At 65.5% G+C, this 54679-nt stretch carries 61 protein-coding genes and 4 tRNA genes (2 of these 65 cut by a window edge); 36 read left to right on the top strand and 29 right to left on the bottom strand.

What is annotated here, in order from left to right:
• The 3 genes from ACX3PH_RS02035 to ACX3PH_RS02025 all read left to right on the top strand — a co-directional run.
• On the top strand, window positions 1–604 hold the 3' portion of the coding sequence (locus tag ACX3PH_RS02035) for a sigma-70 family RNA polymerase sigma factor (RefSeq protein WP_459088857.1). Its footprint begins 389 nt before the window's first position; only the last 604 of its 993 coding nucleotides appear in the window; its start codon lies off the left edge, out of view; the stop codon is at window positions 602–604.
• Window positions 605–688: 84 nt separating this feature from the next.
• Entirely contained in the window at window positions 689–1237 is a 549-nt protein-coding gene (locus ACX3PH_RS02030; protein ID WP_459088855.1) for a dihydrofolate reductase family protein, read from the top strand.
• Between the two features lie 30 nt (window positions 1238–1267).
• The gene (locus tag ACX3PH_RS02025; RefSeq protein ID WP_459088853.1) at window positions 1268–1570 is read left to right on the top strand and encodes a DUF4287 domain-containing protein; all 303 of its coding nucleotides are present in this window, start codon (window positions 1268–1270) and stop codon (window positions 1568–1570) included.
• A 381-nt stretch (window positions 1571–1951) separates the two neighbouring features.
• Here ACX3PH_RS02025 and ACX3PH_RS02020 read toward each other — a convergent pair whose 3' ends face one another.
• Window positions 1952–2371 carry an rRNA adenine N-6-methyltransferase family protein gene (locus tag ACX3PH_RS02020; protein ID WP_459088851.1) on the bottom strand — a complete coding sequence of 140 codons (420 nt, stop codon included), beginning with the start codon at window positions 2369–2371 and terminating at the stop codon, window positions 1952–1954.
• Between the two features lie 137 nt (window positions 2372–2508).
• Here ACX3PH_RS02020 and ACX3PH_RS02015 point away from each other — a divergent pair, with 137 nt between their 5' ends.
• On the top strand, window positions 2509–2745 hold the full coding sequence (locus ACX3PH_RS02015) for a hypothetical protein (RefSeq protein WP_459088849.1): 237 nt from the start codon (window positions 2509–2511) through the stop codon (window positions 2743–2745).
• 88 nt (window positions 2746–2833) lie between these two features.
• On the opposite strand, the gene ACX3PH_RS02010 is transcribed toward ACX3PH_RS02015, so the two are convergent.
• From ACX3PH_RS02010 to ACX3PH_RS02000, 3 genes are all read right to left on the bottom strand, one after another.
• A tRNA-Phe gene (locus ACX3PH_RS02010) sits at window positions 2834–2906 on the bottom strand.
• 75 nt (window positions 2907–2981) lie between these two features.
• Window positions 2982–3055: transfer RNA gene (locus ACX3PH_RS02005), tRNA-Asp, on the bottom strand.
• Window positions 3056–3108: 53 nt separating this feature from the next.
• Window positions 3109–3181 (bottom strand) — tRNA-Glu (locus ACX3PH_RS02000).
• 184 nt (window positions 3182–3365) lie between these two features.
• Here ACX3PH_RS02000 and ACX3PH_RS01995 point away from each other — a divergent pair.
• Window positions 3366–4562, top strand: a complete 1197-nt coding sequence (locus ACX3PH_RS01995; protein ID WP_459088847.1) for a peptidoglycan DD-metalloendopeptidase family protein — start codon at window positions 3366–3368, stop codon at window positions 4560–4562.
• A 140-nt stretch (window positions 4563–4702) separates the two neighbouring features.
• Entirely contained in the window at window positions 4703–5989 is a 1287-nt protein-coding gene (locus ACX3PH_RS01990; RefSeq protein WP_459088845.1) for a peptidoglycan DD-metalloendopeptidase family protein, read from the top strand.
• A 203-nt stretch (window positions 5990–6192) separates the two neighbouring features.
• On the opposite strand, the gene ppa is transcribed toward ACX3PH_RS01990, so the two are convergent.
• A complete protein-coding gene (gene ppa, locus ACX3PH_RS01985; protein ID WP_459088843.1) occupies window positions 6193–6684 on the bottom strand; it encodes an inorganic diphosphatase in 492 nt (163 codons plus the stop codon).
• A gap of 46 nt (window positions 6685–6730) precedes the next feature.
• Here ppa and tilS point away from each other — a divergent pair, with 46 nt between their 5' ends.
• A complete protein-coding gene (gene tilS, locus ACX3PH_RS01980) occupies window positions 6731–7876 on the top strand; it encodes a tRNA lysidine(34) synthetase TilS (RefSeq protein WP_459088841.1) in 1146 nt (381 codons plus the stop codon).
• 2 nt (window positions 7877–7878) lie between these two features.
• Window positions 7879–8430 (top strand): hypoxanthine phosphoribosyltransferase, encoded by a 552-nt coding sequence (gene hpt / locus ACX3PH_RS01975; protein ID WP_459088839.1) that lies wholly within the window; start codon window positions 7879–7881, stop codon window positions 8428–8430.
• Window positions 8431–8556: 126 nt separating this feature from the next.
• Here the strand turns inward: hpt and ACX3PH_RS01970 are convergent, their stop codons facing one another.
• Complete coding sequence (locus ACX3PH_RS01970; protein ID WP_459088837.1) at window positions 8557–8874, bottom strand: GIY-YIG nuclease family protein; 318 nt, start codon at window positions 8872–8874, stop codon at window positions 8557–8559.
• A 278-nt stretch (window positions 8875–9152) separates the two neighbouring features.
• Between ACX3PH_RS01970 and ftsH the strand changes: the two genes are divergently transcribed.
• The 12 genes from ftsH to ACX3PH_RS01910 all read left to right on the top strand — a co-directional run bounded on the left by ftsH (window position 9153) and on the right by ACX3PH_RS01910 (window position 19675).
• Window positions 9153–11150, top strand: a complete 1998-nt coding sequence (gene ftsH, locus ACX3PH_RS01965; RefSeq protein ID WP_459088835.1) for an ATP-dependent zinc metalloprotease FtsH — start codon at window positions 9153–9155, stop codon at window positions 11148–11150.
• Window positions 11151–11158: 8 nt separating this feature from the next.
• Window positions 11159–11779 carry a GTP cyclohydrolase I FolE gene (gene folE, locus ACX3PH_RS01960; RefSeq protein ID WP_459088833.1) on the top strand — a complete coding sequence of 207 codons (621 nt, stop codon included), beginning with the start codon at window positions 11159–11161 and terminating at the stop codon, window positions 11777–11779.
• Complete coding sequence (folP, locus tag ACX3PH_RS01955; protein ID WP_459088831.1) at window positions 11772–12593, top strand: dihydropteroate synthase; 822 nt, start codon at window positions 11772–11774, stop codon at window positions 12591–12593. The genes folE and folP overlap by 8 nt, the downstream gene beginning before the upstream one ends.
• Window positions 12583–12948, top strand: coding sequence for a dihydroneopterin aldolase (gene folB / locus ACX3PH_RS01950; RefSeq protein WP_459088829.1), 366 nt, complete (start codon window positions 12583–12585; stop codon window positions 12946–12948). The genes folP and folB overlap by 11 nt, the downstream gene beginning before the upstream one ends.
• A complete protein-coding gene (folK, locus tag ACX3PH_RS01945) occupies window positions 12945–13487 on the top strand; it encodes a 2-amino-4-hydroxy-6-hydroxymethyldihydropteridine diphosphokinase (RefSeq protein WP_459088827.1) in 543 nt (180 codons plus the stop codon). The genes folB and folK overlap by 4 nt, the downstream gene beginning before the upstream one ends.
• Window positions 13484–13957, top strand: a complete 474-nt coding sequence (locus ACX3PH_RS01940) for a DUF3180 domain-containing protein (RefSeq protein WP_459088825.1) — start codon at window positions 13484–13486, stop codon at window positions 13955–13957. Before folK ends, ACX3PH_RS01940 begins: the two co-directional genes overlap by 4 nt.
• 21 nt (window positions 13958–13978) lie before the next feature.
• A complete protein-coding gene (locus ACX3PH_RS01935; protein ID WP_459088823.1) occupies window positions 13979–14461 on the top strand; it encodes a PH domain-containing protein in 483 nt (160 codons plus the stop codon).
• Window positions 14458–16056: a PH domain-containing protein gene (locus ACX3PH_RS01930; protein ID WP_459088820.1), complete on the top strand. Its 1599-nt coding sequence runs from the start codon at window positions 14458–14460 to the stop codon at window positions 16054–16056. The genes ACX3PH_RS01935 and ACX3PH_RS01930 overlap by 4 nt, the downstream gene beginning before the upstream one ends.
• Complete coding sequence (locus ACX3PH_RS01925) at window positions 16053–16787, top strand: Rossmann-like and DUF2520 domain-containing protein (RefSeq protein ID WP_459088818.1); 735 nt, start codon at window positions 16053–16055, stop codon at window positions 16785–16787. Before ACX3PH_RS01930 ends, ACX3PH_RS01925 begins: the two co-directional genes overlap by 4 nt.
• Window positions 16788–16890: 103 nt before the next feature.
• Window positions 16891–17733 carry a pantoate--beta-alanine ligase gene (panC, locus tag ACX3PH_RS01920; protein ID WP_459088817.1) on the top strand — a complete coding sequence of 281 codons (843 nt, stop codon included), beginning with the start codon at window positions 16891–16893 and terminating at the stop codon, window positions 17731–17733.
• Between the two features lie 176 nt (window positions 17734–17909).
• Window positions 17910–19409: a lysine--tRNA ligase gene (gene lysS, locus ACX3PH_RS01915; RefSeq protein WP_459088815.1), complete on the top strand. Its 1500-nt coding sequence runs from the start codon at window positions 17910–17912 to the stop codon at window positions 19407–19409.
• A gap of 92 nt (window positions 19410–19501) precedes the next feature.
• Window positions 19502–19675 (top strand): hypothetical protein, encoded by a 174-nt coding sequence (locus ACX3PH_RS01910; protein ID WP_459088813.1) that lies wholly within the window; start codon window positions 19502–19504, stop codon window positions 19673–19675.
• Window positions 19676–19693: 18 nt separating this feature from the next.
• On the opposite strand, the gene ACX3PH_RS01905 is transcribed toward ACX3PH_RS01910, so the two are convergent.
• Window positions 19694–20614, bottom strand: coding sequence for a LysR family transcriptional regulator (locus ACX3PH_RS01905; RefSeq protein WP_459088811.1), 921 nt, complete (start codon window positions 20612–20614; stop codon window positions 19694–19696).
• A gap of 121 nt (window positions 20615–20735) precedes the next feature.
• Between ACX3PH_RS01905 and ACX3PH_RS01900 the strand changes: the two genes are divergently transcribed.
• Genes ACX3PH_RS01900 through ACX3PH_RS01880 form a run of 5 tightly spaced genes read left to right on the top strand, consistent with a single transcriptional unit; the run spans window position 20736 to window position 25880 of the window.
• Window positions 20736–22406 (top strand): thiamine pyrophosphate-binding protein, encoded by a 1671-nt coding sequence (locus ACX3PH_RS01900; RefSeq protein WP_459088809.1) that lies wholly within the window; start codon window positions 20736–20738, stop codon window positions 22404–22406.
• Between the two features lie 48 nt (window positions 22407–22454).
• The gene (locus ACX3PH_RS01895) at window positions 22455–23504 is read left to right on the top strand and encodes an ABC transporter substrate-binding protein (RefSeq protein WP_459088807.1); all 1050 of its coding nucleotides are present in this window, start codon (window positions 22455–22457) and stop codon (window positions 23502–23504) included.
• Window positions 23505–23524: 20 nt separating this feature from the next.
• Window positions 23525–24310, top strand: a complete 786-nt coding sequence (locus ACX3PH_RS01890; protein ID WP_459088805.1) for an ABC transporter ATP-binding protein — start codon at window positions 23525–23527, stop codon at window positions 24308–24310.
• Complete coding sequence (locus tag ACX3PH_RS01885; protein WP_459088803.1) at window positions 24307–25086, top strand: ABC transporter permease; 780 nt, start codon at window positions 24307–24309, stop codon at window positions 25084–25086. The genes ACX3PH_RS01890 and ACX3PH_RS01885 overlap by 4 nt, the downstream gene beginning before the upstream one ends.
• Complete coding sequence (locus ACX3PH_RS01880) at window positions 25083–25880, top strand: ABC transporter permease (RefSeq protein WP_459088801.1); 798 nt, start codon at window positions 25083–25085, stop codon at window positions 25878–25880. Before ACX3PH_RS01885 ends, ACX3PH_RS01880 begins: the two co-directional genes overlap by 4 nt.
• 11 nt (window positions 25881–25891) lie before the next feature.
• Here ACX3PH_RS01880 and ACX3PH_RS01875 read toward each other — a convergent pair whose 3' ends face one another.
• The 4 genes from ACX3PH_RS01875 to ACX3PH_RS01860 are packed head-to-tail and all read right to left on the bottom strand — an operon-like array spanning window position 25892 to window position 28279.
• A complete protein-coding gene (locus ACX3PH_RS01875) occupies window positions 25892–26860 on the bottom strand; it encodes a pirin family protein (protein ID WP_459088799.1) in 969 nt (322 codons plus the stop codon).
• 2 nt (window positions 26861–26862) lie between these two features.
• Window positions 26863–27426 (bottom strand): hypothetical protein, encoded by a 564-nt coding sequence (locus tag ACX3PH_RS01870; RefSeq protein WP_459088797.1) that lies wholly within the window; start codon window positions 27424–27426, stop codon window positions 26863–26865.
• A gap of 29 nt (window positions 27427–27455) precedes the next feature.
• Window positions 27456–27680 (bottom strand): helix-turn-helix domain-containing protein, encoded by a 225-nt coding sequence (locus ACX3PH_RS01865; protein ID WP_459088795.1) that lies wholly within the window; start codon window positions 27678–27680, stop codon window positions 27456–27458.
• Window positions 27680–28279: a hypothetical protein gene (locus ACX3PH_RS01860; protein ID WP_459088793.1), complete on the bottom strand. Its 600-nt coding sequence runs from the start codon at window positions 28277–28279 to the stop codon at window positions 27680–27682. The genes ACX3PH_RS01865 and ACX3PH_RS01860 overlap by 1 nt, the downstream gene beginning before the upstream one ends.
• 287 nt (window positions 28280–28566) lie before the next feature.
• Between ACX3PH_RS01860 and ACX3PH_RS01855 the strand changes: the two genes are divergently transcribed.
• The 4 genes from ACX3PH_RS01855 (at window position 28567) to ACX3PH_RS01840 (ending at window position 32884) form a co-directional block, all read left to right on the top strand.
• Window positions 28567–31053, top strand: a complete 2487-nt coding sequence (locus ACX3PH_RS01855; RefSeq protein WP_459088791.1) for an ATP-dependent Clp protease ATP-binding subunit — start codon at window positions 28567–28569, stop codon at window positions 31051–31053.
• Between the two features lie 204 nt (window positions 31054–31257).
• Window positions 31258–31701: a hypothetical protein gene (locus tag ACX3PH_RS01850; RefSeq protein ID WP_459088789.1), complete on the top strand. Its 444-nt coding sequence runs from the start codon at window positions 31258–31260 to the stop codon at window positions 31699–31701.
• A gap of 54 nt (window positions 31702–31755) precedes the next feature.
• The gene (locus tag ACX3PH_RS01845) at window positions 31756–32256 is read left to right on the top strand and encodes an amino-acid N-acetyltransferase (protein WP_459088787.1); all 501 of its coding nucleotides are present in this window, start codon (window positions 31756–31758) and stop codon (window positions 32254–32256) included.
• Window positions 32257–32269: 13 nt separating this feature from the next.
• Window positions 32270–32884: a hypothetical protein gene (locus tag ACX3PH_RS01840; RefSeq protein ID WP_459088785.1), complete on the top strand. Its 615-nt coding sequence runs from the start codon at window positions 32270–32272 to the stop codon at window positions 32882–32884.
• 147 nt (window positions 32885–33031) lie between these two features.
• Here the strand turns inward: ACX3PH_RS01840 and radA are convergent, their stop codons facing one another.
• Together radA and ACX3PH_RS01830 are read right to left on the bottom strand one after the other, a co-directional pair.
• Window positions 33032–34399 carry a DNA repair protein RadA gene (gene radA / locus ACX3PH_RS01835; protein ID WP_459088783.1) on the bottom strand — a complete coding sequence of 456 codons (1368 nt, stop codon included), beginning with the start codon at window positions 34397–34399 and terminating at the stop codon, window positions 33032–33034.
• Between the two features lie 42 nt (window positions 34400–34441).
• Window positions 34442–35188: an SGNH/GDSL hydrolase family protein gene (locus ACX3PH_RS01830; RefSeq protein ID WP_459088781.1), complete on the bottom strand. Its 747-nt coding sequence runs from the start codon at window positions 35186–35188 to the stop codon at window positions 34442–34444.
• 74 nt (window positions 35189–35262) lie between these two features.
• On the opposite strand from ACX3PH_RS01830, the gene ACX3PH_RS01825 reads away from it, so the two are divergent.
• Window positions 35263–35350 (top strand) — tRNA-Ser (locus ACX3PH_RS01825).
• Between the two features lie 45 nt (window positions 35351–35395).
• Here ACX3PH_RS01825 and ACX3PH_RS01820 read toward each other — a convergent pair.
• Entirely contained in the window at window positions 35396–36064 is a 669-nt protein-coding gene (locus ACX3PH_RS01820; protein ID WP_459088779.1) for an integrase core domain-containing protein, read from the bottom strand.
• A 259-nt stretch (window positions 36065–36323) separates the two neighbouring features.
• The gene (locus ACX3PH_RS01815) at window positions 36324–37070 is read right to left on the bottom strand and encodes a glucose 1-dehydrogenase (protein ID WP_459088777.1); all 747 of its coding nucleotides are present in this window, start codon (window positions 37068–37070) and stop codon (window positions 36324–36326) included.
• A gap of 207 nt (window positions 37071–37277) precedes the next feature.
• Here ACX3PH_RS01815 and ACX3PH_RS01810 point away from each other — a divergent pair, with 207 nt between their 5' ends.
• Together ACX3PH_RS01810 and ACX3PH_RS01805 are read left to right on the top strand one after the other, a co-directional pair.
• The gene (locus tag ACX3PH_RS01810) at window positions 37278–37892 is read left to right on the top strand and encodes a TetR family transcriptional regulator (RefSeq protein ID WP_459088775.1); all 615 of its coding nucleotides are present in this window, start codon (window positions 37278–37280) and stop codon (window positions 37890–37892) included.
• A gap of 113 nt (window positions 37893–38005) precedes the next feature.
• Complete coding sequence (locus ACX3PH_RS01805) at window positions 38006–39613, top strand: GMC family oxidoreductase (RefSeq protein WP_459088773.1); 1608 nt, start codon at window positions 38006–38008, stop codon at window positions 39611–39613.
• A gap of 311 nt (window positions 39614–39924) precedes the next feature.
• On the opposite strand, the gene ACX3PH_RS01800 is transcribed toward ACX3PH_RS01805, so the two are convergent.
• Window positions 39925–40389, bottom strand: a complete 465-nt coding sequence (locus tag ACX3PH_RS01800; protein ID WP_459088771.1) for an SRPBCC family protein — start codon at window positions 40387–40389, stop codon at window positions 39925–39927.
• Entirely contained in the window at window positions 40386–40562 is a 177-nt protein-coding gene (locus ACX3PH_RS01795; RefSeq protein ID WP_459088769.1) for a hypothetical protein, read from the bottom strand. The genes ACX3PH_RS01800 and ACX3PH_RS01795 overlap by 4 nt, the downstream gene beginning before the upstream one ends.
• A gap of 54 nt (window positions 40563–40616) precedes the next feature.
• Between ACX3PH_RS01795 and ACX3PH_RS01790 the strand changes: the two genes are divergently transcribed.
• Genes ACX3PH_RS01790 through ACX3PH_RS01780 form a run of 3 tightly spaced genes read left to right on the top strand, consistent with a single transcriptional unit; the run spans window position 40617 to window position 42632 of the window.
• The gene (locus tag ACX3PH_RS01790) at window positions 40617–41168 is read left to right on the top strand and encodes a TetR/AcrR family transcriptional regulator (protein ID WP_459088767.1); all 552 of its coding nucleotides are present in this window, start codon (window positions 40617–40619) and stop codon (window positions 41166–41168) included.
• Window positions 41161–41883 carry an ABC transporter ATP-binding protein gene (locus tag ACX3PH_RS01785; protein WP_459088765.1) on the top strand — a complete coding sequence of 241 codons (723 nt, stop codon included), beginning with the start codon at window positions 41161–41163 and terminating at the stop codon, window positions 41881–41883. Before ACX3PH_RS01790 ends, ACX3PH_RS01785 begins: the two co-directional genes overlap by 8 nt.
• Window positions 41880–42632, top strand: a complete 753-nt coding sequence (locus tag ACX3PH_RS01780) for an ABC transporter permease (protein ID WP_459088764.1) — start codon at window positions 41880–41882, stop codon at window positions 42630–42632. The genes ACX3PH_RS01785 and ACX3PH_RS01780 overlap by 4 nt, the downstream gene beginning before the upstream one ends.
• Window positions 42633–42644: 12 nt before the next feature.
• Here the strand turns inward: ACX3PH_RS01780 and ACX3PH_RS01775 are convergent, their stop codons facing one another.
• The 9 genes from ACX3PH_RS01775 to ACX3PH_RS01735 all read right to left on the bottom strand — a co-directional run bounded on the left by ACX3PH_RS01775 (window position 42645) and on the right by ACX3PH_RS01735 (window position 51946).
• Window positions 42645–43283 (bottom strand): 3-oxoacid CoA-transferase subunit B, encoded by a 639-nt coding sequence (locus tag ACX3PH_RS01775; RefSeq protein WP_459088763.1) that lies wholly within the window; start codon window positions 43281–43283, stop codon window positions 42645–42647.
• Window positions 43283–43975, bottom strand: coding sequence for a 3-oxoacid CoA-transferase subunit A (locus ACX3PH_RS01770; protein ID WP_459088762.1), 693 nt, complete (start codon window positions 43973–43975; stop codon window positions 43283–43285). Before ACX3PH_RS01770 ends, ACX3PH_RS01775 begins: the two co-directional genes overlap by 1 nt.
• 20 nt (window positions 43976–43995) lie before the next feature.
• Entirely contained in the window at window positions 43996–45456 is a 1461-nt protein-coding gene (locus ACX3PH_RS01765) for a benzaldehyde dehydrogenase (RefSeq protein ID WP_459088760.1), read from the bottom strand.
• Window positions 45457–45590: 134 nt separating this feature from the next.
• Window positions 45591–47228, bottom strand: coding sequence for a thiamine pyrophosphate-binding protein (locus ACX3PH_RS01760; protein ID WP_459088758.1), 1638 nt, complete (start codon window positions 47226–47228; stop codon window positions 45591–45593).
• Window positions 47229–47239: 11 nt separating this feature from the next.
• Complete coding sequence (locus tag ACX3PH_RS01755; RefSeq protein WP_459088756.1) at window positions 47240–48061, bottom strand: ABC transporter ATP-binding protein; 822 nt, start codon at window positions 48059–48061, stop codon at window positions 47240–47242.
• Between the two features lie 16 nt (window positions 48062–48077).
• A complete protein-coding gene (locus tag ACX3PH_RS01750; RefSeq protein WP_459088754.1) occupies window positions 48078–48851 on the bottom strand; it encodes an ABC transporter permease in 774 nt (257 codons plus the stop codon).
• Window positions 48848–49630 (bottom strand): ABC transporter permease, encoded by a 783-nt coding sequence (locus ACX3PH_RS01745; RefSeq protein WP_459088752.1) that lies wholly within the window; start codon window positions 49628–49630, stop codon window positions 48848–48850. The genes ACX3PH_RS01750 and ACX3PH_RS01745 overlap by 4 nt, the downstream gene beginning before the upstream one ends.
• 58 nt (window positions 49631–49688) lie before the next feature.
• Window positions 49689–50648 carry an ABC transporter substrate-binding protein gene (locus ACX3PH_RS01740; protein WP_459088748.1) on the bottom strand — a complete coding sequence of 320 codons (960 nt, stop codon included), beginning with the start codon at window positions 50646–50648 and terminating at the stop codon, window positions 49689–49691.
• 92 nt (window positions 50649–50740) lie between these two features.
• Window positions 50741–51946 (bottom strand): FAD-dependent monooxygenase, encoded by a 1206-nt coding sequence (locus ACX3PH_RS01735; RefSeq protein WP_459088746.1) that lies wholly within the window; start codon window positions 51944–51946, stop codon window positions 50741–50743.
• A gap of 123 nt (window positions 51947–52069) precedes the next feature.
• On the opposite strand from ACX3PH_RS01735, the gene ACX3PH_RS01730 reads away from it, so the two are divergent.
• Window positions 52070–52852 carry an IclR family transcriptional regulator gene (locus ACX3PH_RS01730; protein WP_459088744.1) on the top strand — a complete coding sequence of 261 codons (783 nt, stop codon included), beginning with the start codon at window positions 52070–52072 and terminating at the stop codon, window positions 52850–52852.
• Window positions 52853–53032: 180 nt separating this feature from the next.
• On the opposite strand, the gene ACX3PH_RS01725 is transcribed toward ACX3PH_RS01730, so the two are convergent.
• The 3 genes in view from ACX3PH_RS01725 to ACX3PH_RS01715 are tightly spaced (at most 4 nt apart) and all read right to left on the bottom strand, a layout consistent with a single transcriptional unit that may run on beyond the window.
• Entirely contained in the window at window positions 53033–53467 is a 435-nt protein-coding gene (locus ACX3PH_RS01725; protein WP_459088742.1) for a MarR family winged helix-turn-helix transcriptional regulator, read from the bottom strand.
• Window positions 53458–54210, bottom strand: coding sequence for a maleylpyruvate isomerase family mycothiol-dependent enzyme (locus tag ACX3PH_RS01720; RefSeq protein WP_459088740.1), 753 nt, complete (start codon window positions 54208–54210; stop codon window positions 53458–53460). Before ACX3PH_RS01720 ends, ACX3PH_RS01725 begins: the two co-directional genes overlap by 10 nt.
• A gap of 4 nt (window positions 54211–54214) precedes the next feature.
• On the bottom strand, window positions 54215–54679 hold the 3' portion of the coding sequence (locus ACX3PH_RS01715; protein ID WP_459088738.1) for a fumarylacetoacetate hydrolase family protein. It continues 369 nt past the right edge of the window; 465 of the gene's 834 nt are visible here — the last part of the coding sequence; its start codon lies beyond the right edge, outside the window; it ends in the stop codon at window positions 54215–54217.

Raw genomic sequence — 54679 nt, 5'->3', positions numbered from 1 at the left:
GATGCGGGAGTCCATTCGCCTTGCGTTCGTCGCGACACTTCAGCTGCTTCCGCCTCGCCAGCGGGTCATCCTCATCCTGCGTGATGTGCTCGCGTGGTCTTCCCAGGAATGCGCCGACTTGTTGGAGGCCAGTGTTGCCGCGGTCAACTCGGCACTGGCCCGAGCCCGCGCGACGATGGTAAAGCGCGACCATGAGACGCACACGACACAGTTCGAGTATGACGAGCAGTTGCTCATGAACTACGTGGATGCGTTTGAGTCTTACGATGTGGATCGCCTGGTTGCGCTGCTTGCCGAGGATGCCGTGTTCACCATGCCTCCGTTCGAGCTGTGGCTGCGGGGTGCCGCCGAGATCGAGCGGTGGTGGCAGGGGCCAGGAGAGATCTGCCGTAACTCACGTACCATCCCCACCCGCGCCAACGGGCAACCGGCCGTAGCCGTCTATCACGACAGGGGCGGCGGCGTGTGGGAACCGTTTGCGATCCACCTAGTGGATTTCGTGGACGGCCGGATCGCGAGCATCACCCATTTCATGGGTCCAGCAGTCTTCGACGAGTTCGGTCTGCCATCTCACGTCACAGACGCGGTGGAGCTCGTGGCCTAATACTTTTCTGCCGCAGCGATCAGTTTGAGGCCCAGCCGTCGTCTACCCGATAAGAGCATTTCACTATCGAGGAGAGGCACCGCAATGAGCCGCAAGATCACCGCCCACCTGTTTCACTCTGTCAACGGGGTCGTGGAAAGCCCCAATCTCTGGCAGTTCGATGCATTCGGACCAGAGGAGGGGCAACTGATGGCAGAAGTGGTGACGCCGGTCACCGATGTCGTCATCGGTCGCAAGCTGTGGCAGGAATGGTACGAGTTTTGGCCACAGGCCGACGACCCCTTCGGGCAGTGGATAAATCCAGTACGCAAGCACGTCATTTCACAGACGCTGCCAGGCGACCTTCCCTGGAACAGCACCCGCATCACCGAGAGTCCAGTCGAGTACGTTCAGAACCTTCGCCAGCAGGACGGCGGCGACATCTCTATCGTCGGCGGCATCGACACCATCCGTTCGCTGTTCCTGGAAGGCCTCATCGACGAACTGACGTTGACCACGCACCCGGTAGTCACCAACGAGGGCAGGCGACTGTTCGACGACAGTGTCCCGTTGACGAGGCTGCGCCTCCTTCACGCCAATCAGACCGGTTCAGGAAACGCAATCCTGACCTACGGCCTGCGCCCCGCCGAATGATGATCATCCGCTAACAGGAAGGAACCCCACATGTCATTTCAGGCGTACCTCGACACGATCGAAGACAAGACCGGACTCACCCCGCGCGAGCTCCTCGATATCGCCAAGAGCCGTGGATTCGACGACCCGTCGATCAAGGCCGGCACCATTCTGGAGTGGCTCAAAGCCGATTATGGGCTCGGGCGTGGACACGGGATGGCGCTTGTTCACGTGATCAAGAAGGGTCCCCAGATCGACGCGAAGTTCGTTGGCACGACGGGAACCCACCGTGACGATTCCGACACGCTGTGGCTCGACGGCAAAGCGAGCAAAATGACGGAAGCACTCGCATAGTTGGGATGCCCGAAGTGCTGACGCCCTGACCGAGTGCACCTCCGTGATCCCGCGGAATGCTCTACCCCACGCCAAGACATGCCAAGGTGCTCCCATCGTTTGCGGAGGCACCTCGGCATGTGGGTTACTGAAGTGCGAGCACTACCGCAATCTCCTTCCATAGGGCAGCCCACTGGAGCGGAGCGACATCCCGCGGGAGGCACCTGGGGGCGACCTTCGCACGCGCCAGTGTCCCGGTCAGCGAGTCTACGGGGAGGCCAGTGGCGTGGCGAAGGATGTGCGTGAATGTTGCGCCGCGGCCGATGAAGACTCGCCGTACGAACGCTTCGTAAGGGCGGTGCTCAGCGTGCGGAACAAGGGGAGTGTCGCGACGGGTGATCTCTAATCACCGTCAACCGACGGGCGCGGGGTGAAGAAGTGCGCGGGCACCCGTTTCTTGAGTTCGACCTCGAACCACGGTGCTGCCTGCGCGGTCATCATCGTCCCGCCGCCCACTCCGGCGCGCTTGCGTGCGACTTCCCACTGCGTAAGAAGGACCGCCGATCGCCACGTGCCTGCCTGCAACAACCGCCGCAGTATCGGAGTGGTTATGTGGAACGGGATGTTTCCGACCACAATGGGTCGATCCAAGGGATAGCGAAGAGCATCTCCATGCTCGTCACGCACTGACGGCAGTGCGTGACGTAGGCGGCGGGCTCGGTGTTCGTCGAGTTCGATCGCTGTCACTTCGCGCCCAGGCGGGCCAGCGTGTGGGTGCTTTCGCGATCCTGACCCGGCTATGTGGTCGTTGTCCGTCTTCATGATCGCTCTGGGCGTTGGGTCAGCTGTGGTGGAGACGGCGGCTGCCGAGCAGCGTCGCGAGGCCGAGGGCGAGAAGTGCAGCAGCGATGCCGATCATTCCGCTGGTATCGGCTCCGGACACAGGGAGGGTCCCGCCGATGACGTCGGGCGTCTCAGGTGTTGCCGCGGTGTTCACTGTCCGCACCGAGGTGATCGGTCTGTCACACCGTCCAGCAGCAACGACCCTCGACAAAGCGGGGCTGTCGGCCACTGAGATCGCCGATTATCTCGGTCACGAAAACCCATCTATGACCCAAGACGTCTACATGAACACCATCAAGGGATCAAAGCGGGCTGCTGAAGTGATGGAGCAGCGGCTCAGCGGTCTGTTTTGAATGTGCGGGGTTTTTGCGGAGTCGCTGACTGAAAACTATTGCGGGAATGAAGAAACCCCCGCAAGTAGAAGCCTTACGAGGGTTTCAGTGGCTCCGACCGGCGTCGATCCGGTGACCTTTCGATTTTCAGTCGAACGCTCTACCAACTGAGCTACAGAGCCGTGGCGAGCTGCACACAGCAGTGCATCCGTCACTAGGAAAAATAACCCACCCTTTCGGATGGGTTACTCACCTTGCGACCCTGACCGGACTTGAACCGGCGACCTCCGCCGTGACAGGGCGGCGCGCTAACCAACTGCGCTACAGGGCCAAGCTATGAAGTTGAAAACAGTACTGCATGAAACATGTGGAACAGATGTTTCGTGACCCCAACGGGATTCGAACCCGTGCTGCCGCCGTGAAAGGGCGGTGTCCTAGGCCACTAAACGATGGGGCCGTGAAGTCAACAACCTTCGTAGCTACCGAAAGAAAAGCATACGGGTGAGATGCCGATTCACCAAACCGGCGAACGACGGATATCCACCACACCGGTCCCAGCGCTTTCGGCGGATGGCGCATCCGGTTAGCCTTCAAGGTGCAGTTGAATGTAGAAGTCACAGATTCGGGGAACTATGACGCACGTGCCACATCGCCTGGGTCGCGTCTGGGCTCTCCTTGCGATCGTCGCGCTTGCGGTGACAGGCACCATTCTGGGGCCGACCCAGCCCGCGTCGGCCGCCGACTACCCGAGCTGGAGCGAAGTCCAGAACGCGCGCAACAACGAGGCCGCCAAGAAGGCGCAGGTCGCGCAGTTGGAGGCCCTGCTCAGGCAACTGGAGGTCAAGGTCGCCGAGACTGAGGCGGTCGCCATGGAGAAGGGGCAGATCTACTACGACGCCCAACTCGCTTACGACACCGCGGCGTACAAGGCGGGGCAGCTGCAGGCGCAGGCCGATGAGGCGCAGGTCGTCGCCGACGAGTCCATCCGCAAGGCAGGCCAGATGGTCGCCCGCGCCCAGCGTGCCGGTGGGCAGGACATCTCCGTTCAGCTGTTCTTCGATGAAGCCGGCAATAAGGATCTGCTCTCCCAACTGGGGATGGCGTCGAAGGTCAGCCAGCAGTCATCCGGAATCTTCATCAGGGCCAAGCGCGACCAGAACACCGCGCAGTCGCTGACCGACCAGGCGAACGTCGCCAAAGAGGCGCTCCAGGTGCTGGCCGACGCGGCTCAGGCCGCCATGGCTGAGGCGCAGGCGGCAGCGGATGCCGCGGCAGCGGCCCTGCAGGAACAAGAGGAACACCAGGTCACCCTGAAGATGCAGCTGGCGCTGCTGGTGGAGAACAGGATCGCGACCGAGGCTGAGTATAAGAAGGGTGTCGAGGTCAGGTGGGGTGCCGGTGCTGGTGCCGCCGGCCCGATCAGCGACTCCGGCTGGACTCGCCCGGCATCCGGTAGCGCGCCAGCGAACTCGTTCGGCCCACGCGTGCCGCCGGTCCCCGGCGCGTCGTCGCAGCACGCCGGCGTTGACATCGGCGCTGCCTGCAACGCCGGGATCTACGCCGCGCATGCCGGCACCGTGACCTACGCGGGATACAACGGCGGCTACGGCTACTTCATCGAGATCAACCACGGCAACGGGATCACCTCCAGGTACGGGCACATCGTGGCCGGCGGGCTCCGCGTGCACAACGGCCAGTCGGTCGGGCCGGGCATGCTGATCGCCCTGGTGGGTTCGACCGGAACCTCGAGCGGATGCCACCTGCACTTCGAGATCCGCCTCGGCGGCGACCCGGTCAACCCCGTCTACTACCTGCGCAACCAGGGCGTGAATATCTGACCCATCGCACGGGTTGCCGGCATTTTGTCCCCCGTTAAGGGGGAAAGACTGGCTATTTTCGTCCCCCTGTTGTTAGTGTGACGTTTGTTAACAGTGTTACGAACGTGACTTAGAGGGTCACAACACAGGGGGAAGCACGCGTGGGGGAGAAGATGGCGCAAGGTCGTGGCCGGTCGAGGGGGGTCCTCGCGGCGCTAGCGATCATCGCCATGGTGTTCGGCGGAGCCGTCGTCGGGCAGTCGTCGGACGCCGCCTGGGCAGCCAACTATCCCAGCTGGAACGATGTGCAGAACGCCCGTGCCAGCGAGTCCGCCAAGAAGGCACAGATCGCCCAGCTCATGGCGCTGTTGCAACAACTTGAAGCGAATGTTGCCGCCACTCAGGCCGAGTCGGAACGCAAGGGCCAGGAGTACTACGACGCCCAGGCCGCCTTCGACAAGGCGGCATACAAGGCCGAACTCCTGCAGCAGCAGGCCGACGAGGCCCAGGCAACTGCCGACGAGTCCATCCGCCAGGCAGGCCAGATCGCAGCGCGTGTGCAGCGGGCCAGCGGGCAGGACCTCTCAGTTCAACTCTTCTTCGGGGACGACAGCGAGTCCGACCTGCTCTCCAACCTCGGGATGGCCAGCAAGGTCAACGAGCAGTCGAGCGGCATCTACGCCAAGGCCAAGCGTGACCAGAACTCCGCCCAGTCGCTGACCGACGAGGCGAACGTCGCCAAGGAAGCCCTCAAGGAGCTGGCCGCGGCGGCCGAAGCTGCCATGATCGAGGCCCAGAAGGCGGCGGATGCCGCTGCCGCAGCCCTCGAGGAGCAGGCCGGCAACCAGGAGCGACTTGAGGCACAGCTGGCGTCGCTGGTGGAGAACCGCGTCGTCACCGAGCAGCAGTACGCCGTCGGCGCCGAGATCAGGCGGCAGGCCGAGATTGCGCGGCTCGCCGAAATCGCGCGACTGGCCGAGATCGAACGCAAGAAGCAGGAAGCGGCAGCCGGCAACGGTGGCGGGGGCGGCACAAGCTCCAGCGGCTGGGCCAGGCCGTCCTGGGGCTATGCGTCCAGCTCCTACGGACCGCGCGTCCCCCCGACCAGCGGCGCCTCGTCGTACCACTACGGCACCGACTTCGGCGCCGGCTGCGGCAGCGCGATCATGGCAGCATCCGCCGGACGGGTGATCTACGCGGGCTCCAACGGCGGCTTCGGCAACTTCGTGAAGATCGACCACGGCGGCGGTCTCACCACCAGCTACGCGCACATCCAGAACGGCGGAATCCGGGTCGGCCACGGCCAGCACGTGTCGGCCGGTCAGGTCATCGCACTGACCGGTTCAACCGGAATCTCCACCGGATGCCACCTGCACTTCGAGGTGCGGCAGTGGGGTACGGCCACCAACCCGGTCGACTTCCTGCGGGCCAGGGGCGTCGGCATCTAGCCCACCCGGCTCGTTCACTTCAGACTTGTCGCCAGCCCGGTTGGCCGCATCACCCATCACTCCGGCGCGCAGCAATCGGTGGGACGCTGGCGCATGTGCATGGGCGTTCCACCGATCCGTGAGCGCTGGATTCTGCGAGCTGCGGATTCGCACGCGCGGCTCCGAATGCTCCGCGCAACTGGAACCGTCGAGGCGACTTCTGCCTAGTGCCCTTCGGCCTTCAGCTTTTCGACCCCGGCGACAACGATCGCCTCAGCTTCTGCCGCGTCTCCCCAGCCTTCGGTCTTGACCCACTTGCCTGGCTCGAGGTCCTTGTAGTGCTCGAAGAAGTGCTCGATCTCCTTGCGGGTGTACTCCGGGATGTCTCCCAGGTCCTGGATGTGCTCCCAGCGAGGGTCCTTGGCCGGCACCGCGATGATCTTCGAGTCGATGCCCGCGTCATCCGTCATGTTGAACACGCCGACCGGGCGAACGCTCACGCCGACCCCTGGGAACAGTGGGTACTCGAGCAGCACCAGCACGTCGACGGGGTCGCCGTCGAGCCCCAGCGTGTTCTCGATGTAGCCGTAGTCGGTCGGGTAGACGAACCCGGTGAACAACACGCGGTCGAGGAAGACTCGGCCGGTGACATGGTCGACCTCGTACTTGTTGCGGCTTCCCCGGGGAATCTCGATTACGGCGTCGTACGCGGCCATGACTTGTGCTCCTTGTTTTTCGCGAGTGCTGCAATAACGTTACTGGATGACCTCCCGCCGCCCGCGCCTCACCCCAGCGATCGCCGACGTGCGCAGGGCCGTGCGGGAGTCGCTCGCGTTGGTGCCGTTCCGGTCGAATGTGCCCGTTGCGCCGGGCACATTCGACCGGAACGGGCACAATGACGAATCGGATGGCCCGAGCGACCTGGTGCTGGTCGCCCTCAGCGGGGGAGCCGACTCGCTGGCGCTGGCCGCCGCAACGGCTTTCGAGGCGCCCCGCGCGCGGCTGCGGGCGGGTGCCGTCATCATCGACCACGGCCTGCAGGATGCTTCGGCCGAGGTTGCGGAGCGTGCCGCCGTGCAGGCACGGCACTTGGGGCTCGATCCGGTGGTGGTCACGCGCGTGCAGGTGGGAACCGTCGGCGGGCCCGAGGCTGCCGCCCGGGACGCCCGGTACGCAGCGCTCGTCGACATCATCCAGTCGACGGATGCCGCGGCGCTCCTTCTCGGTCACACCCTCGACGACCAGGCGGAGACAGTGCTGCTCGGCCTCGCGCGCGGAAGCGGCGCCGGCAGCATGCAGGGGATGGCATCGGTTGTGCACGCTGAGATCCGGAATCCGGCGTCTCCAGGTGCCGGTGAACCGCCGAATTCCGGATCTCAGCACCCGCACCTGCTGCTGCGACCCTTGCTGGGCATCCGCCGATCCACTACCGAGGCGTTCTGTGCCGACTCCGGACTGGAGCCGTGGCACGACCCGCACAACCTCGACCCGGTGTTCACCCGGGTCCGCGTGCGCACCACGGTGCTGCCGATGCTGGAAGACGAGCTCGGACCGGGGATCGCGCTCGCGCTGGCTCGCACCGCCGAACAGTTGCGCGAAGACGAGCAGGCCCTCGACCACTTCGCCGAGGAACTCATCGAAGACCTGGCGGAGCATGCCGAGGCGGGCATCGCCCTGGCGGTGCGCGGGCTGGAAGCGAACCCGCCCGCGCTGCGGCAGCGGATCATCCGCCTCGCCGTCTCCGCAGAGTTCGGCCTGGCCATCAGCCGTGCCCAAACACTGGAGGTGGCGCGCCTGGTTACCGACTGGCATGGGCAAGGCGCCGTGCACCTGCCGGGCGTTAGGGTTGAACGGCACGGGCACCTGCTGGTGTTCTCGTCGGCATCGAAAGATCGGGAGCCTCACTAACCATGGAATTCAGCGACGTCGCGGATGACCTGACCAGCACGCTTTTAAGTGAGGAGGAGATCCACGCGAAGATCGCGGAACTCGCCCGTCGCATCGAAGCCGATTACGCCGGCAAGGAGCTCCTGCTGGTCGGTGTTCTGCGGGGTGCGGTGATGGTGATGGCGGACCTCGCGCGTGAGCTGACCATCCCGCTCGAGATGGACTGGATGGCGGTTTCCTCATACGGGTCGGGCACCCAGTCGTCCGGTGTCGTGCGCATCCTCAAGGACCTGGACTCCGACCTGCACGCCCGCAACGTGCTGATCGTCGAGGACATCATCGACTCCGGGCTCACCCTCTCGTGGCTTCGGGCGAACCTGGAGAGCCGCGGCGCGGCATCCGTTGAGATCTGCGCACTGCTGCGCAAGCCGGAGTCGGCCAAGGTCGAGGTGGACGTGCGTTACGTCGGCTTCGAGATTCCGCCGGAATTCGTCGTCGGCTACGGCCTCGACTATGCCGAGAAGTACCGCAACCTGCGCGGCATCGGCGTGCTGGCCCCCCACGTCTACGAGTAGCCCTCAAGGCGGGTCGAGCTTGTCGAGCGCCGCGAGGTCGGCTACCTAAGCGGATCGAGCTGACGTACGGGAACCCGCCCTCTAAGCAGGTCGAGCTTGTCGAGACCCTCGAGTCTGTCGAGCTCCTTAAAGCGGGTCGAGCTTGTCGAGACCAGCCGAGCTTGTCGAGGCCCGCGACCTGCTCAACCCCGGCAGATCCCCCATCCGCCCCTCGATGAGCGCCTTCCGCTTGGCTCTGCCCCATCCTTGCAGCTGCTTTTCGCGGTCGTAGGCATCGTCGATCCGGTCGTACTCCTCACAGAACACGAGCTCAACCGGTCGGCGTTTGGATGTGTAGTTGCCCCCATCTCCTGCCTGATGCTGGGCGAGGCGAACATCAAGGTCGCGAGCGCTTCCGACATAGAACGTGCCGTCACCGCACTGAAGGATGTAGACGTAAGGCATACAGGGAGTGTGGGTGCGTGCGGGCAGCATTTGAAGTTCGTGCCAACGGATGGTGGAACCCATACCAGTTGTCGGTGTAGGGAGGACAAGCTTTCGCAGGCCTCGACAAGCTCGGCTGGTCTCGACAAGCTCGACCCGCTTAAGTAGACGATCTCGCGCTGCTCGACAAGCTCGACCCGCTTAAGCCGCGGGCGGGTCTCGACGAGCTCGACCGGCGTTACGCCTCCAGCAAACAGGGGGGCGGCGCTCAGGGGGCGCACGATAGCCTTACAAGCACTATGAATCTGAAGAAGTTCCTCCGCGGCCCGCTGGTCTACATCGCCGTGGCGATCATTGTCGTCTCGGTGGGCTTCAGCCTGTTGGGGGGCTCCGGTTTCCAGGAGATCGACACCCAGAAGGGCATGGCGCTGCTCCAGGATGACAAGGTCGAGTCGGCCAAGATCATCGACGGACAGCAGCGGGTCGACCTGGTGCTGAAGAGCGCCGGAGACAACGGCAACCAGGTGCAGTTCTACTATGCGAGTGCTCGTGGCGCCGACGTCGTCGAGGCCGTCAACAACTCGAGCCTGAAAAGCTACGACGACGAGGTGGACAACGGCAGCTGGCTCACGTCCATGCTCGGCCTGATCATCCCCTTCATCATCATCGGCCTCATCTTCTGGTTCCTGATGTCGAGCATGCAGGGCGGCGGCAGCAAGGTCATGCAGTTCGGCAAGTCGAAGGCGAAGCTGGTATCCAAGGAGGCCCCGAAGGTCACGTTCGACGATGTCGCCGGAGCCAACGAGGCGATCGAGGAACTCGAGGAGATCAAGGAGTTCCTGACCGACCCGGCCCGTTTCCAGGCGGTGGGTGCCCGCATCCCGAAGGGCGTGCTGCTGTACGGCCCCCCCGGAACCGGTAAGACCCTGCTCGCCCGCGCCGTTGCCGGTGAGGCGAATGTGCCGTTCTACTCGATCTCCGGCTCCGACTTCGTCGAGATGTTCGTCGGTGTCGGTGCGAGCCGTGTTCGCGACCTGTTCAAGGAGGCCAAGGAGAACTCCCCGGCCATCATCTTCGTCGACGAGATCGACGCGGTCGGGCGTCACCGCGGTTCCGGGATGGGTGGCGGTCATGACGAGCGTGAGCAGACCCTCAACCAGTTGCTGGTCGAGATGGACGGCTTCGACGTCAAGACGAACGTTATCCTGATCGCGGCGACGAACCGTCCGGACATCCTGGACCCAGCCCTTCTTCGTCCGGGCCGTTTCGACCGCCAGATCGGTGTGGATGCTCCCGACATGCTCGGCCGCAAGAAGATCCTCGAGGTGCACGGCAAGGGCAAGCCGCTGGCGGCCGGCGTCGACCTCGAGGTGCTCGCGCGGAAGACGCCTGGTTTCACCGGTGCGGACCTGGCCAACGTGCTCAACGAGGCTGCGCTACTGACCGCACGCTCCAACGCGCAGCTGATCGACAACCGGGCACTGGATGAGGCTGTCGACCGCGTCATGGCCGGCCCACAGCGCCGCTCCCGGGTGATGCGCGACCAGGAGAAGCTGATCACCGCGTACCACGAGGGCGGTCACGCGCTCGTTGCCGCAGCGATGAACAACACCGACCCCGTCACGAAGATCACCATCCTGCCGCGCGGTCGCGCCCTCGGCTACACGATGGTGATGCCGCTGGAGGACCGCTACTCGGTCAGCCGCAACGAACTACTCGACCAGCTCGCGTACGCGATGGGTGGCCGCGTCGCCGAGGAGATCGTCTTCCACGACCCGACCACGGGGGCATCCAACGACATCGAGAAGGCGACAGGCACCGCCCGCAAGATGGTCACCGACTACGGCATGAGCGCGAACATCGGTTCGGTCAAGCTGAGTTCCGGTTCCGGCGACATGTTCCTCGGTCGCGACATGGGTCACTCGCGGGACTACTCGGAGAGCCTCTCCGAGCAGGTTGACGCCGAGGTGCGCGCCCTCATCGAGGCGGCGCACGACGAGGCTTGGAAGGTGCTCTCGGAGAACCGGGACATCCTCGACAAGCTGGCATCCGAGTTGCTGGAGAAGGAGACCCTCGACCACAACCAGATCGCCGAAATCTTCCAGGATGTGAAGAAGCTGCCGGAGCGGCCACAGTGGCTGTCGAGCAAGAAGCGGCCGGTATCGACGCGTCCGCCGGTCGACCTTCCGGCGAAGGCGCCCATTGACTCCGGTGCCGTCGACGGTGGCGTCGACTCCGGCCCGACGCCCAAGCCGAAGCGCGCCCCGCGCAAATCGCCCGGTATCGCCACCGCGTAAGGGAAGACATGCCCCGCACCACAGGCAGTGTTGCCACGACCTCGACGTCGGGCGTCGACACCGAGCGCATTCAGGCGGCCGTCACCGAGTTGCTGTACGCGATCGGCGATGACCCGTCGCGCGCCGGCCTTCTCGCAACTCCGGGCAGGGTAGCGCAGGCGTACGGCGAGTTTTTCTCCGGCGTCGGCGTCGACCCGCTGACGCACCTGGCCCACCCGATCTCCGGTGACTCGGGTGGTGAGCTTGTCCTGCTGCGCGACATCGAGTTCCGTTCGATCTGCGAACACCACCTGCTGCCGTTCCTCGGCGTCGCACACATCGCATACGCACCCGGCGACAGCATCGTCGGGCTGGGCAGCCTGGCACGCGTGGTCGACACCGTGGCGTCCAGGCCGCAGTTGCAGGAGCGGCTGACCGAGGAGATAGCGGATGCCCTGAACGACGGCTTATCGCCGCGAGGAGTGCTCGTGGTGACCGATGCGGTGCACGGATGCGTGACCGCCCGCGGTGTGCAGCAGGTGCGCAGTTCCACGGTGACCGTCGCCAGCCGGGGCATCCTTTCCGACCCGATCGAACGCGCTGAGGTCATGGCGCTCATCGGGCAGGCTGAGGGGTCGACCAGTGCCTGAGGCTCGTCCCCGCATCATGGGGGTGCTCAACGTCACCCCCGACTCGTTCAGCGATGGCGGTGAGTTCGCCCAGCTGGAGGCCGCGATAGACCACGCGGTGAAGATGGTGGGCGCGGGCGTTGACGTGATCGATGTCGGCGGTGAGACTACGCGGCCGGGTGCCGAACGCATCCCGATCGCGATCGAGCAGAAACGTGTGCTGCCGGTCATCCGCGAACTGGTGGACCGGGGAATTCGGGTGAGCGTCGACACCATGAATTCGAAGACGGCTGAAGCTGCCGCCGAGGCCGGTGTCGCCATCATCAACGATGTCTCCGGCGGCCTGTCCGACCCGGCCATGCGCCAGGTGGCTGCCGACAGCGGGCTCGACTTCATCGCGATGCACTGGCGCGGACACAGCTCCGGGATGGACGACCTGGCGGTCTACGACGATGTCGTGCGGGATGTTCGCAACGAGCTCGAGCAACGCGTCGCCGAACTGATCGTGGTCGGCGTGCACCCTGAGCGCATCATCGTCGACCCGGGTCTCGGTTTCGCCAAGACGGCCGACCAGAGCTGGTTACTGCTCGCCCACCTGCGAGAGCTTCACAGTCTCGGGTTCCCGATGCTGGTGGGCGCGTCTCGCAAGCGCTTCCTCTCGACATTGCTGCCGGAGGGTGCGGATCCGAAACTCCGCGATCCCGCCACATCCATCCTGAGCGCCCTGGCGGCGGAGGCCGGCGCCTGGGGCGTGCGGGTGCACGATGTAGCCGGCACGCGTGCCGCGCTCGACCTGTGGTCGCGGTTGAAGGATGATGCTGACCATGACCGGTGACCATCTCACCCTGACCGGGCTGAGGGCTTTCGGCCACCACGGGGTGTTCACTGAGGAGCGCGAGAACGGTCAGGAGTTCGTGCTGGATGTCACGGTCTGGCTGGACTTTCGCGCGGCATCCGGTGGCGACGACCTCGAGCAGACGGTGCACTACGGCGTGCTCGCCGAGCAGGTCGTGGCAGCCGTGGAGCGCGACCCGGTCGACCTGATCGAGACGCTGGCGGAGCGGGTGGCCGCGCTGGTGCTTGAGAACCGTGCGGCGAACGCCGTGCGCGTGACCGTGCACAAGCCGAGCGCACCCATCACTGTGCCGTTCGCCGATGTCTCCGTGACCATCACGCGGGTGCGCGAGTGACGGGCGCGGCGGTCGAACGCGCCGTGATCGCCCTGGGCAGCAACCTGGGCGACCGGGAGGCGACTATTCGGACCGCTGTCCACGACATCGACGCGGTGCCTGGGGTTCGCGTCGTCGCAGCATCCGCTCTCGTCGAGTCTGGAGCCGTCAAGCCCACCGGCCTGGACGAGTCTGCGCCTCGCTACCTGAACGCCGTGATCCTCGCCGAGGTGACCATCACGCCGCTGGAACTGCTTGGCGCGGTCAACGCGATCGAGCAACGCCACGGCCGCGTGCGCGAAACAGTGTGGGGCGATCGCACGCTGGATGTCGACCTGATCGCTGTCGGCACCATACGTCAGGTGACCGAACGCCTCACGCTGCCGCATCCGCGCGCCTGGCAGCGGTCGTTCGTCCTGACACCGTGGGCGCAGGTCGATCCGGATGCTGTGCTTCCGGAACATGGACGCGTCGCCGACCTGGTTGCCGGGCTGGACGACGCGGTGTGGGAATTCCCGGCGCCGCCGCTGCTCGCGGCCGGAGAACGGACGCCGTCGTGAAGCGCACCTCTGCACTGACGCTCGCCTTGTTCGCGGTGGTCGGGCTGGCGGTCGGCATCGCCGTGCAGGTGGGGCTCGCGCAGTCGGGGCAACCCGGCGTTCGGCCACCTGTCACGCTGGCGATCGGGCTGTCGCTGATCGGCTTGGTGGATCTCGCACTGGCCTGGCCGATTCGCAAGGTCGCGAACGGCACCGCTAAGGCCAGGGTCGACCCGTTCTACGCGACGCGAGTGGTCGTGCTGGCGAAGGCGTCATCGATCGCCGGGGCACTGCTGGCGGGTGCTGCGGCCGGTTTCGCCCTGTACCTGCTCTCGCGGACCATGCCGCCTGTAGGCTCGATCGGGTTCTTCATTTCGATGTTCGCCGGCGCCATCGTGCTGATGGTCTGCGGCCTGGTTGCAGAGAATATGTGCAAGCTTCCGCCCGAAGACACGCAAGAAACGCAGGACAAGAAACCGGCTGAGGCGTAGCCGTTACTAGTAGAGGGATCGATGACCAATCGACTTGAGGTTCCGGAACTGACCTGGCGGCGCATTTCGCCGAAGTTCATCGTCTCCGAGATCGTCAGCAACCTGGCCTTCTTCGGCGTGCTGGTCGCGGCGGGCCTGGTCTTCGTGGTGGTCGGCTGGGACTGGGCCTGGTGGGTTCTCATCCCGGCCGCCGTGATCCTGCTGGTCTCGCTCGCCATCACACCCCGCCGTGTTCGTGCCTACGGGTATCAATTGCGCGAGGACGACCTGGTCTTCCGCAAGGGGATAATGTTCCTGCGCCTGGTCGCTGTTCCGTACGGCCGCATGCAACTGGTCGACATCAACCGGGGTCCGCTGTCCCGGGCCCTCGGGTTGAGCGAGCTGAAGTTCGTCACCGCGGCGGCGTCCACCGGGATCACCATCCCCGGCCTGCTGGCGGCGGATGCTGAGGAGTTGCGTGACCACCTGGTCGCGGTCGCCGAGAGCCGCCGGGCGGGGCTGTGACCGAAGTCGATCAGCCCGGCACGCCCGGGCCCACGCCGCCCGTTGCTGACGATCCGTCAGAGTCGACCGGCGGCGCGGGAATGGCCGCGTCTCTGACCGACGGAGAGTGGCACCGGATGCACCCGGCGTCGCCCCTGTTGAAGGGCGGCATCACCCTCATCGCCATCCTCGGCATCGTGGTGGCGAACATGCGCGAGCGCCTGATCAACATCTTCGTCCCCGGGTACGCCGGCGAGGGGGACCCGGTCGATTACGTTCTCGACAATGGCTATGTCGGCCTCGCCCTGCTCGTGCTCGCGGTCTTCCTGATCATCCTCATCGCCGCGTTCTACGTCTCGTGGCGGATGCACAGCTTCCGCATCACCAACGAGGTCGTTGAGGTGCGGTCGGGCATCCTGTTCCGCACCAACCGGAAAGCGCGCCTCGACCGCATCCAGGGCATCAACATCGTGCGGCCGTTCTTCGCGAGGCTGTTCGGTGCGGCGAAGCTCGAGGTCAACCAGGCGGGGGCGGATGCCAACGTGCAGTTGTCCTACCTCGGGTCGGCGGCGGCGGATGACCTCCGTCGCGAAGTGTTGCGGTTGGCATCCGGTGCCCGCCGTGCCGACGCGCTGGCGGCACAGCCTGCGGAGGCCGGCCACGGGCTGATCGACCGCCGGGTGCACGAACTGCTGGCGCCGGAACTCGACCCGAACGCTGCGCCGCCGGAGTCGGTCGTCAAGATCCACCCTCTCCGTCTGATCGGGTCTGTGCTGCTCAGCGGCGCGACCATCTTCCTCATCCTGGCCATCGCCGGCGCGGTGGTCTCGGTGGTCGTCTGGGAGAACTTCGGGCTGCTCTTCACCCTCATCCCGGCGATCATCGGTTTCGGCAGTTTCTACGTGAACCGCGTGACCAAGTCGCTGCGCTACTCGATCGCCGGCACCCCGGACGGCGTTCGGGTCGGTTTCGGCCTGCTCAGCACCAGCAACGAGACGCTGCCGCCTGGGCGCATCCACTCGGTGCTGGTCAGCCAGCCGCTGCTGTGGCGTCCGGCCGGCTGGTGGGAGATCAAGGTGAACCGGGCCAGCCAGTCGACGGCCAAGGGCGCGGCCGGCCAGGCGAACACCACGATCATGCCGGTCGGCGACCGGGCGGATGTCATGCGCGTCCTGGCGCTGCTGCTCCCGAAGCTCACCACCGAGGAGATGACGAAGCTGCTCGAAGACGGCCTCACCGCGAAGGGCACCCAGGGCGACGGCTTCACCAACTCCCCGAAGCGCGCCGCCTGGTTGCGCTGGTTCTCGTGGCAGCGTAACGGGTTCGCGATCACTCCCGACGCGGTGCTGCTGCGCAAGGGCGTGGTGTGGCGCGGCCTCATCGTCGTCCCGACTCCGAGGGTGCAGAGTGTCTCCGTCAGCCAGGGTCCGCTGTACCGGGCGTGCCGGCTGGCCGCAGTGCAGTTGCACACGGTTGCCGGGCCGATCACGGCCGAGCTGGGTGCGGTCGATCAGGATGCCGCCCTCGGTTTCTTCACGGATGTCGCGACCACCACCATCCAGTCGGTCGCTGCTGACACCTCCCACCGGTGGCGGGCAGGGGAAGCCCCGGCATGAGCGATCCGCAGGGGTTCGGCGGGCCGAAGCGCCGGCAGTCCGGGCGGTTGGGGATCGGGATCATCGGCGCTGGGCGGGTCGGTCCTGTGCTGGGTGCGGCGCTTGCCGGTGCCGGGCACGCCATTGTCGGCATCAGCGCGATCTCCAGCGAGAGCCGCGACCGCGCTGAGGCCATGCTGCCCGGGGTGCCGGTGCTGGAGATCCCCGCCATCGTGGAGCGCAGCGAGCTGGTGATCCTCGCCGTGCCGGAGGCCGAGCTGGCCGACCTGGTGAGCGGGCTTGCCGCCACCGGCACCTGGCAGCCGGGCCAGCTGGTGCTGCACACGGCTGCACGGTTCGGCATTTCGGTGTTGACCCCGGCACTGGCCGCCGGCGCTATTCCCCTCGCGGTACATCCGGCCATGGCCTTCACCGGCACCAGCATCGACCTGGTGCGCCTGCGGGAGGCGTACTGCGCCGTCACCGCACCGGCGCCGGTGCAGCCGATCGGGCAGGCGCTGGTGGTGGAGATGGGTGCCGAGCCGGTGCTCGTCGATGAGGCCGATCGCGCCGCGTATGCGGAGGCCATCGACACCGCCACCAGCTTCTCGGCGGCAATCGTCGCTCAGGCGACCGCGCTGCTGGACGGCATCGGCGTCGAGGCTCCCGGCGCGGTGCTGGCGCCGCTGGTGCGCTCAGCCGTCGAGAACGCGCTCGCCGGCCCCACCCCGACCTTCCCGGAGGACGTGTGACTTCCGCCTCGCATCGGCCGCCGCGCGCCGTTTTCCGTGGGACGCGGCCGCATTCGCACGCGCGTTCCACTGAAAACGGCGCGCGCCGGGAAAGAGTAGTCGCATGACCGGCCCCATCACGACGATCGGTGAGCTGCGGATGCGGCTTGATGCGGAGCGCGCGTCCGGCCGCACCGTCGCGTTCGTGCCGACCATGGGCGCCCTGCACGACGGACACCTGGCGCTCGTGCGGCACGCGAGCGAAGTGGCGGATGTCGTGGTCGTCAGCATCTTCGTGAACCCGCTGCAGTTCGGCCCCAGCGAAGACCTCGACCGCTACCCGCGCACGCTGGAAGCGGATGTGGCTGCGCTGGCGCCGGCGACGATCGTCTTCGCCCCGACCGCCGCCGACATGTACCCGGACGGCGAGCCGCAGATTCATATTGCCGCCGGACACGTCGCCACCCTGTTCGAGGGTGCAACCCGCCCGGGACACTTCGATGGCATGCTCACCGTGGTCGCCAAGCTGTTCAATATTGTGCAGCCCACGGTCGCCGTCTTCGGGCAGAAGGATGCCCAGCAGGTCTACCTGGTGAGGCGGATGATCGCCGACCTCAACCTGCCGCTCGAGCTCGACATCGTGGAGACGGTGCGGGAAGCGGACGGCCTCGCGCTGTCCAGCCGCAACCGTTACCTGGGTGCGGACGAGCGTCGCGCCGCGCTGGTGCTGTCGGCCGCGCTGGAAGCAGCGGCAGCATCCGCTTCCCAGGGGGCAGACTTCGCCCGGGTGGCCGCCCGAAACCTGGTCGCGGAGGAGCCAGCGGCGCAGCTCGACTACTTCGACCTGGTCGACCCGGCGACCTTCCTCCCGGTCCCTCCCGACTTCCGCGGCACCGCCACCGCGATCATCGCCGCCCGGGTAGGCACCACTCGCCTCATCGACAACCGGGAGATCATGCTGCCGTAACCAGCGTCGGGGTCAAGTGTTTTGCGGGGTGTCGAGTTTTGAACGATTGGGTCGGACACGCTTTTCGTCCGGCTCAATCGTTCAATGTCTGAGCTGAGGAGCAAATCGCTTGATTCCGACGCCACCCGGCTCAACCCATAAGCTTGAGGCTTGACTCAAGGAGAAGCCGCAGCGCCATGACAGACCCCGCAATCCCCACTGAACCGACCGAGGAAGAGCTGTCTGAACAGGCCCAGGTTCGGCTGGCCAAGCGTGAGCGGCTGATCGAGTCGGGCGCCGGTGCCTACCCGGTGTCTCTGCCGATCACGACGACCGTCGCCGAGGTGCGGGCGAAGTATCCGGACCTTGAAGCGGATGCCACCACCGGCGACACGGTGGCGCTCGCCGGTCGCATCGTGCACCTGCGCAACACCGGAAAACTGTGTTTCGCCTCGCTCCAGTCCGGTGACGGGCAGCGCATCCAGGCCATGGTGTCGCTCGCCGCGGTCGGCGAGGAGTCTCTCGCGCTGTGGAAGGAGCTGGTCGACCTCGGTGACCACCTCTTCGTCTCCGGAGAGGTCATTTCCTCTCGTCGTGGCGAGCTGAGCGTGATGGTGGCGGAGTGGAAGGTCGCGGCCAAGGCCATCCGCCCGCTGCCGAACCTGCACGTGGAGCTCAGCGAGGAGACGCGGGTGCGCTCCCGCTACCTCGACCTGATCGTGCGCGAGCAGGCGCGGTTCACGGTGCGTGCCAGGGCGAAGGTGAACGCCTCCCTGCGGGCCACGTTCGACGCGTACGAGTATCTCGAGGTCGAGACGCCGATGCTGCAGACCATGCACGGCGGAGCATCCGCCCGCCCCTTCGTCACCCACAGCAACGCGTTCGATACTGAGCTGTTCCTGCGGATCGCTCCGGAGCTGTTCCTCAAGCGTGCCGTCGTCGGCGGCATCGAGCGGGTTTATGAGATCAACCGCAACTTCCGCAACGAGGGTGCCGACTCCACCCACTCGCCGGAGTTCGCCATGCTGGAGGCGTACCAGGCGTACGGCGACTACAACCAGATGGCCGACCTGACGCAGGAGCTGGTTCAGAACGCGGCGATGGCGGTCTCCGGTAGTCACATCGTGACCTGGGCGGATGGCACGGAGTACGACCTGGGCGGGCAGTGGGACCGCGTGTCGATGTACGACTCGCTGGTCGCGGCGTCCGGGCTCGAGGTCACCCCGCAGACGGACCTCGCCTACCTGCAGGAGCACGCCGCGAAGATCGGTGTCGAGGTCGACCACCCCACCCACGGCAAGCTGGTCGAAGAGTTGTGGGAGCACTACATCAAGGTCGACCTGGTGCGGCCGACGTTCGTGATGGACTTTCCCGTCGACACGTCGCCGCTGGTGCGCGACCACCGCTCGGTGGAGGGTGTCGTCGAGAAGTGGGACCTCTACATCCGCGGCTTCGAGCTGGCCACCGGATACTCGGAGTTGGTCGATCCGGTCATCCAGCGCGAGCGGTTCGTCGCCCAGGCGAAGCTGGCCAGCCAGGGCGACCACGAGGCGATGCGCCTGGATGAGGAGTTTCTGCGGGCGCTCGAGCACGGCATGCCGCCGAGCGGCGGCATGGGCATGGGCATCGACCGGCTGCTGATGGCGATCACCGGGCTCGGCATCCGCGAGACGATCCTGTTCCCCCTGGTGAAGTAGCGCCGACTTCTGTGGGTTGAGTAGGCCCGCCAGGGCCGTATCGAAACCTGGTGACGACAAACCTTCGGGCCGGGACGCGTATCCTTGTACTCGTGTTAGAAGACTTCTGGGCGAATGCGGTGTTCTCGGTGACGCCGACCATCCTGATCGGGCTGGTGTTCTGGCAGATCATGCGGGTGATCATCCGCGCCGACCGCACCGAACGCACGGTCTACGCCCGTATCGAGGCCGAGGAGCGGGCCAAGCGCGAGCTGCTGGCGCCGTAGCGTCGGCCACTGCGGCTCCTACTTGGCGCTCGCCGCGCCTGAGCGGTTTTTCAGCGTCTCCCTGATCGTGCCGAGGAACCAGGCCTCGGGCGCACCGCTGTCGCGGTGGGAGATCAGCCGGATCGAAGTCGACGGCGAAGGGAACGGCAGCTCCAGGATCTTCGTATCGTCGAGTTCAGTCAAATCGATGAAGCCGTCGATAGGGACGATCGCCACAAATCCGCACTGCGCGACGATCTTCGGAAGCGACGTGAATCGGTGCACCTCAACGTGCGGGGTGTCCGAGAGAATGCCGGCGCCGAGGGTCGTCACAGCTTCGGCGATCGCCCGGTGACCCGCCGAGGGGCCGACACGCACCTCGGGAAGCCGCCGCAGGTCATCGACACGGATCGTGCCGTCGTCGTCGGGGAGGTCGCCGCGCACCAGACATCCGTACCGATCCTGGAACAGGACCTCCTGGTTCACCGGTCCGTGCACGGGCGAGCTGGTGATCGCGGCGTCGATGTCGCGCGATAGCACGTCGCGTCCCACCGTTTCAATGTCGAGTGGCACCGTCTCTATCCGGATGCCGGGTCCCGATTGGCGCAGGGTGTCGAGGATCCGGGGCAGTAACCCCGCCTCTCCGAGGTCGGTGAGGGCGATCCGGAACCGCCGCGTCGACGTCCCAGGGTCGAAGCGGGCTGTGCCCTCGGTGCTTTCGGCGATCTGCGAGAGTGGACCGCTGATCTCGGCGTAGACGTCCGTCGCCAGTCGTGTTGGCCGCACCCCCGTCCGCGTCCGAACGAAGAGGGCGTCGTCGAAGTGCAGTCGAAGTCGCTTGAGTGCGTAGCTGACCGACGGCTGCGACGTGTGCAGCGCCGCTGCGGCGAGGGTCAGATTCTTCTCGCGGTAGACGACAACGAAGGTGCGAAGCAGGTTGAGGTCGATGCTGGGTTGCATGTCTCATTATCTATCTGGTTGATAAGAAGAACGCCAATTATCTATTGGACGCGGTTTCACAACGCGTCTAGCGTGGTAGTCACCTGGCTGTCTGACGGTCGGGGAGAAGGTGGGAATTGCGATGACGCAATCGATCAGGGTCTCCGACGCCGTTGGTCGCGTCCTCGCCGAGCTCGGGGTATCCCACGCCTTCGGTGTCGTCGGTAGCGGCAACTTCCGGGTCACGAACGCCCTGGTCGAAAACGGGGCGACCTTCATCGCTGCCCGTCACGAGATGGGTGCCGCATCCATGGCCGACGCCTACTCGCGCATCACGGGCCACGTCAGTGTCCTGACCGTGCACCAGGGATGCGGGCTCACGAATGCACTTACCGGCGTTGCCGAGGCCGCCAAATGCCACACGCCACTGCTCGTCCTGAGCGGCGACACCGCGACCGGTGATGTCACCTCTAACTTTCACATCGATCAGGATGCCGCGGTCGCCGCCATTGGCGCGACACCGATGAGGATCCACTCGGCGCGTACCGCGATCGCAGACACCGCCCGCGCCTTCCACGTCGCAAAACTCGAACGCAAGACGGTCGTGCTCTCTCTCCCCATCGACATCCAGGAGGAGCTCATCGAGTATCCGGCCGCCCGTCCGGCGGCAGCACTCCACGTGGCGGGCACGACAGTGTCGGCCGCGGAGGTCGAACCCCTCGTGGAACTGCTTACCCGTGCCGAGCGCCCGGTCGTGCTCGGCGGGCGCGGGTCGCGTGGCGCGAAGGGTGACCTCCGCGAGTTGGCCGCTGCAGCCGGCGCGCTGCTGATCGCCTCGGGGGGCGCCCGAGGTGTCTTCGAGGGTGACGAATGGGCGCTCGACATCATGGGCGGCTTCGCCACCGAGGGCTCCGCAAATCTGGTCCGCGAGGCAGACCTCATCGTCGCATTCGGGGTTGCGCTCAACGACTGGACCACCCGCGGTGGCGACCTCACCAACGGCGCAACTCTCGTCCAGGTCGATGACCGTGCCGACGCGATCGGAAAGAACCGCCTCGTCGATCTCGGGATCGTTGGAGACGCCGGAGCGGTTGCCCGTGCCGCGCGGGAAGCGCTGCTCGTGGCCGGTCCGGCCCGCACGGGGTACCGCACCCCCGAGGTCGCCGATCGGGTCAAGAGCGCGCGCTACTGGTCGGAACAACCGGTCGAGCCGATGTCCGAGCCTGGGTACGTCGACCCCGCCCTCCTGACGAACGCCCTCGACGTTATGCTCCCGATGGAGCGCGTTGTCCTCGTCGACGGAGGGAACGTGAACTGCTACCCGGGCGCGCACCTGCGAGTCCCGGATGATCAGGGCTACTGCCTTCCGCTGTCGTTCCAGGCCATCGGCCTCGGACTGGGCAGCGCCATCGGCGCAGCGGTCGCCCGACCCGACCGCATGCCCGTACTCGGCGTCGGCGACGGATCCCTCCTGATGGCGGCGGCGGAACTTGAGACCGCCGTGCGGCTCGGGCTCGGCATGCTGATCATCGTCTACAACGACAGCGCCTACGGGGCCGAGGTCCATCTGTTCCCCGGGGCCAGCGCTGCTGAGCAGGAGATCGTGCGATTCCCGGAGACCGACATCGCAGCGATCGCCCGCGGGTACGGCTGCGACGCGATCACGGTCCGCACCCTTGACGACCTCGAGGGGGTGTCGGCCTGGCTCGACTCCGCTCGCGATCGGCCGCTGCTCATCGACGCCAAGATCACCGGGAGGCCGTCATGGATGATGGCCGCCGGTCACGACTTTGCCGGGGACGCACTCGACTAGAACGCCTGGCCGACACCCACACCACCAAAGGAACAAAGGAGTTTCACCATGAGGCACAGCATTTCATCACGAACGCGGCGCTCTGCGCTCGTCGCGGCGGGGGTCACCGCCGCCCTGATCATCAGCGGGTGCGCGGCCACCCCGGCTGAGGATGACGCAGAAGGTGGTGAGACCGGCGACGTCATCCGCGTCGCCTACCTGGCCACCGGATCGTCACTGCCGCTCTTCGTCACCGCCGAGAAGCACGCGGAGGAGGCGGGTATCACGCTCGAGATGATCGAGGTGACCAGCGGAAACGAGTCGATCACCGGCGTTGCGACCGGTCAGTTCGACGTCGGATTCGCCGGAATCGGCTCGGCGGCGTACAACGCCTTCGATGAGGGTCTGCCGGTGCGCTACGTCGCCCCGATGCACGCGGGCTACGTGGAGGACTACTTTATCCTCTCCTCACAGATAGCCGCCGATTCCGATGCCGCCGCCGAACTCGCGGAGGACATGTCGGACCTCGCCGGTGAGACGTTCGCGGTGAACGCACCCGGCGTCGTGACCGAGGCGCTCCTCGGTTTCGCCCTCGAGCGGGTCGGTCTCTCGATCAATGACATCAACGTCGAGCACATCCCGTTCCCAGACCAGGTGCCTGCGCTCGCGAACGGGGGTATCGCCGGAGGTATTCTCTCCGAGCCGTTCCCGACGCAGGCGGAGAGCAACGGCGCCGGCTACCGGCCGTGGGAGACACCGACCGACGCTGAGCCCATGCCGTTCACGGGGATCATCTTCAACACGGACTGGTCGGATGAGAACCCCGAGCTGGCGGAAGGGTTCATGGAGGCTTACGCTAATTCGGCGGCTGAACTCGCCGAAGGAGGCTGGGATACCGATGAGATGCTCGGCTTCATCGAGTCATACACTGGCGCCGACCGCGCCGTGGTCGCGGCGTCACGGCAGCACCACATCACCGCCGACCTGAGCGTCGACCTCGATGTCGTGCTCGGTTACCAGGAGTTCTTCATGGAGCAGGGGTCGCTGAACTACTCGGAGATCATCCCCGAGGAGGATATCTGGGACTTCACCTGGCGTGACGCCGTTCTCGATAACTAACCTCAAGGATGGCCGGCATCGTGAACGACAATGTCAAAGTGCGGCTGACCGACGTCTCGAAGCGTTTCCCCGGCAAGCAGGAGGTGACGGCCCTCGAGAACATTTCGCTGGACATCGCCGAAGGGGAGTTCGTTTCGATCGTCGGTCCGTCGGGGTGTGGGAAGTCGACCCTCCTGCGCCTTGTCGCCGGCTTGCACGAGCCGACGTCGGGAACGGTGGACATCGCCACCTCGAAGCCAGGACGGCCGAAGACCGCAATGGTGTTCCAGGAGCACGCGCTGTTCCCGTGGCTCTCCGTGCGGGACAACGTGATGTTCGGTCCACGCAACCGGAGCGTCCCCAAAGCGGAGGCAGCGGACATCGCGGATGCCCAGCTGTCACGCTTGGGGATGGGCAAGTTCGCGGACTTCTACCCCCACCAGCTGTCGGGCGGGATGAAGCAGCGCGTCGGGATTGCGCGCGCCCTGGCGCAGGACTCCGAGATCCTGCTCATGGACGAGCCGCTTGGCGCGCTGGATGCGCAGACCAGGACGCTCCTCCAGGAGCAGATCCTGGAACTGCGCCAGGAGTCGCAACCGACCGTGCTGTACATCACTCATGCGATCGATGAGGCAGTCTTCCTCTCCGATCGAGTCGTCTTGATGTCGGCGCGACCCGGTCGGGTGCGCGAGATCATCGAGCTCGACTTCCCGCTATCTCGGGGGCCGGAACTGCGCGGCACCAAGGAGTTCGCTGAGCTCTCGCAGGGCATCTGGAATCACCTCCGCGACGAGGTTCAGGCCGCCATGGCAGTAGACAGCCGGTGATCGCCCGCTTCTTCCGCGAGAAGTGGGCGGCCATCGTCGGACCGGTTCTCGTACTCGGCATCTGGGAAGTGCTGAGCCGCACAGAGGTGCTCCGCCCGACGTTCTTCCCGCCGCCCTCTGAGATCGTCGCGCGGGGCACGATCATCTTCGACGTCGAATTCGGTCTGGGCGGGGACCTTGTCGCGACTGTCGTGCGGGTGCTCATCACGATCGCTCTCGCGATCGTCATCGGGGTGACATTCGGAATCGCCATCACCGCATCCCGCTGGACCGAGAGCGGATTCGGCACCGTGCTGGCCTTCCTGTACCCGATCCCCGGAGTTCTCTTCTTCCCATTCCTCACCTTCGTGCTCGGCCGCACCGAGGCGGCGATTCTTCTGACGGCGCTCGTGACGCCGCTGGTGGTCATGGTGCTTTACACGGTCGCCGGCGTGCGGAGCATCGACCAGACGCTCCTTGAGGTCGCGCACAACTACGAGTGCCGCGGGTCCCGGCGTTTCTTCCGGGTGCTCCTGCCGGGCTCGCTGCCGTCGATCGTCACGGGGATCCGGATCTCCCTCGGGTTCGCCCTGATCGCCGTCATCGCGATCGAGATGGTCGGCGCGCCGACCGGGCTCGGCAACTTCTTGTGGACGAACTGGCAGATCCTTCGGGTGACCGACATGTACGTCGCCCTCCTCTGCATCGCCGTCCTCGGCCTGCTCAGCTCCGCCGGGTTCGAAGCGCTCGCCGGTCGCCTCCTGCCTTGGCGCGTGGATACCCGGGTGGCCTCGTGAGCCCCGCCGTGCGGTCCTGGGCACAGCTGCTCGCGATCCCGATCCTCCTCGTGGTCGCCTGGGAGCTGACGACACAGTTGGGGCTGCTCGACCCGCGTTTCTTCATCCCGCCGAGCGATGTCGCAGCGGTGACGGTCGACCAGTTCCTGAACGGCCGCCTCGGGGTCGACCTCCTCGTCACGCTGCAGCGACTGGGCTTGGCGTTCTCGCTCGCGGCTGTCACCGGGGTGATCATCGGCGTCGCATCCGGGCAATGGCGCATCGTGGAAATGTTGATCCGTCCGGTGACCGACACCCTCTACCCACTGCCGAAGATCGCCATCCTGCCGCTGTTCATCATCATCGTCGGACGCGGTGAGGTTGCCTACATCCTGACCGCCTTCGCCACGGCGTTCTTCCAGATCATCATCAGTACGAGGGGAAGCGTGCGGAACGTCGACCCTGAGCTGATCGAGGCGGCACACAACTTCGGGGCCACCGGGGTGCGGTACTTCACCCGATTCCTGTTCCCCGCGATCTCCCCCGCGCTCGTGAGTGGCCTGCGGTTGGGCCTGGCGACGTGCCTCATCACGCTCATCGCCGCCGAATACGTCGGTGCCGAAAGCGGGATCGGGTCGATGATCCGCCGCGCGGGGCAGCAGTTCGCGGTCGATCAGGTTTACGCCGGCATCGTGCTGACGGGTGTGCTCGGCTTGTTCATCAACGTGCTGTTCCGCGTACTCGAGCCCGTTCTGCTGCCGTGGCAGAAGGGCGTGACGCGCACGGGTGCGCGCCTGCTCGGACCGGGTGCCTGAGCCCGTCGACGCTAACCCCGCGGCTTGAGCCGCACCGTCGGCATGGCCGGCGCCGGCAGCGGTGGCCCGTCGTAGCCCTGCACGACGCCGAAGTGCCCGGCATCCGTTCCCCCACCGACGACCTCTGACTGCCATTGCGCCCGATAGGCGACGACCTCGTCGTGGCTGCGCCCGATGAAGTTCCACCACATGACGATCTGCTCGTTCAGTGGCTCGCCGCCGATGAGCACGAGTCGCGATGCCGTGGTCGCTTCCAGTCGGAGTTCCTCGCGACCGGGAGCCAGGTAGGCGAGATGCGATTTCGGCACCGGATTGCCCTCGACACTGACCACGCCGCTGTCGACGAGAACCCCATGCTCGAAGCTGGAGGCGATGGGCAGGGTGATCGACTGCCCGGCCTTCAGGTCGACCTGCGCTCCGACCAGCGGACTGAACGTGGTGGCCGGCGACTTCTGGCCGACCAGGCTGCCGATGAACACGCTGATGCTGCCCTCCGGAAACTCGACGACCGGCGGCACATAGTGCTCGAACATCGGGCGGGTGTGCCGGGAGGCGTCGGGAAGGGCGGTCCACAGTTGAACGCCGTGCAACATCCGCGTTGTCGATGTGGACACTTCGGAGTGCTGGATGCCACGGCCCGCCGTCATGAGGTTGAGCTCGCCGGGGCGCACCATCGCGTGGGCGCCGGAGGAGTCGCGGTGCTCGACCTCGCCGGCGAACAGCCAGCTCACCGTCTGCAACCCGGTGTGCGGATGCGGCGGCACGACCATGCCGCCGGTGACCGCGACGTCATCCGGTCCGTAGTGGTCGGCGAAGCACCAGGCCCCGATCAGGGAGTGCCCGCGCTGGGGCAGCGTGCGGCGTACGTCCATGGCGCGGGGGCCGCCGAGCGGTACGTCGCGTGGTTCCAGGATGCGGATGCCCGGTGTGGCGTCGGACTCGCAGATCAGTTCTTCGGGGTCGCGTTCGAGGTTGCTCATGGTTATGGTTTGATGGGTTCCGTCGGGATCGGTTCGCCTGTACTAGGAGGCGTGCTCGGCTCGGTAGCGGTCGGTTCTGGCTCCGGTTCTGGCTCTGGTTCCGGTTCTGGCGCCGGCTCGTCGGGCGGGCTGGGTTCGCCGCCCGGGTCTTCTGTCGGAGTCTCCGTCGGCGGCAGCGAGGGGGTGACCGACTCGGTCGGGGTCGGGCTGACGACCGGCTGTTCAACGTTCGCCCACGGTTGCAAGATGCCGAGGGCGATGGCTGCCCCCATGATCACGACAGCGGCGGCGATAAGCCACGGGACCGGTGACTTCCGGTTCGGCGTGACGGGTGGCGGTGGCGCGCCGCCCCCGATGTCGCCGGCGGAGGGATCCGCGATCGGAACGTAGGGCGCGATCGGTTCCGTCGACGCCGGCACAGGCTCGAAGGCGACTGTTGGGGCATCCGCTTCGCCCGGGGCGGCGCCCGCGGCCGCGGCGGCTGCCGCTTCGGGAGGTATTTCCGGCAGCGGCTGCGTCGGCTGCTCGTCTGGGTCCACTCCGTGGTCGGGCGGGTCCTGCGGCATGGTCGGCTCCCATCGTCCGTGAAACCAGCCTAATCGCGCACGAGCAGGTCGCCCACCTCGCATCCGAGTGCGTCACAGATGGCGGTCAGGGTGGAGAAGCGGATGGCCCTCGCCCGGTCGTTCTTGAGCACCGAGAGGTTGACGATGCTCACCCCGACCAGCTCGCTCAGCCGGGTGAGCGTCATCCCGCGCTGTTCCAGCAGTTCGTCGAGGCGGCAGTGGATGCCCGTGCTCTCCTCGTCCGCCTCACCCATCAGACGAGCCCTTCAGTGTCGCGTTGCAGGCGCTCGCCGAGCTGGAACGCGATGCCGAGGGCAAGGATGGCGAAGCCACCGAGGAGGGGAGCCGGATCGAACCAGAAGCCCGCCTCGAAGACGGCCCCAGCGGGATCGACGTCGAGTGCGGCCTGCATGGTTCCGAACCCGATGGCGGCCTGACCGAGAAGCCCGCCGACACTCAGGGCCGTTCCGGCGATGATCGCGGCGACGGTGAGCGAGCGCCGGAACGGTCGTGCCCGCAACAGAGACCAGCAGAAGTAGGCGATTGCCAGCGAAACGGCAAGGCTCGCGACCAGCCCCACTGCGACCCCGATTGACAGCATGACCCGCGCGAAGGTACTGAGCCCACTCACCGTGAGGGAGGCATCCGTGAATGACCCGGAAACGATCGTTGCCTCCCCGTCCAGATCCGTCGGTACCGGCGCGGATGCCAATAGCCCCACCGGTGTCTCGCCTGGAGCGAAGGCGACCTGCGCGCCGTGAGCCATCCCGAAGATCAGCGTGGCGACGGAGTAGGCGAGTGCCGCCAGAAGCACAAGCCAGAGGGCTATTCGGTCACTTTGTGAAGACTTCACGTTTCGCTTCCTAACGATTATCGATAACAACGACAGTCGTTAACATAACGACTTTCGATATGGTGCGCAAGCGCATCCGCGGCCCGCATTCATCGAGCCGGGTCATTTTGCGAGTGATCTGCGAGGCACGCCCGCAAAATGACCCGGGTCGCGATGGTGGGGGTCTGTGCCGGGCGCCGGTCCGGTGCTTTAACGCCCACGGCGAACAGGGGAGCAAATCCAAGGGTGCGGTCGTTACTCTCTTTGTAACGGCATCCAACCGCCACGATGCCTGAGGAGATTCAGAGATGTTCGAACGATTTACCGACCGAGCCCGTCGCGTGGTTGTCCTGGCCCAGGAAGAGGCCAAGATGCTCAACCACAACTACATCGGGACCGAGCACATCCTGCTCGGCCTGATCCACGAGGGTGAGGGTGTCGCCGCCAAGGCGCTCGAGTCGCTGAGCATCTCGCTCGACTCCGTGCGGGAGCAGGTGCAGGACATCATCGGCCAGGGCCAGCAGCAGCCGACCGGGCACATCCCGTTCACGCCGCGGGCCAAGAAGGTTCTCGAGCTGTCCCTGCGCGAGGCGCTGCAGCTCGGCCACAACTACATCGGAACCGAGCACATCCTGCTCGGCCTCATCCGCGAGGGCGAGGGTGTCGCAGCCCAGGTTCTCGTGAAGCTCGGCGCCGACCTGAACAAGGTGCGCCAGCAGGTCATTCAGTTGCTCTCCGGATACCAGGGGAAGGAGCAGGTGCAGGTGGGCGGCAACGAGCAGGCCAGTGCACAGGCCGGCAGCCAGATCCTCGACCAGTTCGGGCGCAACCTCACCCAGGCCGCCCGCGACGGCAAGCTCGACCCGGTCATCGGCCGGGAGAAGGAGATGGAGCGGGTCATGCAGATCCTCTCCCGCCGTTCCAAGAACAACCCGGTGCTGATTGGTGAGCCCGGCGTCGGAAAGACCGCCGTCGTCGAGGGCCTCGCCCAGGCGATCGTCCGCGGCGACGTGCCGGAGACGCTGAAAGACAAGCAGCTCTACACGCTCGACCTCGGCTCGCTCATCGCCGGCAGCCGCTACCGCGGTGACTTCGAGGAGCGCCTCAAGAAGGTGACCAAGGAGATCCGCACCCGCGGCGACATCATCACCTTCATCGACGAGATCCACACCCTTGTCGGTGCGGGCGCTGCTGAGGGTGCAATCGACGCCGCCAGCATCCTGAAGCCGCTCCTGGCTCGCGGTGAACTGCAGACCATCGGTGCGACCACGCTCGATGAGTACCGCAAGCACTTCGAGAAGGACGCCGCGCTCGAGCGCCGCTTCCAGCCGGTGCGCGTCGAGGAGCCGAACCTGCCGCACACCATCAACATCCTGAAGGGGTTGCGCGACAAGTACGAGTCGTTCCACAAGGTGTCGATCACGGATGGCGCAATCGTTGCCGCTGCCAATTTGGCAGACCGCTACGTCGCCGACCGCTTCCTGCCGGACAAGGCCATCGACCTGATCGACGAGGCAGGCGCACGCCTGCGGCTGTCGATCCTGTCCGCCCCGCCGGAGCTGCGCGAGTTCGACGACCGCATTGCGGGCGTTCGCGGGCAGAAGGAAGCCGCCATCGAAGACCAGGACTTCGAGAAGGCCGCATCACTGCGTGACGAGGAGAAGAAGCTGCTCGGTGAGCGGTTGCGCCTCGAGAAGCAGTGGAAGAGTGGCGAAGCCGGCTCGACCGGCACCGTCGACGAGGGGATCATCGCCGAAGTGCTCGCCGCCGCGACCGGTATTCCCGTCTTCAAGCTCACCGAGGAGGAGACCGCGCGTCTCGTCTTCATGGAGAAGGCACTGCACCAGCGGGTCATCGGCCAGGAGGAGGCCATCTCGGCTCTCTCCAAGACCATCCGCCGCACCCGCGCCGGCCTCAAGGACCCGAAGCGGCCATCCGGCTCGTTCATCTTCGCCGGCCCGACCGGTGTCGGTAAGACGGAGCTGGCCAAGGCGCTCGCCGAGTTCCTGTTCGATGACGAAGACGCGCTGATCGCACTCGACATGAGTGAGTACGGCGAGAAGCACACCGTCTCGAGGCTGTTCGGTGCCCCTCCCGGGTTCGTCGGCTTCGAAGAGGGCGGGCAGCTCACCGAGAAGGTGCGCCGCAAGCCGTTCTCCGTGGTGCTGTTCGATGAGATCGAGAAGGCGCACCCGGACATCTTCAACTCGCTGCTCCAGATTCTGGAGGAGGGCCGGTTGACGGATGGCCAGGGCCGCGTCGTCGACTTCAAGAACACCGTGATCATCATGACCACCAACCTCGGTACGAAGGACATCACGGGCGGCCCGGTCGGCTTCACCATCGAAGGCGACGAGGCTCAGAGCTACGCAGGCATGAAGGCGAAGGTTGTCGAAGAGCTGAAGAAGAACTTCAAGCCGGAGTTCCTCAACCGCGTCGACGAGACTATTGTGTTCCCGCAGCTGAACCCGGTCGAACTGCTCCAGATCGTGGACCTGTTCGTTGGGCGCCTGAGCGAGCGGATGCTCGACCGCGACATGACCGTGGAACTCACGGCCGCGGCGAAGGCGCAGCTCATCAAGGTCGGGTTCGACCCCGCGCTGGGTGCACGGCCGCTGCGCCGCGCGATCCAGTCCGAGGTGGAGGACCGCCTGAGCGAGCGGATCCTGCAGGGCGAGTTGCACGCCGGCGACCACGTACACGTGGACTACGTCGACGGCGACTACGTGTTCAGCACGACACGCCAGCCCGGCCGCGAGGCCATCGAGGAGCCGGCGGCCGCGCTCGAGGCGTAGCGCGTCTGTGGGTTGAGTAGGCGCGCAGCGCCGTATCGAAACCTGGAGGGGGCGTCGGGGAAACCCGGCCCCCCTTTTCGCCAGGCCAGCCCAACGATGACGGTGTTTGTCGACGTCGACGGTGTTTGTTGCACCGTCATCGTCGACAAACACCGTCATCGTCAGTGGACATTCCCGCAGGGCATTCGCCGATAGGGTCGGGGGGTGCTCGCCATGGATATCGCCCAGTCAATGCTGTGGTTCTGGATCGCCTATTTCGTCGTCACCGCCGTAGGCATCGGCCACACGGTATTCAACTGGAAGGCCCTCGGCATGACCGACGAGGGCGTCGTGATCAGCTCGGTGTACGACGTGTCGTCGTACCGCGCGACGCTGCCGTGGCATCCGCTCTACAACATCGTGCTGTTCCCGCCGGCCGCGTGGGCGTACTTCTCGGTCGTCCGGCCGGATGATGTGTGGGCCCATGCCTGGACGCTTGCCGCCACCTGGGCGGTAGTGGCCATCGTGGTCGACGTGATCGGGTGGGTTCTCATCCGGCACCCGTGGAGCATGACCTGGCACGGCATGTATGTCGCATACCAACCGTGGCTGAGCCTGATCTACGCCGCCATCTTTGCCGCGCCACTGCTCGCCGCGGCATTCGCCTGAGGTATACGCAAACGTGTACGGCGCGCGGCCAGCGGCGACCCATAAGATCGAAAAGTGACTTTCTCCGTGCGGCCGGCTCGCACCAGCGATGTGCCAGACGTCCAACGGTTGATCAACCCCCTCGTTGACCGCGGCATCCTGCTGGGCAAGGAGCGGGTCGTCTTCTACGAGTCGATCCAGGAGTTCCACATCGCCGAAGACGAGAACGGCAACGCGATCGGCTGCGGTGCCCTCCACGTCATGTGGGAAGACCTGGCGGAGGTGCGCACGCTCGCCGTCGAGGAGAGTTGGCTGCGGCGCGGAGTCGGGCACGCCATCCTCGATCGCCTGGAGCAGAAGGCCACGCAACTGGGCATCCACCGCCTGTTCTGCCTCACCTTCGAGGTTGAGTTCTTCAAGAAGCACGGTTTCGAGCAAATGTCGGAGGAACCGATGGACCCCGAGCTGTACGCCGAATTGGTGCGATCAGCGGATGAGGGCGTCGCCGAGTTCCTGGATCTCTCCCGAGTTAAGGCAAACACGCTCGGCAATACGCGGATGCTGAAGAACCTCTAGCTACCCTTGGGTCATGTCGACGTTCCGTAACCCCGTCGGCCCCCAGCCACCACAGGTGTACTGGCGCCGCAGACTCCTCGTCGGCCTCGGCGCGCTCGCGGTCCTGATCGTCGTGCTGCTCATCATCTTCCGCCCCGGCGCCGAAGCAGCCGACGACGACAAGAAGCCGACAACCGAAACCTCGTCCACCACCAAGCCGACGGATGAGCCGGTGCAGAAGGAGGGGGAGGCGTGCAACCCCGAGAATGTGACGGTTGAGCCGGTCACCGACAACACGCAGTACGCGTCGGGAGTGCAACCGATGATCAGCATGTCGATCGTGAACAACGGCAGCGTCGCCTGCGTCGCAGACGTCGGAACCGACATGCAGTTGTACGAGATCACCAGCGGTTCAGAGACGTACTGGCGATCGACGGACTGCCAGGCCGAGCGCACACCGCAGAAGGTCGCCCTCGAGCCCGGGGTCAAGCAGACCACCACGCCCATCCCGTGGGACCGCACCCGCTCAGACCCGGCGACCTGCACCAGCGAGCGTTCGCCGGTGGCCGCGGATGGTGCGAGCTACCACCTGCGGGTGGGCCTCGGTGACATCAAGCCCGAGAAGACGGCGCAGTTCCTGCTCTACTGAGTTCGTTCGCATCCGCCGCACGCGGGTGAACTCTTCACGCGCCCGTCAAGTTCACCGGCGCGTGAATGGAAGACCCGCTCTCGGCGTTGGTGCAGCGGATCGAGCAGCGCAGCGCAAAGTACACGAGGGCGGATGCCGCGGCAGCCGCTAGAAGGACGGCACGTCGGGCTGGTCGAGCTGCGCGGTGGCAAACGCCGTGCGCATTGCCTCGCGCAGGTGGGGCGCGGTGTCATCGATCATGGTGGTGAATCCGAGTCGCCTGGCCTCGGCGACCCGCTGCTTCGCCTGCGACACCGGCCGGATCTCCCCCGCCAGGCTGATCTCGCCGATCGCGGCCAGAGTCGCCGGGAAAGCCTTGTCGCTGTAGGCGCTGGCGATGGCCAGCGCGATGGCCAGGTCTGCCCCCGGTTCGGTAAGGCGGATGCCGCCGACGGTTGACACGTAGACGTCGAACTTGCTGAGTTTGAGCCCCGCGCGCCGCTCGAGCACCGCCAGCAGCATGGACACCCGTGACGAGTCGACCCCGTTGGTAACCCGGCGCGGCTGGGGTGCGTTCGTCTCGACGATGAGCGCCTGCACCTCCACCGGGAGGGCGCGCCGGCCCTCGGTGGCGATGGTCACGCAGGTGCCGCTGACCTGAGCGCGGATGGCCCCGGTTCCGCGCGACAGGAACAGCCCGCTGGGGTCGGCGACCTCTGCGATGCCGTCACCGGTCATCTCGAAGCAGCCCACTTCATCCGTCGGTCCGAACCGGTTCTTGTGGGCGCGGATGAAGCGCAGCCCGCTCTGACGGTCGCCCTCGAACTGACAAACGACATCTACCAGGTGCTCCAGCAGGCGGGGGCCGGCGATGGTGCCGTCCTTGGTGACGTGTCCGACCAGAAGGATGGGCAGATTGCGATCTTTCGAGACGCGGATGAGGGCGGATGCGACCTCCCGCACCTGGGAGGTTCCGCCGGCCAGCCCCTCGGTTGCCGAGGAGGAAACAGCCTGCACGGAGTCGACGATGAGCAGGTCCGGGTCGATCTGCTCGACCTGGCCGAGGATGGTGGCGAGGTCGGTTTCGGCGGCGAGGTACAGGGTGGGCTGGAGGGCGTTGGTGCGCCCGGCCCGCAGCCGCACCTGGCTGGCCGACTCCTCCGCTGTGACGTAGAGGATCTTCTGCCCGATGGCCGCGGCCTTCGAAGCGACTTCGAGCAGCAGCGTCGACTTGCCGACGCCAGGCTCGCCGCTCAGGAGGATCGTGGCACCGGGCACGATGCCGCCGCCGAGAACCCGGTCGAACTCGGCGATACCGCTCGGCCAGTGGGCAACGGATTCCGCCCCGATCTCGGTGATCGGCTTGGCGACGCGGTCGCCGCCGACGGCGACGGCCTTGACAGCACGAAGGATGCCGGTCGCGTCGTGCGCTTCGACGACCGTTCCCCAGGCCTGGCACTCCCCACAGCGGCCCGCCCATTTGAGGGTCGACCACCCGCACTCGGTGCAGCGGAACGTGGGGGAGGTGCGGGCCATGCTGCCAGCTTAAGCGAGGCATCCGTCATCGGGCGCCGAGGCTCACACTCGTGTGGGCAACGCCTCCACCGCGCGGTCGACGAGGGGGAGGAACGCGGACGCCCATACCCGGTAGCCGCGGTCGTTGGGGTGGAAGAGGTCGGCGGATGCCTGGTTCAGTGCCATCCGCGCGGCACCCTGGCGGCGGGTCGCCTTGTAGAGGGGTGCCAGCGTGAAGCCGTACTCGCCGATGACCTGGTGCACGATGCCGTTGGCGATGCGCACCCGCCGCTCGGCCTCGCCGAAGAAGAAGGAGGGCAGGTCGGCGACGATCGCATGCGGCGGCAGGGCATCCGCCAACTCCCGCAGCTCACGATCGAAGCGGACCTCGTCAAGGCTGGCGATGTCGTTCGCGCCGATCGAGACGGTGATCACGTCGGGGGTCAGGCGGGCGAGCCGTGGCACCTGGGTTTCAAGGGTCTCGCGCAGCCGGGCGCCGGACACACTGAGGTTGACCACGCGCACGGTCTTGCCCGTGGTCTTGCGCAGGTGGGCGGCGACTGTGCCGACGTAGCCGCGATGCGGCTTGCTGGCGCCGATCCCCTGTGCGGCCGAGTCGCCGACTGCCACGTACAAGACTTCACCGTCGCGTTTCGCGTGCTCGCGCCACCAGGCTGAGTGCACCGGCAGGGTCAGCGCCAGTCGTGCCGATCCGTTGCGCCGGCGACTCTTGAACGCGCTGACGGCTGCCCATGCAGCGGAAAGGACCACACTGGCCGCAGCGGCGACGATGATGGCAATGCGTTTCACACCACGATCGTAGGTAGGGCATCCTCGTGTTCGGCTGGAAAGTCGCACATCGGGCGTGTACTACAATCGTCAGCGGTGACGTGTCCGAGCGGCCGAAGGTGCAACTCTCGAAAAGTTGTGTAGTGAAAGCTACCGTGGGTTCAAATCCCACCGTCACCGCCACTGTCATGTGTTGAGACATCGTGCTCTGATGTGTCGAGACATGGTTCACATTTCGCTCTCCTTCGGGAGGGCGTTTTGTGGTTTCTGGGGTTGGTAGTCGCGGGTGGGGTCGATGATCAACTGGCGGAGCAGTTCCCCGGTGTTTGCGTTGATGATGCGGACGTGGTCGTTGTGGATCAGGAGCCGCACTCGGGTGCCTTTGTGGGCGCGGCCAACGCCGATGTGGTGCAGCCGTGAGTGATAGCGGACGGTAACGGCTCCTGAGTCGTCGATGCGGTCTTCGCGGATTCGCCAGTGGCCGCCGACGGTGCCGGCGGGGCCGACCTTGGTGCGAGCGGTGTAGGCCTGTGCGGGGGTCCTGCGGTTCAGGGACCGGTGCGGGCGGATCTGGTTGTAGTAGTCCCGGAACTGATCGAGCCGGGTCTGAAGTTCCTCGATGGTGTCGGCTGGCGGTTGAGCGGCTAGCCATTTCTTCAGCGTTTGCTGGAACCGCTCGACCTTGCCTTGGGTTTGCGGGTGGTTCGGTCTTCCGTTCTTCTGGGTGATGTTCAGCAGGCGTAGTTCGTTCTCGAACTTGTTGCGGCCCTTGCGCGGAGATGAGGTCGGTCGCCAAGTTCCTACGGAGCTCACGAAGGTTGAGCCGGAGAAGAAGAAGATTAAAGCCGGCTTGGCTACGCTCCGGGGTTTTCTCGCTTCACTGTCCGGTGCGGCCACGGCTGGACTTGCGAGCGGCGCTGCCGAGGAAGCCATTCGGCAGCTCATCTTGAATTGAAGACGATTCCAGGCCGCCTCAGTCCAGATTCAAGCTCCTTCGAAGATTTGCCCTCGAACCAGACACCTCCAAGGGCACCTTCCCCTCGCTCGTGATGGGCCCGTATTGGCACGACTCGTGCTTCGTGCCGCGCTCATGGCCGAGCTCACGCTAGGGATGCGGAATGCTCCTGATCGCTCAGGAGCACTCCACCGTTTGAAGCTATCCGGCGATAAGTCCGCCGTCGATGACGTGCTCGGTGCCGCTGATGTAGGAGGATGCGTTGGATGCTAGGAACAGCACCAGTTCGGAGACCTCGTTTGGCTCGGCCATGCGGCGCAGGGGGACCTGGTCCGCGATGCCGCCGCCGGTTTCGTCGGTCGCTGCGGCCATCATCGGCGTCTTGATGTATCCGGGGTGTACCGAGTTCACCCTGATGTTGTCGGGGCCGTACTGCAATGCGACGTGCTTGGTCATGCCGCGCGATGCGAACTTGCTTCCGACGTAGGCCAAGTTTGGCGAGCCGACCACTGAGAGCATGCCGGCAGTCGATGAGATATTGACGATGGAACCGCCGCCGGCCTTCTGCATGGAGGGGATAACGCTCTTCATGCCGAAGAACTGCGAGTGCTGATTGACGGCGATTATCTTGAGGTAGTCTTCCTCGCTGAGTTCGACCGTTTCAACGACCGGGCCGATGATTCCGGCGTTGTTCACCAGCACGGTGACAGGGCCGAACTCCTTCTCGGCGGTGTCGACCACCGTCTGCCATTCCGCAAGCGACGCAACGTCCTGCTTAATAAATCGAGCATTCTCGCCCAATTCGCTCGCGAGCTTGTTCCCGCGCTCTTCGTTGAGGTCGGTGAGCACAACTTTCGCGCCCTCTGCGACGAAAAGACGCGCATGCGCCTCACCCATTCCTTGTGCAGCACCGGTGATGATTGCCACCTTGCCATCAAGTCTGGCCATGATATTTACTCCTTCTTCCGTTGTGCCCTGCATTGTAGAGCGGCGATATTAGTGACCGCCGTCAACTGATATTTATGCAAACGCATGGAATGAGCTATCTATTCCTTGCGCAATGGTGGGTCCGGCCGGACTCACGCTGCCGCTGGTAGTCGATCAACTCGGTTGAGCCAGTTTCTGGCCGTCCGCAGACCGCTCTAGGCTCGACTTGTGAGCACCCAGCGACGCCCAGGGCGACCAGCCGCCTCCTCGAGGGAGGCGGTAGAGGCCGCAGCGGTGCTTCTGTTTGCCGCCAAGGGCTTCGAGAACACGACGATCCCGGAGATCGCGTCCGCTAGTGGCGTGAGCCGCACCACTTTCTTCCGCTACTACCGCAGCAAAAGCGATATCTTGTGGGCGCCGTTCGACGCGCACCTTGTTCGGCTTGAGCAGGCGCTCAGGTCGCGACCACATGACGAACCCCTCGCGACCGCCGTACTCCACGGAATCCTCGACGCCTTCTCAAGCGACGTGGACGCCACGGGCATCTGGCTGCAGCGGTTTCGGTTGCAGCGAGCGCCGGAGCAGCGAGCCGAAGAGGCTGTCCACTGGCAGCGTTGGGCCGCGGTGGTCTCCGACTTCGTTCGTACGCGTGCCGGCGCCGGCCCTGACGACTTCACCCCCGAGGCGATCGGCGGTGCGGTGCAGGCGGTTCTGCTGGCGTTCATCGGCGCCCGCGACGCAGACCTGATGCAGGAGCCGTCCGGGGTGCTTGCCGAACTCGAATTGCGGCTCGGGCGCTTTGTTGACGACCTGCAGCGTTGGGTCGACAATATGCCCGCATAAGCCCGCGCCGACGTGACCCCTTGATTTCGGTACTGGGTACCGATACTCTGGACTTGAAGATCGACCCGATGCTGCACCAATTCCCGCCTGGTCGATACCAGACGGAGGAGCACATGAGCGAGAACACGTACGACTACATCATCGTTGGGGCCGGAGCTGCCGGCAGCGTGCTCGCGAACCGGTTGAGTGAAGATCCGAACAACTCCGTGCTGTTGCTTGAATACGGTGGATCGGACGCCAACCCAATGCACTCGATCCCGAAGGGGTTCTTCTTCACGCTCAACGGCGACCGCTACGCGTATCGCTATCCGACGCTGCCATTCCGCGCGGGTGGACTGGGCGAGGTATGGGCCCGCGGCAAAGTGACCGGCGGATCAACCACCGTCAACGGCATGATGTACACCCGTGGGTTTCAAAAGGACTACGACGAACTCGTCGAGCTCGGCAACCCGGGCTGGGGCTGGGACGAGATGCTGCCGATCTTCAAGAACATGGAGAACCATGTGCTCGGCTCGTCGCCGATGCGCGGAGGCGACGGCCCGTACGGAGTCTCTTTTGCCGAGAAGGACGACATCACGGAGAAAATCCTCGCGGCCGCCGCGAAGACCGGTCTCGACGTCGTCGAGGACGTGAACGCGGTCGAGCACGAACGAATCGGGATGACGCCGTCGAGCGTGCGCAACGGCCTTCGCGTCTCCGCGGCCAGCGCATTTCTACGCCCGGCAAGCAAGCGGAAGAATCTGACCTATCTGACCCGAACGCGGGTCGGCTACCTAACTTTCGACGGCACGCGAGTCACTGGCGTGCGTACTCAGCGGCGCGGACAGAAGCAGCATTTCCTTGCGCGCAAGGAAGTGATTCTCTCAGGTGGCACCGTCGAGAGCACGATGCTGCTCGAGCGGTCCGGAATCGGGCGCCCCGACATCCTGAATGGGGCCGGCGTTGACGTGCGGGTGGAGAGCCCGAACCTCGGTGAACGTGTCATCGAGCAGCGTGGCGTGGCAATGCAGGTCAAGTTCAAGGAGCCGATCGGTCTCACGCAGCGGCTCAACTCCCTACCGAAACAGGGCTGGGAGGGGTTCAAGTATTTGCTCACCCGGCGCGGCCCCATCTCGGATGCCGGATACAACATCCTCGCCGGATTCAAGTCGTCGCCTGAACTCGATCGCACCGACATCCAGGGACTGTTCGTGCCGCTGGCGCTCGATGCCGAAAGCTTCGACGCGGTGCGCCTCGCGAAGCATTCCGGGATTATGTACTTGGGCTATCAGATCAGGCCCACCACAACTAGTTCGATCCACATTTCGGGCAAGGGTCCGGACGACCTGCCGGTCATCGACGCGAACTACCTGCAAACGGAGGTCGATCGAAAAGTCACCTCGACCATCCTCGATCAGGCGCGGCGTGTGTTTGCGGAAAGCCCAATCGCCGAGCTCATTGCCGAGGAAGAGTATCCAGGTCAGGCAGTGTCGACTCCCGACCAAGTGATTCAATACGCAGTCGACAACGGCGCGACCATTTACCACGCGGTGGGTGCCAACGCGATGGGGCCAAACGATGACGACGTCGTGGACTCCCGGCTGCGAGTCCGCGGCGTGACGGGGTTGCGTGTTGTGGACGCTTCGGTCCTGCCCATGCAGGTCTCGGGTAACACCGCCGCGCCCACCATGGCCCTTGCCTGGCGCGCGGCAGACTTCATCACGGAGGACAACGGAAAGTAGAAGGCTGTGCCGAGCGGTTTGGTAATCGCGAGGCTGACCATCCCGTTTGTATTTCGGCAGCTATGGCCCGGCGGGCCGCAGAAAGTCGGAGGGCGCGCGCCCCAAGCCTGGGCCGCTGTGTGAGTGCAGCCGGTCAGAGTCTCCACATCCCCGAGTGACGACATGCACGTTCGCGACTTCGTCCGCCTGCTACGGCGGTTGGAGCCGCACCTCCCGATTTCGCGAGCCCAAGAACGCGAGCCGGGCCAAAATGCGGGTGGCCGCGGCGGGGCACTCGCGCTTTGGCCCGTCTCGCGGAGGGGGCGGATGCCCTACGCGCGTTCGCGAGTGAGGTACGCCTCGATGCGGTCGAACGCTCCCACCCAGGCCATGGTCTGGAAGAAGTCGCGGGTCTCGACATCCGGGAAGCCGCTCTGCACGACGGTCACCAGGGTGCCGCCGTCCTTTTCCTCGAAGGTGACCTCCACTTCGGTGGTCATCTCCCCGCCGCTGGGGTCGCTTCCGGTGGAGGTGGTGACCAGCCGGTGCGGTCGGTCGATGGCCTTGAACACCTGCGTCTCGTGGAACTGCTCGTCGCGGTTGGGCCCCCAGACGGCGGTCTGCTTGCCGCCGACCCGCAGGTCGACCTCGATCTCGACAATGCCGGGTTCTTCGTCCAGGATGCTGAACCAGATCTTCTGCTTCTCGGCATCGGTGTAGGCGCCGAAGACCTCCTCCGGCGTCGCAGGGAGGAACCGCGTCATCCGCAGCTCGATGGTGCCTGTTGTCTCTGTCACTTGTCCGTTCCTTTCTTGAGGGTGAAGTAGACCTCGAGACCGTCAAGGCGGCGCTCCCAGAGGCGTTGGTATAACGTGATCCATTGCATGGCGTCATCCAGTCGTTCGGTGCCCAGCCGCACCTCTCGCGAACGCCCGACCTTCTCGCTGGTGACCAGCCCGGCGTCCTCCAATAACTAAGCTGGGATTCTTCGCCAGCTTGTAATGTTAGTGACTATCATTAGAGTGTGGCCCGGAGAGAACGAACTCGGACAGCGCTTCAGGAAGCAGCGCTGCAACTGTTCGATGAAAATGGCTACGACGCAACCTCGGCGGCAGCCATTGCAGCCCGTGCAGGGGTAACCGAGATGACCTTCTTCAGACACTTCGCCACCAAGGACGCGGTGCTCATGTCTGATCCCTACGACCCGCTCATCGCTCAAAGGATCGCGGACCAGCCCACCAACCTGCCGCCCCTCGCAGCAACGGTCGCCGGTATCCGCGGGGCTCTCACGAAGGTTCCACTTTCAGAGACCACTGTCATCCGCCGTCGGCTTCGCATTGTCGCCGGCACGCCGTCACTCGCCGGCGCAATGGCAATGAACAACGCCGCCACCGAAGCAGCAATTGCAGTTGCACTGTACTCCCGAGGTGTGCAGAGGGCGGATGCCCGCATCTCCGCTGCGGCTGTGCTCGGAGCGCTTAATGCTGCCATCCTCGAGTGGGCAGAGGGCGACAACGACGATCTCGGCGCTGCGGTAGAGCGTGCCCTACGAGTGATGGAGGGCCACCGTGGGTGACGTCAGGCTTGCGGCGCTAAGCGTCTCCCGCACCTACTCCAGCGGGGCAGGCGTCCAAGGGATCACCCTCGAACTCCGTGCTGGCGAAGTTGTCGCGCTGGTCGGCCTGAACGGTGCCGGGAAGTCCACCCTGATGAGGCTCCTGCTCGGCATGCTTCGCCCACACATCGGTGTGGTGGAGTTGGACGGCGTGAGTCTGAGCAGCGCCCCGATGAGCTGGTGGCGAGGAGTCGGGCACTCGGTCGAGTATCCGCTCGCCTATCCGGAGCTGACTGCCGGGCAAAACCTGCGGATGAGCGCTCGACTGCACGGGGCGGTCGACGTAGTCCCTATGGTGGAGAACGTACTCCGGGAGCTTGGCCTGGAAAAGTATGCGGATCGACGTGCTCGCTCTCTCTCGCTCGGAAACCGCCAGCGGCTCGGTCTCGCCGCAGCCCTGCAGCATGAGCCCGGGGTCATCGTCCTCGATGAGCCCAGCAACGCGCTCGATCCTCAAGGCGTCATCCTCTTGCGGGAGTCCCTTCGGCGTCGCGCCGAGCGTGGCGCTGCCGTGCTTGTCAGCAGTCATCACCTGGACGAGGTTGCCAGGGTCGCCAACCGGATCGTCGTCATGAACGCCGGGTGGTTGATCGGGGAGCTCGACCCGGCCACGCCCGAGATCGAAAGGGCATTTTTCGAAACCGTGCGGCAAGACGATGAGCGGGCGAGCGCATGAGGGCTGCATTGTGGGCGGAAGCGGTGAAGCTCGCGAGCTCCCTCGTTGGTCGAGTCGGCACCGTCGCAATCGTCGGTGGCATTGCTGTCTTGTGTGGTGCGCTGCTCCTCGCTGTGCACTCGGGTGACGCCCAACTCGTCGCTAAGCTGGGCCCCGCTGCGGATGGCGGGTGGAGCGGATTGCTCGCAGCGGCAGCGCAAGTGACCGGCGCCGGTGGCTTGCTCGGTTTCGGTGTCGTGTTGGCCTGGATGTTCGGCCGCGAGTTCGGCGAGGGCACGGTGACTGGATTCTTCGCATTGCCCATCAGGCGGTCAACGATCGCCGCCGCGAAGCTTGCCGTCTACGGGTTGTGGGCGACCCTGACCAGCCTGGCACTGGTCGCCGCTTTGCTCGTTGTCGGTGTCGTGTCGGCTCTTGGCGCGTTCCCGGTGGAGCTGTGGCCAGCTGTCGCCAGGCAGTTCGCACTGACGGTGATGACAGCCGCGGTTGCGACGCCGGTCGCCTGGGCAGCGACGGCAGGTCGTTCCCTGCTGGCCGGAGTGAGCGCGGCGATCGGCATCGTCATCGTCGCGCAGGTCTCGGTCCTGGCGGGTGCGGGCGGATGGATGCCGCTGGCGGCACCCGCGCTATGGGCAGTGTCCGCTGGCAATGCGGTCTCCACACTGCAATTATTGCTGCTGGTGCCCGTCGTGGTGGTTGTCGCCGGTGCGACGATGTGGGCGTGGGAACGGCTCCAGCTCGACCGTTAACAGCAGTGCCTTCTACGCGCGCAGCGCCAGCCCGGTCAGTTCGCGGAGTTGTTCAAGGGTCACATCGCCGAAGATCTCCCGCACCACGGCGCCGTCGGGGCCCAGATCGAAGACCGCGTGGTCCGTGTACAGGGTGTTCACGCATCCGATGCCGGTCAGCGGATAGCTGCACTCCTCCACCAGCTTGCACTGGCCGTCGCGGGTGAACAGTTCCATGATGACGTACACCTGCTTGGCGCCGATCGCCAGGTCCATCGCCCCGCCAACGGCCGGTATCGCATCCGCCCCGCCGGTGTGCCAGTTGGCGAGGTCACCGGATGTCGACACCTGGAAGGCGCCGAGCACGCAGACGTCGAGGTGGCCGCCCCGCATCATCCCGAATGAGTCGGCCTGGTGGAAGTAGGACGACCCGGGCAGTTCAGTCACCGGGATCTTGCCGGCGTTGATCAGGTCGTGGTCGATCTGGTCGCCCTCGGCGACCGGACCCATGCCGAGCATCCCGTTCTCGGTGTGCAGGATGATCTCGCGGTCGGACGGCAGGAAGTTCGCCACCTTCGTCGGCAGGCCGATTCCGAGGTTCACGTACGCGCCCCCGGTGATGTCCCGGGCGACGCGCTTGGCCATATCGTCGCGGCTGAGTGGCCCCTTCATTACTGCCCTTCCGTAGCGGGCGGCAGTGCGCCGCCGGTTTCGACCAACCGCTTGACGAAGATTCCCGGCGTCACCACCGTTTCCGGATCGATCGAACCGACCTCGACGATCTGTGAGACCTGGGCGATGGTGACTCCAGCTGCACTGGCCATCATGGGGCCGAAGTTGCGCGCCGTCTTACGGTAGACAAGGTTGCCGAGCCGGTCACCCTGGTGTGCTTTGATGAGGGCGAAATCGGCGAGCAGCGCGTCCTCCAGGACGTAGTCGCGTCCGTTGATCTTGCGCGTCTCCTTGCCCTCCGCCAGTGTTGTTCCGAACGCGGTTGGCGTGAAGAACCCGGCGATGCCGGCTCCGCCCGCCCGGATGCGCTCAGCGAGAGTGCCCTGCGGTACCAGTTCGAGTTCGAGCTTGCCCTCCCGATACAGGCCGTCGAAGATCTGCGAGTCGACCTGCCGGGGGAACGAGCAGATGATCTTCCGCACTCGCCCAGCGCCGAGGAGCGCGGCGAGACCAGTGGTGCCGTTACCCGCATTGTTGTTGACGATGGTGAGTCCGGATGCCCCCTGCTCGAGCAGGGCGTCGATCAGTTCGACCGGTTGGCCGGCCGTGCCGAAACCGCCGATCATCACGGTGGCGCCGTCAGGGATGTCTCGCACGGCATCCGCCGCACTGCTGACGATCTTGGAAATCATGTATCAGGTTCCTGGTTTCTTTAGAACGGGTAGCGTTCGATATCGCTTTGCATCGTCACCCATTGGGTCTCGGTGAACGCCTCGATGTTGGCATCAGCACCACCGAACCGTGACCCGGTCCCGGATGCTCCGACCCCGCCGAACGGGATGATCGGTTCGTCATCGACGTTCTGGTCATTGATGTGCACGATGCCGCTGTGCATCCGGTCGGACAGTGCAAGGCCCCGGAGGGGATCCTTGGTGAGGATGGCGAGGGAGAGCCCATACTCGCTCCGGTTGACGATCTCGACGGCCTCATCGAGCGTCGAGAATTTCATGACCGGTGCCACCGGGCCGAAGACCTCCTGCTCGAAGGCGGGGTGGTCGAACTTGCTGTCGGCCAGCACGGTCGGGCGGTAGAACAGCCCCTCGTAGGTTCCGCCGGCGGTCAGCTTGGCACCGGCGTCCACACTGCCGGTGACAAGCGAGTGGATGCGGTCGCGCTGGCCGGCGTCGATCACGGGGCCGAGCGGAGCATCCGTCGTCGCCCCGTCGCCGACCGGAATCCCGTTCGCGGTGGTGGACAGGCGCTCGACGTATTCGTCGTAGATGCTCTCGTGCACGAGGTGCCGGCCGGTGGTCATGCACACCTGGCCCTGGTGAAGGAAGGAGCCCCAGGCCCCTGCCGACACGGCCTGCGGCACATCGACGTCGCCGAGCACCAGCATGGCGTTGTTCCCGCCCAGTTCCAGGTGAACGCGCTTGAGGTGCTTCGCCCCGAGCTGGCCGATGGAGCGGCCGGCATTGGTCGATCCAGTGAACGAGATGACGCGTACCCCGGGGTGTTCGATGAGTGCGGTAGCGGGCTCGACTGCGCCGGGGAGCACGTGGAAGAGCCCGGCGGGGAGGCCGGCCTCCTCAAGGATTGCGGCGAAGGCGAGGCCACCGGAAACCGCGGTGCGGGGGTCCGGCTTGAGGATGACGGCGTTGCCCAGGGCGAGTGCCGGCGCCACTGAGCGCATCGAGAGGATCTGCGGGAAGTTGAATGGTGCGATGACGCCGACTACTCCCACTGGGATGCGACGGGCCAGGCTGAGGCGGGGTTTGGAGCTGCGCAGCAACTGTCCATAGGGGGCCTGGGCGATGGCCGCGGCAGCGTAGAACAGGCCGGAGACCATGTGGTTCTCGAAGGCGGCCTTCCCCTTCGCGGAACCCGCTTCACGGATCAGCCAGTGGCCGAGAACCTCGCTCTGCGCTTCGATGAGGTCACCGGCTCGACGGAGCACCGCCGCGCGTTCGTCATAACTGGTCGCATCCCACGACTTCTGGGCCTCGGTCGCCACGTCGACCGCGCGGGAAACATCCTCCGTATTGGCAACACCGAACTTTCCGATGGCCGACTCGGTGGCAGGCTCCATGATGTCCTGACTGCCACCTTTGCTGGTGACCCAGCCCGAACTGTAGAGCTTGCCATCCCACTCACTGGGGTCGAAGAACGTCATTATTCCTCCTGACGACAAAAATATGTACGCATAGCGAACGCGAGTTCATATATCGAACGTAACACGATGGGCCCGGTGCTGCAACGCGGCGGGACGGCCCAACTGGCGAGGTGTCCTCGAAACCCCCATTGACGCTACTTGGGCTCTCCGACGAACGCGTGCGCGTCGACCCAGGACGGGAACGAAATCGTCTTCGCGTCGATCACGATCGGGGTGGAACGGTCGCCGGCCAACCAGTCGCTCAACCCTGCGAGGTCATCCAGTGACCGCACGGTCACGCCGGTGCAGCCGAAACCGCGCGCGATGGAGGCGATGTCGGTCTCCGGGAATTCGACGATGTCGAGCGGCTGGCCGCTGTGCCGGAAGTGGTGCACCTCTGCCCCGTAGGCGCTGTCGTTGTAGACGACGACGACCAGCGGCAACCCGAGGCGTACAGCGGTGTCGAGCTCGACGAGGCTCATCATGAACCCACCGTCGCCGACGCCCACGACCGGCAGTCGATCGCGGCGTGCGACGGCAGCGCCGATGCCCGCGGCCAGGGAGAGGCCGATGCACTGGAAGGCCAAGGGCAGGCAGTAGCCCCGATCATCCGGAACCTGCAGGTACATTGCCGTGTACTCGGTGTGGCTACCGGCATCCGCCGTCACAATGCGCTCGGTCGGCAACAGCTCATCGAGAGCGACCGCGAGCAGACGCGGGTCGATGCGGTCGTCGGCGATGCGCGCCTCGAAAGACTGGTCGCGCCACAGGCGCCCCGCCGACAGCTTCTGCGCCACGGATTCGGTGCGGTAGCCGGCATCCTGTCGTTCCGGAAGCGCGTCGGCGACCGCGGAAGCCACCAGTGCAGCATCCCCGATGACGGATGCCTCCACCCGACGGTGCAGCGAGAATGCAGCCTGGTTGATGTCCACCTGAACGACGGGGGTGTCGCGGATGAGCTCGCCGTTGCGGGCTGTCCAGCGGTTGAGCGACGCGCCGAACGCGACGATCAGGTCGGCATCCATGATGAGCTCGGACATCGCCTCGTTCGCGAAGCCGCCCATAACGTCCACGTTCCATGGGTCATCGGTGAAGAGCCCACGCGCCATGGCGGTTGTCGCCAGCAGGGCACCGGATGCTGCAGCCAGCCCGACGATCTCATCGTGTGCGTTGAAGGCGCCACGGCCGCCGACGATAAGCGGACGCTGCGCCGAACTCAGTCGCGACACCAATTCGTTGACGCCGTCGACTGATGGCGCGGGGAGGGACGCGGGAGCAGGGAGATCCGGGGCAGAGCCGTTCCAGTCGACCTCGCCGGCCTGGACATCAAGCGGTAGTCCCAGCAGTACGGGCCGGCCGGTCCGGGCGATGGTGAATGCGCGGGCGGCATCCGCCAGAGCGGTCGCCGGCGACTCCAGCCTGATCGCAACGGCCCCGAGTGCTTCAGCGGCCGCGGCCTGGTCGATCCAGAAGTTGGAGGTCTTCATGGTTGCCGGAGTCTCGCCCGCGACGACGAGGAGCGGGGTGTGCGCCTTCGCCGCCTCGGCGAGGCCGGTCATGGCGTTGGTGAGCCCTGGCCCCTGGTGAACGCTGGCCACCGTGACCTTCCTCGCGAGGCGCGCGTAGCCATCCGCCATCGTTGCAGCGCCGCCCTCGTGGCGAGCGGAGACATACTTCGCCCCGGCGGCGACCATGGCGGTCGTCACCTCGAAGTTGCCGCTGCCGGTAACGCCGAACACCTGGTCGACCCCCCACTGCACGAGTGCACGGCCGACCGCTTCGCTGACCTTCATCGCATTGCCCTTCATCTCCGGGCGACCTTCTGGACCGCGGTCACACCGGTCGGCTTCGATGCCTTCGCCAGCTGGATCTGCTCGTAAACATGGGTCCGCAACTCCGTGAAGCGCTTACTGGAGCGGGTCTCCAGCTGGTCGCGCTGGTCGGGGAGGTCGATCTTCAGGTCGTCCTGCACCACAGTGGGTGAGTTCGAGAGCATGATGACGCGCTGCGCCAGGTACACCGACTCGTCGATGTCGTGGGTGATGAACAGGATGGTGACCCCGAGCTTGTGCCAGATGTCGCGCACCAGGTCTTCCAGGTCGGCGCGCGTCTGGGCATCGACGGCGGCGAACGGTTCATCCATCAGCAGCACCTTCGGCCGGTAGGCGACCGCGCGGGCGATGGCGACACGCTGCTGCATGCCGCCGGACAATTGCCAGGGATAGCTGTCCGGCACGTGTTCCAGTTCGACGGCCTCCAAGGCGTCGGCGACCAGCTTGTCGCGTTCGGCCCTCGACACCCCGGCGTTCTTCAGCGGAAGCTCGACATTGGCGCGAACCGTCATCCAGGGGAACAGGCTGCGGCCGTACTCCTGGAAGACGACGGCCATGGCTTTCGGCGGTCCGGTGACCGGTGTGCCAGCCAGTTCGATGGTTCCGGCGGTCGGTGTCAGAAGGCCCGCGATGCACTTCAGCAGCGTCGTCTTTCCTGCGCCGGATGGTCCGACCACGCAGATGAGCTCACCCTCGGCGATGTCGAGCGTGATGTCGCGCACCGCCTCAATCTCACCGTCGGCTACCTGGTAGGTCTTCTTGAGGTTCTTGATTGAGAGCATCGGCGTCGTCATGGTGGGTCCTGTTCCGCTAACTGTCACGTTGCACCTCTTTCAAACCGTGGTACCAGCGCAGCACCTTGGCCTCGATCGCTTTCGAAATGAGGGAGAGGGCGATACCGATGAGTCCGAGCACCGCAATTCCGCTCCACATCTCCGGAATCGCGAAGCCGCGCTGGAACAGCACGATGGTGTAGCCGAGCCCGGATGACGCTCCGAACATCTCGGAGATCACCATGAGGATCAGGCCGATCGACAGGCTCTGCCGCACCCCGGTCATGATCTGCGGGCTGGCGGCTGGCAGCACCAGGTGCCGAAGGCGGGCGAAACCATTGATCCCATAGGTGCGGCTGGTGTTCATGAGCACCTCGTCGACGGCGCGAACTCCTTCAACCGTGTTCAGCAGCACCGGCCAGATCGAGCCGGAGATGATCACGAAAATCATCATCTGGTCGTTGATTCCGATGAGCAGGATGAACAGCGGAACGAGCACCGGCGGCGGTATCGCGCGGAAGAACTCGAGTAGTGGCTCGGTCAGGCTGCGCAGCCAACGGAAGGACCCGATGAGGATGCCGAGAACGATTCCGAGGGCGATCGTGGCGATCAGCCCGATGACGAGCCGGATGATGCTGGGCACGAAGTCTGTCGCGAACCGTTCGCCGGCCCAGACTTCCCAGAACGTGGCAACCAGTTCTTCCGGGGTTGGCACATAGAAGTTGGGTTCTCCGCGGGTGAGCACCCACCACATGATGATGAGCAACACCGGCAGGCCGACGAAGTACGCAATGCGCTTGAGGGTGCTCATGCGATGACCTCACTTCTGACTGAGGAGTGCCAAGCGAGCACTTTCTTCTCGATGAATCGCATGCCCAGGTTGATGATGATGCCGATGATGCCGGTCGCGACGATGAGCGCGTACATTTCGGGCACCGCGCCGCCGGAACGCGTCAACGCGATCTGGTAGCCGAGGCCAGGAGACCCGATGACCAGTTCTGCCGTGATGGCCAGGATCAGTGCCACGGCGGAGGCGAGGCGGATGCCGGTCATCAGGTAGGGGAGCACGGTCGGCCAGACGACATAGCGGGCACGGGCGAGCGGGCCCAGGCCGTAGCTCTTCGCCGTGTTGTTGGCGACCGGGTCAACATCCGCCACCCCGTACAGCACCTGCAGGAGCACCTGCCAGAAGGATGCGTAGATCACCAACAGCAGGGAGGACTCGATCTTCACGCCGAAGAGCAGGACGGCGAGCGGGATGAGGGCGACCGAGGGGATCGGCCGTAGGAACTCGATGGTGGTGTAGGTGGCCTTGCTGAGGAAGGAGCTCGAGCCGATGATGAGGCCGAGCACCACGGCGGCGATGATCGAGATGGCAAGACCGATGGTCCACGCCAGCATCGTCTCGCCGACGTCCTTCCAGAACGCAGGCTGGCCGAAGTAGTCGATCAGTGTGATCAGTACCTCGCTGGCTGGGGGAAGGAATCGTTCCTGCACGAGTCCCAGCCGGGGAGCAGCCTCCCAGGCGAGCAGGAACAGCAGGATGCCTGCCAGTCCTAGGAGCGGACCAGACACTTTCGTACTTCGCATCCTGCTGTTCGTACTCGACACTGGGTACTCGGCTTCTGCTTGGTTGGTACGGGTCGGGCTACGGGAGCAGCTTGTCCAGGTCCGGCTCTGCCTTCAGCGTTCCGTAGCCGAATGCGGCTGCGCCGAGTTTCTCCATAGCCTCGCGGTTGAACTCGACGTTGAACTTCGGAAGCACCATCGCATCCAGCTGCTCGAGTGACATCTTCGTGTACGTGGTCACGATCTGCTTGACCTCGTCCGGGTTGGCGTCAGCGTACTCCAGCGACTTGTTCATCGCGGTGGTGAACGCCTCGACCAGTTCCGGCTTGTTCTCGAAGGTGTCGAGCGTGGTGAAATAGCCGGCGATGTCCAGTGCCGGGTCGAAGTCCGAGAAGTTGTAGCTGATCACGCGGGCACCGTTGGCAACGGCAGAGTCGAGGAACGGGGCGAGGATCCATGCCGCGTCGACCTGCTTGTTCGTCACGGCAGCTTCGGCGTCGGGGAACGCGACCTCGACGAACTTGATGGTCGAGGAGTCGCCACCGTCGTCGTCGACGACCGTGCGGATGGTGGTGTCACCGATGTTCTGCAGGTTGTTCACCGAGACGGTCTTGCCGGACAGGTCCGCCGGGCTTTCGATGTCGGAGTCACCCGGAACGATCACGGCGCCGAAGTCGGGGTCGCCTGCCGTCGAGTTTCCGTTGGCGACGTACTTCAGTGCGAGGCCCTGGTCGTTGGCGACCATGCCTGAGACGTAGTTGCCGAACGCGAAGTCGTAGCTGCCGGCCACGACTCCGGGGACGGATGCCGCGCCACCTGTTGTCGGCTGCACCGTGACATCGAGGCCTTCGTCGGAGAAGAACCCCTTCTCGACGCCGAGCCAGATCGGTGCGGTGTCCACGATGGGGATGACGCCAACGGTGATCGCTGTCGGCTCGGCCGGGTCCGGAGCCTCACCGGTGTCCGGGGTTCCGCTCGCGCAGGCGGTAAGTGCGAGGACGGACGCGGCTGCGAGTCCGACCATCAGTGATTTCTTCATGTGTCACTCCTTTGTGAAACGTGCCGTGCGGTGCAGGCTTGTTCGGGATGTGAACAAGTGTTCTCTAAACACTACAGCGGATTGGGTTCGGGTCAAGGGAGCTTGATGACGTCCTTCCCGTAAAGCCAGTCGGTGTAACGGTAATCGTCGTGCTTGCGGTCAGAGAAGAGGATGTTCCGGATGGTGCGCCCGATGCCGTCCACGTGCCATGACTCGCCCCAGGTTCGGGCGTTCCGCTGCACGCGCGCCGTTCTGGGTGCCCGTTCGCGGTTGAAGAGTTCGGCAGCCGAAAGCCAGCCATCGACATCCGGTGTCGCGCTGACCTGGCGACTGACAGCATCCTGAAGCACGCGTCCGTCCTCGAGCGCCTGGCACGCCCCCTGAGCGAGGTACTGCAGCATCGGATGGGCGGCGTCACCCAGCAGCAGCAGCCGGTCGCTGATCCAGTGCTCGATCGGATCGCGGTCGAACATCAGCCACCAGCGCTCGCGGGGGATGAACGTGAGGGCGTGGCGGATGCTCGGAAGGCAGGTCGCGAACGCGGCATCCAGTTCCCCTGGACGACCCCAGTCCTCCAGCTCGCCCCGAAGGAATGCGGGGGACTCGAAGACGGCCACCTGGTTGAGCAGGGCGCCCTGCTCGGCGGTGGCCTTGCGGATCGGGTACTGGACGAAGTGGCAGCCTGGGCCGATGTAGAGGGTGACGTTCTCGAGGTCGGCGTCAATGTCGACGTCGTTCATCAGGATCGTCCCGCGGTAGGCGACGTAACCGGAAGCGACGGGAGAGTCATCGACGAGCTTTCCGCGCAGCCGGGAGTTCAAGCCGTCGGCCGCAATGGCGAGGTTGCCCTCGTAGCGGTTGCCGGATGCCGTGGTGACGACTGCCAGATCCCCTTCGGACGAGACGGTGTCGACCTGCTCGTTCGAGATCAACGTGACTCCGGCATCCTGCGCGGCCTTCAGCAGAAGGGCGAGCAGGTCGCTGCGATGGCCGACAAGGTAGGGGGCGCCGTAGCGCTCCTCGAACTCTGCGCCGAGCTCCATGCGGGTGAGCTCGCGGCCGTCGACGGCATCTTTGATCACCAGGGCGTTCGGCTGCACGCCGTAGCCGCGCATCTCATCGAGGAGACCCCAATCGGCGAGCACGCGGGTGCCGTTCGGGCCCAGTTCCAGGCCGGCGCCGACCTCCTTGAAGTCAGGCTCCCGCTCCAGCACGGTAACGGTGGCTCCGGCGCGGCTCAGGCCCACAGCTGCGGCGAGCCCACCGATGCCGCCTCCGGCAATAATCACGTTTGTCATGTGTCGACCGTCGCGGATGACGACTCGGACAGCAAGCAAATTCTGGCTGTAAGAATGACAGCGGGTAACACTAGGGCGAGTATCCTGTAGTTGTCTATACGATCCGCCGAGTATAATTCTGTTGTGCAGAATGCTACACAGCGGAGGAAACCGGCCTACTCACTGGAGTCCGTCGATAACGCGCTCCGCCTGGTGCAGGTGCTGCGCGATGAGGGGCGACTCCGGTTGAAGGACGCAGCGGAACTACTCGGCATCGCGCCATCGACCGCACACCGGTTGCTGTCGATGCTCGTGTATCGAGGGTTCGCCGAACAGGACGAGTCGCGCACCTACCTGCCAGGGCCGGCCATCGGGGTGCCACCGGTCGCGGCCGAGTGGACGAAGGAGTTCAAGAATCGGGCCCAGCCGCACCTCGAAGTGCTGCTCGGCCAGCTCGATGAGACGGTCAACCTGGTGATCAGGGTGGGGACGTCGGTGCGATTCCTGTTGACGCTCGAGTCGTCGAACTTCCTGCGCGTCGGGGACCGGCAGGGAACTGTCTTGCCGGCAAGGCTCGCATCCGGTGGCAAGGCGATGCTGGCGGAGTTGCCGCCCGCGCAGCTCGCCCGTTTGTATCAGAGCCCGTCGTCGTACACCGCCGACCCGATGAGCGAGGAGGAATTCGATGCGCTCAGCCGGGAGTTGCGCGCCGTCAAGTCGCGCGGGTATGCGCTCAACATCGGCGAGACCGAAACCGGGCTCGCAGCCATCGGGCTTGTGTTGCTGGGGAGTGACGGCAGGGCGATCGGTGGGTTCTCGATGGCCGCCCCCGCGGTGCGACTGCAGAAACTGACGGAGGACAGCACGATCGGGCTGCTGCTCGCCACCCGCGCCGCGATCGAGCGAGACATAGCCGACCTCCACTGACCCCCCTGACCGACTTCGTCGAACCCCCCCTTTCGCTGGTTGAGCTTGTCGAAACCGGCTGGAAACACGCCGCACGTGGGAAGGGTCTCCGTGCGAGGCGACAGCGGCGGCAGCCTTTTCCGGCGGGTCTCCGGCCCCGAGGAGTGTGAGTACGTCTCCGCGGAGCAGGAGGGGTCGTGCCTAGGTGTCCGCGAGGAGGAGGGTCAGCAGGCGGTGCAGCTCAGCGCGGTCGGGTGCGCTGAGCCCGGCGATCAGCACCTCGTGCACACGGTCGGCTCGCGGGAGCAGCTCGGCCAGCACCGTCTCGCCCTGCTCGGTGAGGGACAGGATGTTCCTGCGCCGATCATCCGGATCCCGGTCGCGCAGGATCAGGCCGCGGCGCTCCAGGCGCGCGCAGACATCCGCGATCGTGGACCGATCCAGCTGCAGGTGCTCCCCCAGCATGCGCTGGTCGATTCCCGGGTTGGCGTGCACCAGGTTGAGTGCGCCGAACTGCACCGAGGTGAATTCGGCGGATGCTTCGCGCTGCCAGACGGCGGCGTGCAGTTGCTGCGCCCGCCTGACCAGGAACCCGGTGTAGTCGGCCAGCTCGACCGTCTCGCCAGTCACAGCCATCGTGGTGACTTCGGAACCGGCGAGCCGTTCGCGGTGTGAACGCCGAGACTCCCACGTCCGGTCGCCCAGCGGGTCAGGGCGGCCGCCGTGCCGAGCAGTTCGACGCCATCCTCCGTGCCACCGGTGACGGAGCGGATGCCGTCCCGGTCCTCCGCGCGGAGCACGAAGTTGGGGATTCCCTCCTCGGCCTGGCGACGGCTCCAGGCGCCCAGCACATCGGTCTGCAGCCGGTCGACCAACTCGGCAGGGAAATCGTTGACGCTCCCGCCGTTGTCCAGGTCGACGGCGTGCAACCACACTTCACGCGTGCGCATCCAGACGGTTTCGGAGGCCGGGACGGTGCGCCCCTGGGCGGTGCGCACCTCGGCGTCCCAGGCCTCCGGTTCGAGGTCGCGCCACTCCACGTTCAGGTGCACGGCCGCGTGTGCGCTCAGATTGCGCAAGGCGGCCGGGCTCAGGGTGGCGCCGTATTCGATCTCGGCGTTGCGGGCATCCGTCGTCGCGTACATCGGAGTCTCGACGCTGGTCGCCGCCCACTCGGTCAGGTGGGTGAGCGCCCGCGCGTTGTAACCGACGTGGGCGATCACGTGGCGCCGGTCCCAGCCGGGAAGCAGCGACGGCCCGTCGAACTCGTCGTCAGCCAGCTCGGCGAGCTTGCGCTCGAAGTAAGCGGTGCCGCGCCTGGCCAGCAGCAGGCCAGCGAGGATGTCCGGATCCTGCGTCTTGTCGGTGCGGGCGACCATGGTGCTACCCGGCCAACCCGGCGACGTTGCGCTGCGCGCCGAGGCCCTCGATGGATGTCTCGAGCACGGAACCGTTCTGCAGGTAACGCTGCGGCTTGCGGGCGTGGCCGACCCCACCCGGTGTCCCGGTGGCGATCACGTCGCCCGGGTTCAGGGTGACGATCTGCGAGAAGTAGGAGATGAGCGCGGCGGGCGTGAACACGAGCTCGCCGGTGGAGACTTCCTGCACCGTGTCACCGTCGACGACGGCCTTCATCGTGGGCCCGGGAGTCCATTCATCCGTCGTCACGAGGTACGGCCCGAATGGCGTGGTGTTCTCGAAGGTCTTGCCCTGCAGCCACTGCAGCGTGCGGTACTGGAAGTCCCTCATGGTCACGTCGTTGAGCACCGCGTAGCCGGCGATCGCATCCTCAGCCTCGGCTTCGGTGGCGTTCCGAACCGGCTTACCGATGACGACCGCGAGCTCCGC

Source organism: Homoserinimonas sp. A520 (genome assembly GCF_054489245.1).
The sequence above is the reverse complement of the archived record's forward strand: the minus strand, read 5'-3'. Positions and strand labels throughout refer to the sequence as shown.

Excerpts from the sequence above, each read along its gene's own strand:
- ACX3PH_RS02030 (WP_459088855.1), top strand. The coding sequence starts at position 689 with ATGAGCCGCAAGATCACCGCCCACCTGTTTCACTCTGTCAACGGGGTC.
- ACX3PH_RS02025 (WP_459088853.1), top strand. The coding sequence starts at position 1,268 with ATGTCATTTCAGGCGTACCTCGACACGATCGAAGACAAGACCGGACTC.
- ACX3PH_RS02020 (WP_459088851.1), bottom strand. The coding sequence starts at position 2,371 with ATGAAGACGGACAACGACCACATAGCCGGGTCAGGATCGCGAAAGCAC.
- ACX3PH_RS02015 (WP_459088849.1), top strand. The coding sequence starts at position 2,509 with ATGACGTCGGGCGTCTCAGGTGTTGCCGCGGTGTTCACTGTCCGCACC.
- ppa (WP_459088843.1), bottom strand. The coding sequence starts at position 6,684 with ATGGCCGCGTACGACGCCGTAATCGAGATTCCCCGGGGAAGCCGCAAC.
- tilS (WP_459088841.1), top strand. The coding sequence starts at position 6,731 with ATGACCTCCCGCCGCCCGCGCCTCACCCCAGCGATCGCCGACGTGCGC.
- hpt (WP_459088839.1), top strand. The coding sequence starts at position 7,879 with ATGGAATTCAGCGACGTCGCGGATGACCTGACCAGCACGCTTTTAAGT.
- ACX3PH_RS01970 (WP_459088837.1), bottom strand. The coding sequence starts at position 8,874 with ATGCCTTACGTCTACATCCTTCAGTGCGGTGACGGCACGTTCTATGTC.
- ftsH (WP_459088835.1), top strand. The coding sequence starts at position 9,153 with ATGAATCTGAAGAAGTTCCTCCGCGGCCCGCTGGTCTACATCGCCGTG.
- folE (WP_459088833.1), top strand. The coding sequence starts at position 11,159 with ATGCCCCGCACCACAGGCAGTGTTGCCACGACCTCGACGTCGGGCGTC.
- folB (WP_459088829.1), top strand. The coding sequence starts at position 12,583 with ATGACCGGTGACCATCTCACCCTGACCGGGCTGAGGGCTTTCGGCCAC.
- ACX3PH_RS01935 (WP_459088823.1), top strand. The coding sequence starts at position 13,979 with ATGACCAATCGACTTGAGGTTCCGGAACTGACCTGGCGGCGCATTTCG.
- ACX3PH_RS01925 (WP_459088818.1), top strand. The coding sequence starts at position 16,053 with ATGAGCGATCCGCAGGGGTTCGGCGGGCCGAAGCGCCGGCAGTCCGGG.
- panC (WP_459088817.1), top strand. The coding sequence starts at position 16,891 with ATGACCGGCCCCATCACGACGATCGGTGAGCTGCGGATGCGGCTTGAT.
- lysS (WP_459088815.1), top strand. The coding sequence starts at position 17,910 with ATGACAGACCCCGCAATCCCCACTGAACCGACCGAGGAAGAGCTGTCT.
- ACX3PH_RS01905 (WP_459088811.1), bottom strand. The coding sequence starts at position 20,614 with ATGCAACCCAGCATCGACCTCAACCTGCTTCGCACCTTCGTTGTCGTC.
- ACX3PH_RS01900 (WP_459088809.1), top strand. The coding sequence starts at position 20,736 with ATGACGCAATCGATCAGGGTCTCCGACGCCGTTGGTCGCGTCCTCGCC.
- ACX3PH_RS01895 (WP_459088807.1), top strand. The coding sequence starts at position 22,455 with ATGAGGCACAGCATTTCATCACGAACGCGGCGCTCTGCGCTCGTCGCG.
- ACX3PH_RS01875 (WP_459088799.1), bottom strand. The coding sequence starts at position 26,860 with ATGAGCAACCTCGAACGCGACCCCGAAGAACTGATCTGCGAGTCCGAC.
- ACX3PH_RS01870 (WP_459088797.1), bottom strand. The coding sequence starts at position 27,426 with ATGCCGCAGGACCCGCCCGACCACGGAGTGGACCCAGACGAGCAGCCG.
- ACX3PH_RS01865 (WP_459088795.1), bottom strand. The coding sequence starts at position 27,680 with ATGGGTGAGGCGGACGAGGAGAGCACGGGCATCCACTGCCGCCTCGAC.
- ACX3PH_RS01855 (WP_459088791.1), top strand. The coding sequence starts at position 28,567 with ATGTTCGAACGATTTACCGACCGAGCCCGTCGCGTGGTTGTCCTGGCC.
- ACX3PH_RS01840 (WP_459088785.1), top strand. The coding sequence starts at position 32,270 with ATGTCGACGTTCCGTAACCCCGTCGGCCCCCAGCCACCACAGGTGTAC.
- radA (WP_459088783.1), bottom strand. The coding sequence starts at position 34,399 with ATGGCCCGCACCTCCCCCACGTTCCGCTGCACCGAGTGCGGGTGGTCG.
- ACX3PH_RS01815 (WP_459088777.1), bottom strand. The coding sequence starts at position 37,070 with ATGGCCAGACTTGATGGCAAGGTGGCAATCATCACCGGTGCTGCACAA.
- ACX3PH_RS01805 (WP_459088773.1), top strand. The coding sequence starts at position 38,006 with ATGAGCGAGAACACGTACGACTACATCATCGTTGGGGCCGGAGCTGCC.
- ACX3PH_RS01780 (WP_459088764.1), top strand. The coding sequence starts at position 41,880 with ATGAGGGCTGCATTGTGGGCGGAAGCGGTGAAGCTCGCGAGCTCCCTC.
- ACX3PH_RS01775 (WP_459088763.1), bottom strand. The coding sequence starts at position 43,283 with ATGAAGGGGCCACTCAGCCGCGACGATATGGCCAAGCGCGTCGCCCGG.
- ACX3PH_RS01770 (WP_459088762.1), bottom strand. The coding sequence starts at position 43,975 with ATGATTTCCAAGATCGTCAGCAGTGCGGCGGATGCCGTGCGAGACATC.
- ACX3PH_RS01765 (WP_459088760.1), bottom strand. The coding sequence starts at position 45,456 with ATGACGTTCTTCGACCCCAGTGAGTGGGATGGCAAGCTCTACAGTTCG.
- ACX3PH_RS01760 (WP_459088758.1), bottom strand. The coding sequence starts at position 47,228 with ATGAAGGTCAGCGAAGCGGTCGGCCGTGCACTCGTGCAGTGGGGGGTC.
- ACX3PH_RS01755 (WP_459088756.1), bottom strand. The coding sequence starts at position 48,061 with ATGACGACGCCGATGCTCTCAATCAAGAACCTCAAGAAGACCTACCAG.
- ACX3PH_RS01750 (WP_459088754.1), bottom strand. The coding sequence starts at position 48,851 with ATGAGCACCCTCAAGCGCATTGCGTACTTCGTCGGCCTGCCGGTGTTG.
- ACX3PH_RS01745 (WP_459088752.1), bottom strand. The coding sequence starts at position 49,630 with ATGCGAAGTACGAAAGTGTCTGGTCCGCTCCTAGGACTGGCAGGCATC.
- ACX3PH_RS01740 (WP_459088748.1), bottom strand. The coding sequence starts at position 50,648 with ATGAAGAAATCACTGATGGTCGGACTCGCAGCCGCGTCCGTCCTCGCA.
- ACX3PH_RS01735 (WP_459088746.1), bottom strand. The coding sequence starts at position 51,946 with ATGACAAACGTGATTATTGCCGGAGGCGGCATCGGTGGGCTCGCCGCA.
- ACX3PH_RS01725 (WP_459088742.1), bottom strand. The coding sequence starts at position 53,467 with ATGGCTGTGACTGGCGAGACGGTCGAGCTGGCCGACTACACCGGGTTC.
- ACX3PH_RS01720 (WP_459088740.1), bottom strand. The coding sequence starts at position 54,210 with ATGGTCGCCCGCACCGACAAGACGCAGGATCCGGACATCCTCGCTGGC.